The 51344-nt window shown below is 41.5% G+C and carries 39 protein-coding genes and 1 pseudogene; 24 read left to right on the forward strand and 16 right to left on the reverse strand.

Annotated features, from left to right (window positions below; all coding sequences use genetic code 11):
- Positions 1-810 precede the first annotated feature (810 nt).
- From H5185_RS05790 to H5185_RS05810, 5 genes are all read left to right on the forward strand, one after another.
- Positions 811-1023 carry a cold-shock protein gene (locus H5185_RS05790; protein WP_011636218.1) on the forward strand — a complete coding sequence of 71 codons (213 nt, stop codon included), beginning with the start codon at positions 811-813 and terminating at the stop codon, positions 1021-1023.
- Positions 1024-1361: 338 nt separating this feature from the next.
- The gene (locus H5185_RS05795) at positions 1362-2279 is read left to right on the forward strand and encodes a pepsin/retropepsin-like aspartic protease family protein (protein WP_182697546.1); all 918 of its coding nucleotides are present in this window, start codon (positions 1362-1364) and stop codon (positions 2277-2279) included.
- A gap of 269 nt (positions 2280-2548) precedes the next feature.
- Positions 2549-4735, forward strand: a complete 2187-nt coding sequence (locus H5185_RS05800) for an OsmC domain/YcaO domain-containing protein (RefSeq protein WP_124015486.1) — start codon at positions 2549-2551, stop codon at positions 4733-4735.
- Between the two features lie 328 nt (positions 4736-5063).
- Entirely contained in the window at positions 5064-6470 is a 1407-nt protein-coding gene (locus tag H5185_RS05805) for a hypothetical protein (protein WP_182741577.1), read from the forward strand.
- A 117-nt stretch (positions 6471-6587) separates the two neighbouring features.
- Positions 6588-6836, forward strand: a complete 249-nt coding sequence (locus H5185_RS05810; protein ID WP_124015488.1) for a hypothetical protein — start codon at positions 6588-6590, stop codon at positions 6834-6836.
- 78 nt (positions 6837-6914) lie between these two features.
- Here the strand turns inward: H5185_RS05810 and H5185_RS05815 are convergent, their stop codons facing one another.
- The gene (locus H5185_RS05815; RefSeq protein WP_124015490.1) at positions 6915-8117 is read right to left on the reverse strand and encodes an ammonium transporter; all 1203 of its coding nucleotides are present in this window, start codon (positions 8115-8117) and stop codon (positions 6915-6917) included.
- A gap of 476 nt (positions 8118-8593) precedes the next feature.
- On the opposite strand from H5185_RS05815, the gene H5185_RS05820 reads away from it, so the two are divergent.
- Positions 8594-9763: a lipid-transfer protein gene (locus H5185_RS05820; RefSeq protein WP_182697541.1), complete on the forward strand. Its 1170-nt coding sequence runs from the start codon at positions 8594-8596 to the stop codon at positions 9761-9763.
- Positions 9764-9841: 78 nt separating this feature from the next.
- Here H5185_RS05820 and H5185_RS05825 read toward each other — a convergent pair whose 3' ends face one another.
- The 3 genes from H5185_RS05825 to fdhD form a co-directional block, all read right to left on the reverse strand.
- Positions 9842-10924, reverse strand: a complete 1083-nt coding sequence (locus H5185_RS05825; RefSeq protein WP_182697540.1) for a PepSY domain-containing protein — start codon at positions 10922-10924, stop codon at positions 9842-9844.
- Between the two features lie 418 nt (positions 10925-11342).
- Complete coding sequence (locus H5185_RS05830) at positions 11343-13685, reverse strand: FdhF/YdeP family oxidoreductase (RefSeq protein WP_182741578.1); 2343 nt, start codon at positions 13683-13685, stop codon at positions 11343-11345.
- The gene (fdhD, locus tag H5185_RS05835) at positions 13678-14493 is read right to left on the reverse strand and encodes a formate dehydrogenase accessory sulfurtransferase FdhD (RefSeq protein WP_182697538.1); all 816 of its coding nucleotides are present in this window, start codon (positions 14491-14493) and stop codon (positions 13678-13680) included. Before fdhD ends, H5185_RS05830 begins: the two co-directional genes overlap by 8 nt.
- A 135-nt stretch (positions 14494-14628) precedes the next feature.
- Here fdhD and H5185_RS05840 point away from each other — a divergent pair, with 135 nt between their 5' ends.
- From H5185_RS05840 to H5185_RS05865, 6 genes are all read left to right on the forward strand, one after another.
- Positions 14629-15525 carry a LysR family transcriptional regulator gene (locus H5185_RS05840; protein ID WP_182697537.1) on the forward strand — a complete coding sequence of 299 codons (897 nt, stop codon included), beginning with the start codon at positions 14629-14631 and terminating at the stop codon, positions 15523-15525.
- 292 nt (positions 15526-15817) lie between these two features.
- Complete coding sequence (locus H5185_RS05845; RefSeq protein ID WP_124015496.1) at positions 15818-16102, forward strand: J domain-containing protein; 285 nt, start codon at positions 15818-15820, stop codon at positions 16100-16102.
- Positions 16103-16109: 7 nt separating this feature from the next.
- The gene (locus H5185_RS05850) at positions 16110-16640 is read left to right on the forward strand and encodes a hypothetical protein (RefSeq protein WP_182722656.1); all 531 of its coding nucleotides are present in this window, start codon (positions 16110-16112) and stop codon (positions 16638-16640) included.
- The gene (locus tag H5185_RS05855) at positions 16637-17392 is read left to right on the forward strand and encodes a hypothetical protein (protein ID WP_124015498.1); all 756 of its coding nucleotides are present in this window, start codon (positions 16637-16639) and stop codon (positions 17390-17392) included. Before H5185_RS05850 ends, H5185_RS05855 begins: the two co-directional genes overlap by 4 nt.
- 11 nt (positions 17393-17403) lie before the next feature.
- Entirely contained in the window at positions 17404-18297 is an 894-nt protein-coding gene (locus H5185_RS05860; protein ID WP_182697535.1) for a hypothetical protein, read from the forward strand.
- A 471-nt stretch (positions 18298-18768) separates the two neighbouring features.
- Positions 18769-20016, forward strand: coding sequence for a dicarboxylate/amino acid:cation symporter (locus H5185_RS05865; protein WP_124015500.1), 1248 nt, complete (start codon positions 18769-18771; stop codon positions 20014-20016).
- A gap of 58 nt (positions 20017-20074) precedes the next feature.
- Here H5185_RS05865 and H5185_RS05875 read toward each other — a convergent pair.
- Positions 20075-21240: pseudogene (locus tag H5185_RS05875) on the reverse strand (GGDEF domain-containing protein).
- 535 nt (positions 21241-21775) lie between these two features.
- Between H5185_RS05875 and H5185_RS05880 the strand changes: the two are divergent.
- On the forward strand, positions 21776-22306 hold the full coding sequence (locus H5185_RS05880; RefSeq protein WP_182741580.1) for an NUDIX hydrolase: 531 nt from the start codon (positions 21776-21778) through the stop codon (positions 22304-22306).
- Between the two features lie 117 nt (positions 22307-22423).
- Here the strand turns inward: H5185_RS05880 and proC are convergent, their stop codons facing one another.
- From proC to H5185_RS05905, 5 genes are all read right to left on the reverse strand, one after another.
- Complete coding sequence (gene proC, locus H5185_RS05885; RefSeq protein ID WP_182741592.1) at positions 22424-23263, reverse strand: pyrroline-5-carboxylate reductase; 840 nt, start codon at positions 23261-23263, stop codon at positions 22424-22426.
- A gap of 75 nt (positions 23264-23338) precedes the next feature.
- Positions 23339-24586, reverse strand: a complete 1248-nt coding sequence (locus tag H5185_RS05890) for a glutamate-5-semialdehyde dehydrogenase (RefSeq protein ID WP_182697533.1) — start codon at positions 24584-24586, stop codon at positions 23339-23341.
- Positions 24583-25689, reverse strand: a complete 1107-nt coding sequence (gene proB, locus H5185_RS05895; RefSeq protein WP_124015505.1) for a glutamate 5-kinase — start codon at positions 25687-25689, stop codon at positions 24583-24585. The genes H5185_RS05890 and proB overlap by 4 nt, the downstream gene beginning before the upstream one ends.
- Positions 25690-25703: 14 nt before the next feature.
- Positions 25704-27200 carry a sodium/proline symporter PutP gene (gene putP / locus H5185_RS05900; protein ID WP_124015506.1) on the reverse strand — a complete coding sequence of 499 codons (1497 nt, stop codon included), beginning with the start codon at positions 27198-27200 and terminating at the stop codon, positions 25704-25706.
- Between the two features lie 3 nt (positions 27201-27203).
- On the reverse strand, positions 27204-27380 hold the full coding sequence (locus H5185_RS05905; protein WP_165870053.1) for a hypothetical protein: 177 nt from the start codon (positions 27378-27380) through the stop codon (positions 27204-27206).
- A 1061-nt stretch (positions 27381-28441) separates the two neighbouring features.
- Between H5185_RS05905 and H5185_RS05910 the strand changes: the two genes are divergently transcribed.
- From H5185_RS05910 to H5185_RS05945, 8 genes are all read left to right on the forward strand, one after another.
- Positions 28442-29083, forward strand: coding sequence for a TetR/AcrR family transcriptional regulator (locus tag H5185_RS05910; protein ID WP_259395604.1), 642 nt, complete (start codon positions 28442-28444; stop codon positions 29081-29083).
- 89 nt (positions 29084-29172) lie between these two features.
- Positions 29173-30156: an MDR family oxidoreductase gene (locus tag H5185_RS05915; RefSeq protein WP_182697530.1), complete on the forward strand. Its 984-nt coding sequence runs from the start codon at positions 29173-29175 to the stop codon at positions 30154-30156.
- 332 nt (positions 30157-30488) lie between these two features.
- A complete protein-coding gene (locus H5185_RS05920; RefSeq protein WP_182741581.1) occupies positions 30489-30926 on the forward strand; it encodes a response regulator in 438 nt (145 codons plus the stop codon).
- Positions 30919-32658, forward strand: a complete 1740-nt coding sequence (locus H5185_RS05925; RefSeq protein WP_182741582.1) for a bifunctional diguanylate cyclase/phosphodiesterase — start codon at positions 30919-30921, stop codon at positions 32656-32658. Before H5185_RS05920 ends, H5185_RS05925 begins: the two co-directional genes overlap by 8 nt.
- Before the next feature lie 44 nt (positions 32659-32702).
- A complete protein-coding gene (locus H5185_RS05930) occupies positions 32703-35621 on the forward strand; it encodes a PAS domain S-box protein (RefSeq protein WP_182741583.1) in 2919 nt (972 codons plus the stop codon).
- Positions 35622-36054: 433 nt separating this feature from the next.
- Complete coding sequence (locus tag H5185_RS05935; RefSeq protein WP_124015512.1) at positions 36055-36570, forward strand: VF530 family protein; 516 nt, start codon at positions 36055-36057, stop codon at positions 36568-36570.
- A 336-nt stretch (positions 36571-36906) separates the two neighbouring features.
- Positions 36907-39489 carry an acylase gene (locus tag H5185_RS05940; protein WP_182741584.1) on the forward strand — a complete coding sequence of 861 codons (2583 nt, stop codon included), beginning with the start codon at positions 36907-36909 and terminating at the stop codon, positions 39487-39489.
- Positions 39490-39716: 227 nt separating this feature from the next.
- Complete coding sequence (locus tag H5185_RS05945) at positions 39717-41186, forward strand: carbon starvation protein A (RefSeq protein WP_124015514.1); 1470 nt, start codon at positions 39717-39719, stop codon at positions 41184-41186.
- A gap of 75 nt (positions 41187-41261) precedes the next feature.
- On the opposite strand, the gene H5185_RS05950 is transcribed toward H5185_RS05945, so the two are convergent.
- The gene (locus H5185_RS05950; RefSeq protein ID WP_182741585.1) at positions 41262-42476 is read right to left on the reverse strand and encodes a 4Fe-4S binding protein; all 1215 of its coding nucleotides are present in this window, start codon (positions 42474-42476) and stop codon (positions 41262-41264) included.
- A gap of 245 nt (positions 42477-42721) precedes the next feature.
- On the opposite strand from H5185_RS05950, the gene H5185_RS05955 reads away from it, so the two are divergent.
- Positions 42722-43744 carry a DUF2817 domain-containing protein gene (locus H5185_RS05955; RefSeq protein ID WP_182741586.1) on the forward strand — a complete coding sequence of 341 codons (1023 nt, stop codon included), beginning with the start codon at positions 42722-42724 and terminating at the stop codon, positions 43742-43744.
- A 9-nt stretch (positions 43745-43753) separates the two neighbouring features.
- Positions 43754-44554 carry an alpha/beta fold hydrolase gene (locus H5185_RS05960; RefSeq protein ID WP_182741587.1) on the forward strand — a complete coding sequence of 267 codons (801 nt, stop codon included), beginning with the start codon at positions 43754-43756 and terminating at the stop codon, positions 44552-44554.
- A 40-nt stretch (positions 44555-44594) separates the two neighbouring features.
- On the opposite strand, the gene H5185_RS05965 is transcribed toward H5185_RS05960, so the two are convergent.
- The 4 genes from H5185_RS05965 to H5185_RS05980 are packed head-to-tail and all read right to left on the reverse strand — an operon-like array spanning position 44595 to position 48795.
- Entirely contained in the window at positions 44595-45494 is a 900-nt protein-coding gene (locus tag H5185_RS05965; protein WP_182741588.1) for a LysR family transcriptional regulator, read from the reverse strand.
- 28 nt (positions 45495-45522) lie between these two features.
- Positions 45523-47109, reverse strand: a complete 1587-nt coding sequence (locus H5185_RS05970) for a cryptochrome/photolyase family protein (protein WP_182741589.1) — start codon at positions 47107-47109, stop codon at positions 45523-45525.
- An 11-nt stretch (positions 47110-47120) separates the two neighbouring features.
- Entirely contained in the window at positions 47121-47261 is a 141-nt protein-coding gene (locus H5185_RS05975; RefSeq protein WP_182741590.1) for a DUF2256 domain-containing protein, read from the reverse strand.
- Positions 47251-48795, reverse strand: a complete 1545-nt coding sequence (locus H5185_RS05980; protein ID WP_220494417.1) for a cryptochrome/deoxyribodipyrimidine photo-lyase family protein — start codon at positions 48793-48795, stop codon at positions 47251-47253. Before H5185_RS05980 ends, H5185_RS05975 begins: the two co-directional genes overlap by 11 nt.
- Positions 48796-48987: 192 nt before the next feature.
- Here H5185_RS05980 and H5185_RS05985 point away from each other — a divergent pair, with 192 nt between their 5' ends.
- A complete protein-coding gene (locus H5185_RS05985) occupies positions 48988-49626 on the forward strand; it encodes an NAD(P)-dependent oxidoreductase (RefSeq protein WP_124015521.1) in 639 nt (212 codons plus the stop codon).
- A gap of 314 nt (positions 49627-49940) precedes the next feature.
- On the opposite strand, the gene H5185_RS05990 is transcribed toward H5185_RS05985, so the two are convergent.
- On the reverse strand, positions 49941-51194 hold the full coding sequence (locus H5185_RS05990; protein WP_220494418.1) for a sigma-54-dependent Fis family transcriptional regulator: 1254 nt from the start codon (positions 51192-51194) through the stop codon (positions 49941-49943).
- Positions 51195-51344: the final 150 nt, after the last annotated feature.

Here is a 51344-nt window from a genome sequence, read left to right on the forward strand (position 1 = left end):
GAATATCATATGGTTATGCTTTGGGATTTTTTTAGTAAATGAAGTGAAACTGGCTATGCAATAAATAAAGTTGCTTAAATTTTATCTGTTAAACGAGGCGGAAATAGTGCGTAACGGTATATTTTTCTGATTGAATTGTAATTTTTTCATATTAAAAACATAATGTTACGATGATGTTGTTGGTGTGTTGTCGTCACTTGTATGATTTGCTGCTGAGTATTTTATAATATGGTTACTTTTCTATAACTGAGCAAATCGAAGTCGTTAATTGGATATGTTGATTTCGCTGTTTAAAGTACAGGTTTGCACGGTAGTGCCCAAGTGTGACTATCAACATGATCGACAACGACAACGACAACGACAACGATCACTACAAGTCGGATAGTGGAACCATTAACACGATCGGATTGTATTAAGTTCTTATTAAAATAGTAGAAGTGATTTTATGTGGTTTTTTGTTAGCGATTAAGACTAGCCTAAGGTTAATGCTGAATATCAGGTTTGCTGGGGCAATACGGTTTATCGTGAATGAGTGCTTTTGATGATGCTAATTAAGTGGTTTGTCTGTGTTGATGAAATTTACTCAATTAAGACCTTTACAAGCTTAGATATTGATGTATTATACAGTCTGCTCTGACATTCAGAGTTATTAATGAACATTAAGTAAAAGAAAAGCCTTAGAATCTCTTCGTTATCGTTGTTATCCTCTGTGTTTCCCTTAGCTTCATCGTGACATTCAATAATTCAAGCTCGAGCGCATCGCATTATCGCGACAGATTGATTAATTTTAAATATATAAGGGACAACAAAATGTCTAATAAAACAACTGGTTTAGTAAAATGGTTTAACGAAGATAAAGGTTTTGGTTTTATCACTCCTGATAACGGCGGCGCTGACGTGTTCGTTCATTTCCGTTCAATCACTTCAGAAGGTTTCAAAACTTTAGCTGAAGGCCAAAAAGTTTCTTTTGATGTTGAGCAAGGCCAAAAAGGCCCACAAGCTGCTAACGTAGTAGCTGTGTAACTCGACGTTATAAAGATAACGCAAACGGTTTAACGACTGTTTGCGTTTTTTTATGTCTAAATTTTATCATTTTTATTAACTGTACCCTGCGTTAACCAAATTTCAACCTATCTCCCCGATTGTTTTATCCACTGTTATCCCATGCTGTACATTATCTCCTGGTCACTGACTTCTTGTGTCGAGCGTGAGGCAATCTTTGTTATTGCGAGTTGAGGTTATGTAGAGTCATATAGCTGATGATGAATTTATCGGCCATTTATAAGTAAAGTTTTTATTATTTTTTACTGTTAGCTGTTAATATAACAACGTTTTTTAGGCATACATATTAAGGATAATAGATGCAATCAATTCGAGTTAAACTGCTAGCATTTTTTTCTGCTCTACTTATTTCATTTCCGACTTTCGCGGTAACCAATTGGGTTAATTTTGACATTATTAATGGCCATATTAATCTTCCTGTGACCATTAATGGTATTGAAGGTCGGGCCATTTTAGACAGTGGTTCTCAGCTCAATGCGATTAATTTAAGCTTTATCAATAAATATAATCTTGAGTTTGATAAAGGCAGTAAAATCGATGTCAAAGGCATTTATAGTACTGAATCCTCTCAACTTTATAACAATGTCACGGCAAACTTGTTTGGTGCCAATATTGAACTTGATCAATTGGCTGGTTTGCGTTTAGGTCACTATGATGTGGAGCTTTTATTAGGCGCAGGTCTACTGGAGAAATTTATTTTCCAGATAGATTACCCCAATAGCCGTTTGAGATTATTTGGAAGAGATTCCATTGATTTAGCCAAACTTGAAAACATTGACATGCAAATGGATCGTGGCACTGGTCAACCGATTGTGAGAGTCGAGCTTAATGGGGAAAAGAATGCTTGGTTGATCCTCGATACTGGTAATAGTGGTGGCTTGTTTTTAAAACGCACTCTTGCCACCGACTCTGATTGGTTAACGCATTACGGTGCGCAAGCCACAAACTCATTTGGTGTCAATAATGCAGGCACAACGGAGAGTTTCCGATTGCCAAAAGTTAAGTTCGGTCCTTTTACGATTGAAAATGTGCAAACGAGCGTGCCAAGCGAAGGGCAGATTGAGGTGATTACAGGGCAAGATGATCGCAACAGTATATCCCATATTAAAGGTAAAAATATTAAAGGTCTTCTTGGCTTTGATATTCTTAAGCACTTTGTGTTGACCATAGATTATAAATCTGGACATATGCACGTAGGCTTACCTGAAGACTCTTAATCCAACTCAGATTAAATTGAGTGTGCTTGACGACATTGTAATGTCATTAATCTTGCATCATCCCGTGTGATAGAGACGTTATTTTTGTCACACGGTTATTCAATGTAATCAGCTTCATCCATGTCTTTTGTGTGTTTTTTCACCTCAACAAATCAGTATCTTGCCAACTTTTGGTTAATTAACCCAAGACTATTGGGTCAAAAACACCGATAATTCACCTCAATTAGATTAGTAGGCCGTTTGGCCGCGTAAGACTGTGGACATATTCAATGGAAATCAAAGTAAACTTTCTCGACAATTTGAAACTCGAAGCCAAATTTGACGACTTTACCGTTACGGCAGACCAACCTATTCGTTATAAAGGTGATGGCTCAGCTCCAAGTCCTTTTGATTATTTCTTAGCTTCGTCAGCGCTTTGTGCTGCCTACTTTATTAAGGTTTATTGTAAAGCCCGTGATATTTCTACTGAAAATATCAAGCTTTCGCAAAACAATATCGTTGACCCAGAAGATCGCTACAACCAAATTTTTCAAATTCAGGTTGAGTTACCAGACGATATTTCTGACAAAGATCGTCAAGGTATTTTACGTTCAATCGATCGTTGTACTGTTAAAAAAGTGGTTCAAACTGGCCCAGAATTTAAAATTGAAACCGTTGAAAACCTTGATGCTGACGCCAATGCCATGCTGATGGGACAACCGGCTGGCGACACGAGTACCTTTATTTTGGGCAAAGACTTGCCACTCGAGCAAACCATTCAAAACATGACCCGTTTATTGGCTGATTTGGGCATGAAGATCGAAATATCTTCATGGCGCAACATAGTGCCTAACGTATGGTCGTTACACATTCGTGATGCCGCCTCACCTATGTGTTTTACTAATGGTAAAGGCGCCACAAAAGAAAGCGCACTATGCTCGGCTTTAGGTGAGTTTATTGAGCGTCTTAATAATAACTTTTTTTATAATGATCAGTTCTTTGGTGAAGAGATCGCCAATAGCGAGTTTGTGCATTATCCCAATGAAAAATGGTTTGCACTGGAAGAGGATGATGCACTTCCATCAGGTTTGTTAGATGAATATTGCTTAGATATTTACAATCCAGATGAAGAGTTATGTGGCTCGCACCTAATTGATACCAACTCAGGTAATACTGACCGAGGTATTTGCGCGATTCCATATACCCGTCAATCTGATGGTGAAACGGTATATTTTCCGTCTAACTTAATTGAAAACTTATTTCTAAGTAACGGCATGAGCGCGGGTAATAATCTGCAAGAAGCGCATGTACAGTGTTTATCTGAAATTTTTGAGCGTGCTGTAAAACGTCAAATCATTGAGCAAGAAATTGTACTGCCAGATGTTCCTATGACAGTACTTGAGAAATTCCCTAGCATATTAGCGGGTATTAAAGGCCTTGAAGAACAGGGTTTCCCTGTCGTGGTGAAAGATGCTTCGTTAGGTGGTCAGTTCCCAGTGATGTGCGTTACTTTAATGAACCCTAGAACCGGCGGTGTATTTGCCTCGTTTGGTGCGCATCCAAGCTTTGAAGTGGCGTTGGAGCGTAGTTTAACTGAACTATTACAAGGCCGCAGTTTTGAAGGCTTAAATGATGTGCCAAAGCCGACATTCAATAGTATGGCCGTCACCGAGCCTGAAAACTTTGTTGAGCACTTTATTGACTCAACAGGGGTTATCTCTTGGCGCTTCTTCAGTAGTAAGTTTGACTATGAGTTCTGTGAGTGGGACTTTAGCGGCACCAGTGAAGAAGAAGCCGCAGGCTTATTTGGTATTTTAAAAGCCATGGGTAAAGAAGTGTATATTGCTGAATTTACTGATTTAGGTGCATCAGCTTGCCGCATTTTAGTGCCTGAATATTCAGAAGTGTACCCTGTTGATGATTTGATTTGGGACAACACCAATAAAGCGCTTCATTACCGTAAAGACATCTTGAACCTGCACTCACTAAGCACTAAAGCGTTATCTAAGTTAGTAAATCGCTTAGAAGAGAGTCAATTAGATAATCAGACCGATATCCGTACTTTAATCGGTATTGTGTTTGATGAGAATACGGTTTGGGGCCAGTTAACCATTATTGAATTAAAAATTCTGATTTACCTCGCATTGGGTTCTCATGAAGATGCGATTGAGTTAGTTGGTGAGTTCTTGCAGTTTAACGACAATACAGTACAACGTGGCTTGTTTTACCAAGCTGTCAATGCTGTGCTTGAAGTGACCTTAGATGACGACTTAGAGCTTGAGCATTTTATGGGTAACTTTAACCGCATGTTTGGTCAAGAAGTGATGGACAATGTGGTTGGTTCGGTTAATGGCACAGTGCGCTTTTATGGCCTTACAAAAACTAGCATCAAGCTAGAAGGTATTGAGCCACATTTACGCTTGATTGAAAGTTACAAAAAGCTACATCAAGCGCGCAAAGCTAAAGCGGGTATATAGTGCTTAGTTAAGTATTAGACCGTGATAAATGATAGTGAAAAAGCGAACCTAACGAGGTTCGCTTTTTTATTGTGGCAGTTACCTTATTTTTATTGCTGATGTAAATCGCTGTCTGTTGTCATGGCTCGAGTTAGAGCCTTGTCTTCAAGCTTGTCGATGGGGACCAAGACTTGTTGATGATGACTATTTAAGTGCTGAGAATAACCGAAGCTCAACACGATCGATAAATGAGTTTACAGTTAGGCTATTTAACTTTAGGTTAGTGAATAATCAAAATATGAATGTGTGTAATAACATGATGTTATTTACTAACAAACAAGGACGATAAATGAAACTGTCACTTTTATTGATTGGATGTATTATTTGCAGCCCTGCATTAGCAGATAACCCATTACCACCTATTTTAGATTTTTATCCTCAATGCGTGCCTCAGGTTATTAACACTGCGAGTAATAAAATCATTTATGATATTGATCCTGCATTGGCGACTTCTTCTACGTCCGGTGTAATGGCACATAGAGAGATGTATTTACAGCGGGCATTGGTGGATATTCAGCGCCAAGCTCAAATCGACAATGCTGATGCCGTGATTATCCAACGGCTCAATGTTACTGGGGTTGATAGAAGCATTAATCTTCAAGATAGCAGTGGCAAAGTAAATTCCAACATAAAGCAAATTCATGTGTCATCTACTGTTGAACACCTTAAATTGTGTGATGATAAACAACTCACCGCTAATTCAACCCCCTATAACAGTAAAGGCAAGGCCGTTTCATTTACTGAAACCGTAGTGAAGCTTGCTTTACCTGAAGATGGCAGTTTATTCACACAGGCACAAAAACACAGTGCACCCGATGCCGCCATTACCATTGATAGCGCTTATGGGGTGCACATAGGTGATAGCGTTGACGGTTTGCAAAGTGCGTTAGGGCCGCACAGCATTCAGTTGCAACTCAGTGATGGGACAATCGCTTATGGTTATGGTCGTAACTTATGGTTTTTTGTGAAAAACGCTTATGTCGTAATGATTTCACAAGACCCAGGGCTAGTAAATAATCATGGCAAAAATCAAATTGCATTAAGTGAGAATTATGACAATGATGATTGGATTATTGAAGGTAAAATCCATCCTGGCGATAAACAGGAAACCGTAGCGAAATATTTATTACTCAATAAACATAATGGTGATTACCGCGTTACGGGTAAAAACAGTCAGCTGATATTACAGTTTGAAGATTATAATGAAAGTATAACTAAAGCCGCAGTGTCTAGACTTAACCGCTTTGCCATTATGCCCTTAGTCGATGCCAGTCATAAGCCTCAAGTGAACTTTGCCAATTTTGATAATATTGATATTGCAAAGATTATCGCACTGGATCATAAGCAGACTTATACCTTGCAGCCGCAGCAGCTGGTGAATCAAATTCAGCTTAATGAAAATGGACCTAAGGCAATAGTAAACAGCAACGTGTTACTTGGGTTTAATGAGCAAGGTACGATCAATAGTCTTAAGGTGACTGAGTCAATGTTTGAACCGCAAGACATCAATGAGTTTAAAAAAGTATTAGCGACTTATCAAATCCCTACCACCAAGACGGCCTTCTTGGCGCGTTATCCTGATGCCGAAGATAACTTTGATAATGTCATGATCACTAAAGGGACAATATTAATGTCGGTTAACTTTGATTCCTATGACGATGATGCTGAGTTAATTGATTTAAGCATAGTTTTTTAATATTCATATTATCCTGGAAGGTATATCGAACGCCGATGCTCAGGGCATCGGCTGTACCTTATTTATTCTCAATGCGCTAAAATATGTGGTAAACGAGTTAAGCCAATTGGGTAATAAATGAATATTGAAAATGATGTGATCGACAATTTAGCTGAATTAGAACGCTTTTTACTGTCGGTGGAAAAGGGCGGTTTAGGTTTAGAAGGCGTTGCCGGTGTCGGTATGGCAACCAGTAATGCCGATGGTCGTCATTTTGTTGCGGTATTTGGTGATAACCACAAGCTATTACTCGGTCGCTGGGTGACACCTGAGGTCTTCGAAAACGGTCAAGACATAGTTAAAAATGGGGTTAAATCGAAGCACTGATTGTTGACTCTATTTTATTTTAAAAAGGGGGCAGAAATTCATTTCTGCCCCCTTTTTACGATTTACTACTTAGGATAATTACTTATCTGAATTGGTTGAGCCAATTTTATGAATGGCTAAGTCTGCACCAATAAATTCATCTTCTTGACTCAAGCGTAAACTCGATAGTTTATTCACTAAGCCATAGACGATAATACCGCCAACTAATGCGACAACGACCCCGGCAATAGTGCCAACAAGTTGCGAAGTAAAGCTCACTCCGCCAAGGCCACCTAAGGCTTGCTGACCAAAAATGCCTGCAGCAATTCCCCCCCAGACACCGCATAAACCATGTAAAGGCCATACACCTAAAACATCATCGATTTTACTGCTGCGTTGTAATTTGGTGTACACCAATACAAATAACCCGCCAGCCACACCGCCAACCACAAATGCGCCAACCGGATGCATTAAATCAGAACCTGCACAAACAGCCACTAAGCCTGCTAGTGGTCCGTTATGAATAAAACCAGGGTCATTTTTGCCAACAATAAGCGCCACAATAGTGCCACCCACCATGGCCATTAAACTGTTTACTGCCACTAAACCGCTGATCCCGCCAAGCGTCTGTGCTGACATGACGTTAAAACCAAACCAGCCGACAATCAGCACCCATGAACCTAAGGCTAGAAACGGAATGTTCGATGGCGCAAAGGCAATGCCGGGTTTACGGCCGCGGCGGGCGCCAAGCAAATAAATAGCGACTAGTGCTAACCATCCGCCCATGGCATGGACGACGACAGAGCCAGCAAAATCATGAAATTGAGCACCAAATTGGCTGTCTAACCAGGCCTGAAAACCAAAGTTACCGTTCCATATAATCCCTTCAAACAGGGGGTACACAAAGGCAACAATCAATGCTGAAGCCAGTAAGAAAGGCCGAAAGCTCCCGCGTTCAGCAATCCCCCCAGATACAATTGCTGGAATGGCTGCTGCAAAGGTTAATAAGAAGAAGAATTTAACCAGTTGATAACCGTTATCTGTGCTTAATGCTTCTGCGCTGACAAAGAAGTGGTTACCGTAAGCAATTTGATAGCCAATAACAAAATAAGCGAGGGCTGAAAAAGCAAAGTCGGTTAAAATTTTTACCAAGGCATTAACTTGGTTTTTGTGTCTTACAGTACCCATTTCTAAAAATGCAAAGCCAGCGTGCATGGCTAACACCATAATTGCACCAAGTAAGATAAACAAGGTGTCCGCGCTTTGTGCAATTACGCCAATAGCATCACTAATATTATTCATTTTAGTTTCCACAAAACAATTCTCTATTGAAATTCATGCGTTTATAGAGCAAAAATCATTCCTAAATCACAGGCCACCTATCATTTAGTTGAACTCTCGTGGTGCAAACGTATGAAAATATTGCTTAAATAATCTATAAAATGTTCAATATGAGTGCAATTTTTGGGCAGGTGAATGCTGAAAAGTAACACGTATGACTGATAATTATGCTGTTAATGCTTTAGTTTGGTGCATTGTCGCTTGGATTTGGTGCGTTGCACAATCAGCCGATTAACTTTATGTTAACAATATTGTTTAAGATAAATCGTTTAAGTAATCAGTCGACAATCAGACGTTTTATGACTGTTCGAGTTTACGCTTTTGGTTTCTAGTTCTTAATGTTAGGTTCTTAATTCCAATCGTTAGAAATCTTAATGCTTTATCAGTACTAACAAGTCACTAGCATGCCCAATAATAACTAAAATGGCGGGAGTAATATGACAGCAGTAAGAGTGGCAGGCGTGGGGATGATCCCCTTTTGCAAACCGGGCCATCATCAACCGTACCGAGTTATGGCGGCTAAAGCGATTAGGTTAGCATTAACCGATGCTAACCTTGATGCTAAATTGATCGAGCAGGCTTATGGTGCATATATTTATGGCGATAGTACCTGCGCTCAGCATGCATTTTACGATGTCATTCAAAGCGGTATTGCGATCATTAACGTCAACAATAATTGCTCTAGTGGTTCGACAGCGTTATTTTTAGCGCGCCAGGCGGTATTGTCAGGCCAAGTGGATTGCGCATTAGCATTTGGCTTTGAAGAAATGCAACCTGGAGCATTGGGCTCTCACTGGACAGACAGAGAAAGTCCGTTCGAGCGCCTTGACCCCGTGTTACAACAATTCAATGCCCCACAAGGCCCAATCGCACTTCGCGCCTTTGGTGCTGCCGGGCGTCACTATATGGACCAGTATCATGTAGGTGCTGATATTTTTGCTAAGGTAGCTGAAAAGTCGCGGCGTCATGCATTACAGAATCCGTACTCTATGTTTTCAACGCCATTAACTTACCAGCAAGTGCTTGATGATAAAGTTATCTATGATAGTTACTTAACTCGGCTTATGGCATGTCCACCAACCTGCGGTGCTGCTGCAACCATAGTGTGCAGCGAGCAATTTGCTCGCAAACACGGGATTACATCCAAGGTAAATATTATTGCGCAGGCAATGGCGACGGATACTGAGCTGTCGTGGCAAGATCCAATGTATGCCGTTGGTAAAGGCATGACACAACGGGCAGCTGAGCAGGTTTACCACCAGGCCGGTATTGGTCCTGCTGATATCGATGTGATTGAGTTACATGACTGTTTTACCCCTAATGAAGTGATCACGTACGAAGCATTAGGTTTATGTGCTGAAGGCGGCGCTGCAGAATTGATTGCCAACGGTGACAATACCTATGGTGGCCAATACGTTATTGGTCCGTCTGGGGGCTTGATGTCTAAGGGGCACCCTATTGGTGCGACTGGGCTAGCACAATGTACTGAATTAACGTGGCATTTACGCGGCCAAGCCGGAAATAGGCAAGTGGATAATGCCAAATTTGCCCTACAACACAATGTTGGCTTAGGTGGTGCGGTGGTGGTGACCTTATATGGCGTTTAACTAACGGTTTTATTTCATGCTGCGCTACATTGCCGTCGATATATGAGGGAAATGAAGCGCAACACTGTGGGCAGTTCGTTAACTGGCTTTTTTACGACTAAAAGTACGGCGGGAAAAGGTCACCACACTGAATGAAAGAATCAAGGTGCCAATAAGCGATACCAAGGTGATCAGCATGACATAACTGGCAGGCATATTAAGCCCATCATGTAATGGTCTAACAAAGCTAGCCACTTTACCTGCAAATGATCTGTCACTGTGTTTGAGTACCGATTCAATTGTGCCTTGTTGGTAATTGATGCTGATACGGTCGGCTTCTCGTAACCAAACACCCTGATGTTGATCAAATTGGATGCTATATATCAGCTGTTGTGGCGTGTCGCTATCAGGCTGTGGGCCTTTATTCGGTGTTGAGCGAGGCTTACTCACAGAGATCAGTTCTGCCTCAGGCCAAATTTGCTGTGCGCTAGTGAGCTGACTTAACCAATCGTTTGCTTGGCTAACAGGATAAGCAACTTGCTCTAGTGCGGCTTTTGGTTTGAGAGCACCAGTCCATAAACTGTTATAAGTAATTAAAAAACCACTGACACACAATATAAATAACGGTACTGAAATAAACAGTCCTAATTGAATATGGCTTTTAAGCAAACTGCTTGAGCGAGTATTTTTAGGCAAGCTCTGCTTTAGTCGAAATCCCTTACGAACTCGCCACCACAGATAAATACCAATTAAGGTGACAATACCGCCAGCCAGCGAAGCCCAAGCATTGATGTATTTGCCGCCATTATCGATCAGAAAATTACGATGTAACCAGAAAGCCGTTTCATAGAAAGGTAAGTCAAATGAAGAGCTACTGCTGAGTTCATTGAGTTGATTGTCTAGGGCTATCGCTTTACCCCGAGTACTAGCTTGAATATATGGGGTATGCTCGGTCGGAAAACGAATAGTACTCATGCTAGGGTAGCGCTCGAATAAACGGCTTACCGTATCGGCTTTTTGTTCAAGGGTGAGCGGCACAAATGCCTGACCTTTGTTGTCTGTGCGTTTAAGTAAATCAACGCTCCCTAAATAAACGCCTGTCGTTAATACAATTAGCATTGTGATACTAATGAAAAAACCTACCCAGTTATGAAACCATTTTAACGCCGAAACCATGCTCATTTTGTTTACTCTATTACACACTGTCGAATTGCAGCTGGTTATAAACCAGCTGATTTTTATTGTGTTTTCAATTTAATCATCAAACCACAATCTAGGGAATGATAATTAATCTCATTTAATTATTCAATTAAAGAAGTGTAAAGATGGCGTGATTGAGTAGGTTTCAAGCTTTACTGTAATTCGTCGTGCGGCTATTTAACCCAAGCTAAGGTTAATTGATTTACTGACCACTGTGGTTAAGGTGTTTACTGACAAATCATCACTCTTTGTAAGCTGGCGCATTATAACTCGCTAACATGGACTCTTAATATGCCCCCTAATATGACCGCTAATACCAATGCCAGTGTTTACACAAATGGCATTGGTATTATTTACGCTTAGTCATAGATTTTTTGTGAAAGAGTGTCTGTCGACACTCTTATACTAGTGCCACATTAATCACTTGTTTACTTGATGGCGTAATGATCACCGGGATCGATTTTGATGTTGGGGTAGATGAACCGACTCCGACACTGTTAATGGAGACTAGCGGATTTGTTTCAGGGTAATAGGCGGCAATGTTACCGCGCGGGATATCATAAAAAACCACACTGAAGCCTGATACTTTGCGAACGATGTTGTCGTTGGCGATAGACTGTATATCAATAAGTTGGTCTTCAACGAGATTAAGCTGAACGGCATCTTGTTGGTTCATGAACAATACATTCCGCTTGCCTTTAATACCGCGATATCGATCGTCCATGCCGTAAATCGTGGTGTTGTACTGGTCGTGAGACCGCAGACTTTGCAGTAACAAAATAGGGTGTTGTTCGGCGGATGACTGAGTTGTTTGAGCGTTGCTTGAACAATCTGCGATGACAGAATCGGGCAACTCACTCGGATTAAATTGAGCTAATTGATTACTGGTATTCCAAACCAGCACAGCTGCGCTATTGCCGAGATAAAATCCGGCTGGTTGTTCGATTCGTTGATTAAAATCGCTAAATCCAGTAATCGTGTTTTCAATAAGATTGCGGATAAGGCTATAGTCGTCGCGCAGAGCTAGCCAGTTGAGCTTATTGCCTGCATGACTTTGATTAGTATGGCTGTGATTGAGATGACTGAAGGTAGCATGAGCCATTTGGGCGACAATATCGATTTCAGATAAACACTGTTCTGAGACGGGGTCGGTCATACCTGTTGACGCATGAACCATGCTGAAGGTGTCTTCAACGGTGATTTTTTGAATACCGCTAACTTGCTGGTCTAATTCGGTGCGACCTAGGCAAGGTAAAATTAATGCATCGTGAGTCACTTGTAAGTGGCTGCGATTAAGTTTGGTGCTAATTTGCACATTGAGTTCAGCATTGCGCATTGCTTGGTAAGTAAAGTCGGTATCAGGTGCCGCCGCTGCAAGATTACCGCCTAAGCATATTAGCACTTTACTCTGTTTACTGTGCAGCGCTTTCAGTGCTTCAACCACATTGTGGCCCGCTAGGCGCGGTAAGGTGGTAGCAAAGTAATTATCCAATTTATCGATAAAATCGGCAGATGGCTTTTCATTAATGCCCATAGTGCGGTTACCTTGCACATTACTGTGGCCACGGACAGGGCATAATCCAGCGCCTTTTTTACCTATTTGACCACACAGAAGGTGCAGGTTAATTACTTCACTTATGATGTCGACCGAATGCTTGTGCTGAGTTAACCCCATGGCCCAGCAGCTGATCACGGTTTTACTGTTACTGAACAGCGTGGCCGCTTGAATAATCTGTGCTTTTGTTAGCCCAGATTGTTGTTCAATTTTATCCCAGCTCGTGTGCTTAACTTTGTGTTGATAGTCTTCAAAAAACGCACTGTGCTGTTGAATAAAGTCATGGTCAATTTTGTCTGGACGTTGTTCAATAATAAATTTAGCCATACCGCGTGCTGCTGCCATATCGCCGCCCAACTTAGGGGTTAAATACAAGTGACTAATGGTGGTGGCTGCTGGAGTGAGCAATTCTATGGGATTTTGTGGACTGGCGAATTTTTCTAAGGCGACTTCTTTAAGATTATTAAAGGTCACAATTTTACAGCCTTGCTTGGCAGCCTTACGCAGAGTATTCATCATTCTGGGGTGGTTGGTACCAGGGTTTTGGCCAAACACAAAAATGGCTTCCGCGGCGTCAAAGTCTTCAAGTACCACGGTACCTTTACCAATGCCGATTGATTTAGTTAGTGCAACCCCGCTGGCTTCATGGCACATATTAGAGCAATCGGGAAAATTATTGGTGCCATACAGCCGCCCAAATAATTGGTAAAGATAAGAGGCTTCGTTACTGGCGCGGCCAGAAGTGTAAAACTCAACTTGATCAGGGCGACTTAAGCTGTTGAGCTTGGTGGCGATGATCGAAAAAGCTTCAGACCAGGTAACCGGTTCATAGTGATCTGTGACAGCATTAAAGCGCATCGGTTCGGTTAAACGGCCCTGATACTCTAACCAATAGTCCGTTTGTTTTGCCAGTTGGCGCACTGAATATTGGCTGAAAAACTCGCGTCCAACTCCTTTACCGGTCGACTCCCATGCCACTGCTTTAGCACCATTTTCGCAAAACTGAAATGCACCTTGTTTGTTATCACCCCATGCACAACCTGGGCAATCAAAACCATCGGTTTGGTTAACGCGAAGTAAGTTTTTGAGATTTTGCTTGGTCTGTTGGCTACGCAGTACATGAGTAAACGTCGCTTGCAGTGAAGGAAAGCCACCGGCTTTGGTTGGTTTTTGATAATGACTAGACATTGATTTCTCCGATAGAGCTCAGCGATAAACGGTTAACATCGAAATGAGCATCGTAATTTGAATAATAAATAGGCGCTGAATACTTGGGGATGTGAATAATATTAAGGTTATATTGTAGTGCCAGTTTGACTGCGAGTTGGCTGGGCGAGGCAAGACTAATAAGGTTATTAGCGCCAAAAAGAACCGCTTTATGGATTAACTCACTACTGCAACGACTGGTAATTAATAAGGTATTACATGATGTTTCTTGAGTCGTAGTTGTTTGCCTTAATAACATGCCGATAAGTTTATCGAGGGCATTATGGCGGCCGATGTCTTCACGACAGGCAACAATATCGCCTTGTGCGGTTAAGCCCAGGGCAGCGTGTATTGCGCCACTTTGCTGCGCTTTTATTTGGCTGTCAGTTATGCGCTGTTTCAGGCTTTCAACATCAGTAATGTCAATGGGACGGGTGATGGGCAATATGGATAATTGTGGCAGTGCATGTTCTATTGCTTCAACCCCGCAAATCCCGCAACCGGTAGCCCCAACGAGTCGACGTTTTTTACTGTTTAAGGCATATAGACAACGATTAGAAATGGTTACTTCAATAATAAAGCCGTTATCAGATGGCGTTATTTGAATATCATGCACGTCATGATCGTGTTGAATAATCGCTTCTGAAAACAAAAAACCAATGGCAAAGTCTTCAATGTTATCTGGCGTTACCATCATCACAGCATAGTTAATGCCGTTAATGCTAATGGCAGCCGCCGCTTCCTCTACCAGATGTTCTATGGGGGGTAACCATTTGTATGCAGCATTCATGGGCGTAGACTCAAAACGGGATCTTAATCACAGTTTAGTGACCGCTAATGCACAAAGCCAATCAAATAAATTTATGCGGTGATAGTTTTTATCTATTAATATGTTGAAATTGATAGCTAGTATTAAGGGCGAGGGATGAATCTTAGACAGTTACATTATTTTTATGAGCTAGCAAAGTTTAAGCATTTTGCTAAAGCAGCCAAGGCTTGCCATATTACTCAGCCTACCTTATCGGCCAGTATCACGGCTTTAGAAAAAAGTTTTGGTACTGAGCTGGTGGTGCGTGGCAGTCAGTTTGTCGCGTTAACCGATGCTGGGCAGATTGTGTTGCGCTATGCTGAAAAAATGCTCTTGGATCAAGTGGCGTTAAAGCAAGAACTCAGTGTATTTAGTGGGCCGTTAATTGGTTCTCTTCGGATTGGTATTGTGCCGCAGTCGAGTGTGGATATTATGCCGATCATTAAACAATTCAATGAGCTGCATCCTAATATTACGATTACCTTGTTGGTGACCACTAATGAAAAGCTCATCGAGCAACTGACCTTACATCAAATCGACATAGGTTTGGGGTTTGATGACAATCTTACTGAAGCGAATCGGCGTACATTTTATTTTTATCCTCAAATAGATAACGATATGGCCGTGCTAGCAAGTCAAACATTAGTGTCGCAACTTGATACCCCACAGAGCGATGGGGCATTAGCCCTTAAGGACTTGCAGCAAAGGCCATTGGTATTGTTAAGCCAAAATATGCAGTTTAGGCAATATATTGATAATGCGCTGGCACAATCTCAGTTACGTTTTAATGTGGTGTTAGAAACTGATTCGCTATTTCATTTAGTCAGTGCGGTAAAGCACGATATTGGTTATGCCATTGTCAGTAGTGGTATTGCCAAATCGGCTGAAAAATTATTTAATTTACATTATCGGCCATTGCAACATATTCAATCAGGTAACACAGTGTTTATTACCCGTAAATACAGTGTGTCGCCAGCAATGAACGAGTTTGTGAGTTTGATTAATACGGGCTAATTTCTGCCTTTGTTTACCATTTGAGCGCCATGCTAGTCAATCTACGGCGGTGAATATGATGCATCACACTTGATTAAGCTTGGCTGGTGACATCCTAACGGCAGCAAACATCAACCCCACTTAAGACAACAGTATTTTTGATAGGTTATTGGCGCTTTAAATGATTAGCAGTTAACTGTGGTTTATGTTTGCTGCTAGCCTGTGAATGTTGATATAATAGCGGGCTAAAAAATTATCTATTCACAGACTTTTTTATCTCGCAATCACTGCCACATCGCCTGCAGGAATAACTATGATTAACCACTTTAGTGTACTGGGCGTTAGACCCAATGCCAAAGAAGATGACATAAAAAAAGCCTATAAACGTTTATCGAACAAGTACCATCCTGACAAGTTACTTGGGGCGTCTGATGATGAGAAACAACAAGCATCGGTTCAGCTCCAACGAGTCAAAAAAGCTTACGAAGTGTTATCAGATAAAAAGCAGCGAAATGCGTTTATCAATGATTTTAACAACGTAATTGTCACTGATCCCACTGCCGCAATGCGGGAGTTGTGGGACGAATATTATTCCTGAGTATCCCATGGCTAAACATCTTAATATTTCACGCATTAATGAGCTAAAAAATAATGCCCATGACAATATCGAATCTTATAACGATCCTGATACGCCCAATGCACTAGCAAAGTTTACCAGCCAAATCAGAGCGATATTGTTGGCCGATCCTGGGATGCTCGATTCTGTCCCTGAATATTTACCGGTAGCGCTTTATGATAGAGTCAAGTTCTCTCCTGAATCAAAGCGTCAATGGGCACATTGGATTAGCTTGAATATTCATCCTAGTTGGGATGAGTTTAAAACCACGATTGCATTTAACAATGCAGATCTACCTCTAGCACTTGCGGTACGTAAATACAGCGAAGATCTGCTCATTGAAAGTTGTGCTGTGGTGTATTTGTTGGAGACGCAGGGAGAGTCTGCGCCCAAGCAAATCGCTGATGAGGATGATTCTGATGGTCTTCATGAGCATGAGCGTGATGAGAACGATGACGACAATGACTATGATAGCGATGAAGAAGGTTATTATGACCAATATGATGAGGATATCGAATGAACAGTCTCATTGAAATAACCGCCGCTGAAATACAAGAGCTGGCGAATGTTGAGCCTAAACAGGCAAGCAAGAGATTTGAGTTAATTGCGTCGTCAATGTCTGATGATCAGTTGGTTGAAGTTATAGAAAAAATGGACATAGTTACGCTGACGCAAATTAACAGTCAGCATGATATTTCGTGTCCATCGATCATGTCTGAGCTTATGTCGCCAGAACAGATCCGTGACATCGTCTGCCAGCAACCGCTTTACTGGGAAGAAAAAATCAAGAGTAATGCTGAAGAGTTAATGCATCATACGTTTGATTTTATGACTTACCTTATCCGTATCCAGGACAGCGAAGAAAAACAAACTGCTATTTTAGAATGTTTGGCTGAAGACCCAGCGGCACTGTTTTATCTATCGATCCCATTTATTGAGCTTATCTTAGGTGGTAGCAGTGATGATGAAGATGAGATTAACGATACTTTTGATGATGAAGCGGATGAGGAAACCGTGGGGTATTCTGATTGGCAAGCCGATGAAGAAGCTCATAGTCTGAGCATTGATGATCCGCGAAGTTTGCTGGCGCTGATCCGCGATAGAGCACCTAATGTCGAGAAGTCGATTAAGAACATGCTGCGTAATACTGGCTCTGACTGGCAGTTAATTATCAGCCAATTTGCCAGCGAATTAGTGATTCAGGCGAAAGAAAAGAACCAAGTCACCGACGAGTATGCTGAAGTTGATGACATGTTTAGCTTTCTTGATTAAGGGTTCTGCAAATGCAATTGGTATTACGTGACGAAAATCAGGGTCCCTATTTGAGTCGGGTGTTGGCTTATGGCCGAACCGAAGATGTGCTTAGTAATGAGCAATTGGGACAGATCAAAGCGAAAGCCATTTTGATGAGCCTTAAGTTCGCAGATAAGTTTTATAACAAGTATAAAATGCATTTGCTTGAAGAAGCGGCGCAAGATGTGATTGGTATTGTGAGTATTGGTTTGATGGCGTTGTCGGACCAAAATCAAGATAATGCTATTGCGTTGCTGCTCAATGATGACGGCGTGGTTAAGTCGTTTCAGAAAGGCTGGGGTATGCTAACTAAAGTGAGCCAGTACAGGCTTCATGGTAAATCGGTTTATGGCGATGTGGATAAAATCTTGCTTGATCAAGTGTCGAGTCCACCGGATTGTGATGAGTGGCAAGGTTGGGTTTATTATCAAGAAGCCTTAACCGAGCATAATCGCCAGCAATCTATTAATGCATTGTTAGCTCAGTTTTATATTGCTGGCACCTTTGACCCTATGGATTATATCAATCTGGAAAGTACCTTAGCAGAAGCTGTGCTTTATCGGATATTTTTCGACGGTAAAAAAGTGCGCCCAGATCTTAAACGGCGTATGACGAGTGTAGAACTTCAGCCGCAGTGGTTTAGCCTCGAATTTATCGAGCAACAAACTAAGCTCGCCCTGGCTGAGTTACCTAAGGAGCTTGAAGCTGCTATCCGTTTGGATTTAGGTAAAAACTTTAACTCTGCACTGCTACGCACATTAAATTTCTCTCGAAGCTATCAAGAGTTGGCTGCTCAAAATGCCTCTCCTGAGCGATTAGAGCGATTTGAATACAAGGAAGGTTTAGTCGGTCTTCTTGGTTGGCCCATCTATATCGTCATGTAATGTCACTTTAGGAAGCTTACTTGTGTGTAAGCTTCCTCTATTCGCTTGGTATGTTATTCAAGGTTCTGATTAGCGCCGTTATTTGCTTAGCTGCTTGATGCCCTTCATCTGATATTGATTTAAGCCTAGTCCTGTCATTTTTTGTTCTTGCTATAACAAATGATTCTTGAGTTGCTACTACAAAAGCATATTAATCAGCCTAGAATTAACCGACCTACAGTGTTGTGGATGGTACAGTTATTATTAACGATTGCTGAAGTACGGTTGTTGTTGGTATCTTATTGGTTTTGTGCCATATTTTAGTTCAAACCATCATCTTGTCGTCACATGTTTTCGTGAGAAATACCGCTCAACTGAGTGATAAGTGACTGTATTTAAAAGTTAACTTATTACTAGCTTGTACGTTAAGTGTTCCTTAGGCCGTGTTTGCTGGCCATTTTTTGTGTTGATTAACTGTCTTTAGGAGCCATTATGTTCAGTAGCCTACGTGCTTATCGTTCGTCAATTATATTGCTGGGTGCTTTATTGCTTGGTGGGCTATTCGGTGGCTTAGCGCCTGAACTCGCCATAAAGCTCAAGCCGATAGGGCAAATTTTCCTTAATCTATTGTTTATGATCATCGTACCTCTAGTGGCTGTGAGCGTGATGTCATCTATCGCGCACATGACGGATTTAAAGAAATTAGGCGCGATACTGGTGTCGATTATGCTGGTATCAATTGTGATGGCAATTATTCCCGCTGTCGGTGTGGTATTGCTGGCGTTAGCGTACGATCCTGCCCAAGGCGTGACACTTGATTTAGCCAATACGGTTGATGCTGCATCAGGCGGTATGGATTTTGTTAGCTTGTTAACCACCAATGATTTTGTCGGTTTATTGTCTAAATCAAACATTTTAGCTTTGATCATTATGTCGGTGATTGGCGGTGTGGCCATTGGTCAATCAGGTGAAGATGGCCAGAGAGTTGGACGCATGCTAGACAGTTTAAATACTGTGATCATGAAAGTTATTTCGCTATTAATGTATGTTGCGCCTATTGGGCTTGGAGCTTATTTTGCTGCGACCATGGCTAGCCAAGATACTGAGTTAATGGGCACGTTTGCTCGAGCTGTTGGATTATTTTTTGTCGCAATGGCGTTATATATTACCTTAGGTTCAACCCTATACGCATGGATTGGTGGCGGAGTAAAAGGGGTTAAGCAGTTTTGGCAACATATGCTTGAACCCGCAGTGACGGCATTAGGCACTAGTTCATCATTAGCGACATTACCTGTGACCATTCGCAGCGCCGCTAAAATGGGCTTAAACGAGCAAATTGCAGAGATTAGTTTGCCATTGTTAGTGAATCTTAATAAAGGTGGTGCAGCAGCGATCACTGCGCTAAAAATCGTGTTTATCTATTCGCTATTAGGTCTCGATTTTACTCCAGATGTGTTTATGCTGACGATTTTGATTTCGGTATTGTCTGCATTTATCATTGGCGGAGTCCCGGGGGGAGCATTTTTAGGCGAAATTTTTATTGTGACTACCTTAGGTTTACCGATGGAAGTTATCCCTATTTTAGTGGTCATTGGTGCAATCACCGATGCCGCATCGACAGTGATTAATGTGGTACATGATTTAACCGCGACCCAAATTATTCAGCGTATTAATGGCAAACATTATGTGCCTAAAATACTCGATAGCGAGCTGAGTGAGGCAATTAATAAAGCCAATTAAAAAGCTTACTATGCTATGTCACTGCTTGATATTGATTATGCAGTGGCATTTACATTTATTAAGCCACTGCCACGCAATTGCGCCCTTGTGATTTAGCTTTGTATAAGGCTTTGTCTGCACGCTCTAATATGCTGTCAGCAGAGTCTTGTGAATTGTATTGTGCAACGCCTAAGCTTATTGTGAGTGCCATACCTTGAATATTTTGCTTGGCGACATATTGGCGTAATCTTTCGGTTGCTCTATGGTGTCATTTAAGGTTGTATTGAGTAATACCATCACAAACTCTTCACCTCCCCAACGTACTAGTAAATCATCATTGCGCATTTGGCTTTGGAGTAAATGCGCCAGTTCACATAAGACTTTATCACCTACCAGATGACCGTGATTATCATTGATGCGTTTAAAATGATCGATGTCGATCATCACTACCGAAATAGGCGATTGAAAACGAGATATCAGCTTAAGTAACCTTGGTTCGGTGGGGTTTTTATCATCTCCGCCTATATCGATCGATGGCGATTTATTATCTCGGCTGCCAGAATCAGGCATTACGTCGTTATTCACGGCTTTAATGGTCAGCAGTTGTTCTAGAACCTTATCGAGTTTGTCGCGGTTATACAGCCCGGTGAGTTTATCTGTTTCAGCCATTTTTTGGATTTCTAAATTGCGAAGTGCGAGTTTCTGATAGCCGGAAAAACGAGTTTTTTCGTAAAACCTAATCAGTAAAATTTGTGCTATACACACTTCGATAATATTAAATAAGGCTTGAGTTCTAATCGTTACAGGCTCAGGGTCTTGAGTTTGCTGGTACACCAAAAAAGCACATACGGCGAAGGTGAGGCATGAAATTAGTGTTCCCCATTTCCGTCCTATAAGAAAAAATGAAATCAGTGGGACGAGCGTTGACCAAAATAATGAGTAGGATTGACCCGTAGCTGAAATGGCAAATAGCATGATTAAGCTGCTCACCATTATGGTGGTCGCCCAAGAGGCTATTTTAACATGTCCTGTTTTGCGGAAATGGTAGAAAATAACAAATGAAATACATAAGCCAACACTATCGAGTAAGGTGTATTCTAAGTTGTTAAAATACAAAAGATTAATCAGGGCAAGAATGAAAAAGTAGCTCATTGTAATCAGCAATGTATAGCCGATTAATTGGACTCTCCAGTAATCGGGATGATCTGGTGGATATTGGGCGAATTGTTTTAACCAAAATTTCATCGTAAGCAAATTCCAAAGTAAAATTCTATCAATGCTAACCGTTAAACCTGGTAATAATAGGGGCTATATTTCAGATTATGCGAGCACCAGCAATAATGATTATGAGAGAAAATATAATAATAACGGCCACCTAGTCAGTTGTTTTATGTGCTGTGGTATCGAAACAAATCCTATTATTGTATGACTCGGTTAAAACAGACTTAACTTGATGATAATTAGCGTAGAGCCCCGAGATAAGCTGTTTGGTGTATAGCTGATGGATATTTCTTTTGATTGTCTTTAGTTCAGCGGCAAACCCAACAGTCCCTAATGCTCAATAATTTGTCTGTATGAGTATAGGCTATTTTAGCTATGCCATTGTCTATATTGATAATCACTAAGGTGACATTAGTTAGCTTCACTGTTTGAGTGAGTATATTTTGCAATAAACGGGTGTTAACTTGTTATAAGCAGCTATTGAATGAGTGTATACGCACACTTGAAGCCTGAGCTCTGGCACAGTATCATGCGCTTTTTATTGCGATGAACCCGTATAATGCGCTATTTAACCACTCGTTATCATACTGATACTCCTGCAGAATTTATTGATGCCAATCAAAAAACTATGCTGACTCGTATTGCTGCCCGTGCAATTGTCATTCGTGATAATCAAATATTGATGCTTTATACCCAACGTTATCATGACTATTCATTACCAGGTGGTGGAGTCGATGCGGGCGAGGAGATAGAGCAAGGACTCATTCGGGAGTTACAAGAGGAAACCGGCGCGCAAGAGATCCGCAATATTAAGGAATTTGGCTTATATGAAGAATACCGCCCATGGCAGCGAGAGGGTTATACATCGGTGAACATGCTGTCTTATTGCTTCACTTGTGAGATAGACAATCAGCTGGGTGAGACTCAATTTGAAGCCCATGAAATCAATAATGGCATGGTGCCGGTGTGGATTGATATTGATGAGGCTATAGCGCATAACTTAGATACGATTGCCAATAGCAGTAAAAAAGGCTTATCGATTGGACGAGAAACCTTTCTACTGAAGCTGATCAAACAAGAGTTACTGTGAGCGAGGCGTAAGCTAGTCGTGAGCCTGTCATCAGTGAGTGCGGGCGATAATCAAGTCATTCTCAGCCAGAACAGTGCCATTGGGCCAATGGTATTAACATCAGCCTAGTTCATCGAGCTAACCAATAGATAACTCTTTTGCTCTTGATGTTGCACACGCCATTGCATTGGCGACAAGCTCATCGAGATCGCCATCTTGAAATGCCAATATTGCCTGTTCTGTTGTGCCCTTAGGGGAGGTCACTTGGTGGCGCAGGTTAGCCAAATTATGCTGACTTTTCATCGCCATAGATATTGCTCCCATTGCACTTTGAAGCACTGCTTTAGTGGCAGTTTCTTGTGGCAGCCCTTGTTCGACAGCCGCTTTTTCCATTGCTTCTAAAAATAAGAATAAATACGCTGGAGAGCTACCCGCCGCCGCCACTATGGTCGACATTTGGCTTTCTTCTGTTAACCATACCGTTTCACCAACAGCCCGCATGAGTTTTTCTGCTAGGGCAATATCATGTTTGTGAGTGTCGGGACTTGCGTATAAACCTGTTAATCCTTCGCCAATGGCGGTCGGTAAGTTTGGCATGGCGCAAATGACTTTGGGTGAAAAATGTAATTTCTGGCGCAGTGTGGCATGTTTGACTCCTGCGGCAATTGAGATAACTAATTTACGGTTATCGTGCTGCATCACTTCACTCAATTGCTCACACACTACCGGTACAACAAAAGGTTTAACGGCAATAATGATGACATCAGCAAACGCAACTGCGGCGGTATTGTCTTGATGTACTTTTACATTGAATGTATCGATTAAGTCGTGTCGGGTGGTTTGACTTGGGGCGCACACTAGAATATTGGCACTGTTGTGACCTTGTTTCAGTAGGCCGCTGATAATAGCTCTGGCCATGTTGCCACCACCGATAAAGGCGATACAGGTATTGGGATCTAATGACTGATGTTGAACGATGGGAACCTCCGAAAGTGTCGCTAAAAAGAAAAGGCCATGCTTTCGCTTGGCCTTTTATCTGTGGTGCCGATTGGATTATGCGCGAACTTGGCCTTCACCACTGACTAAGTATTTCTCAGTCGTGAGTGACTCAAGCCCCATTGGGCCGTAGGCATGTAATTTACTGGTCGCAATACCAATTTCTGCACCTAGACCGAGTTCGCTACCATCAGAAAAACGTGATGATGCATTTACCATCACGACTGAGGCATCCACTGTGCGTTGAAAACGCGTAGCCGTTAACTCATTTTGAGTACAAATCACTTCTGTGTGATGGCTACCAAAGCGACGAATATGATTAATCGCATGGTCAAAGTCAGTCACTTGGCGAATAGCAATTTCTAAATCTAAATACTCTTGGCCAAAATCATCATCGCTAATAACATTGGCATGCTCAAAGTATTGTTGGGCATTCTTGCTGACATTAATACGTACTTTATGTGCGGCAAGCTCGGCTGCTACTTTCGGTAAAAATGTGGCTGCTACGTCTTGATGTACCAGTAATCCCTCTAGGGCATTACATACGCCGGTGCGTTGGGTTTTACCATTCAGTAATAAAGACATTGCAATATCGAGGTCTGCGTCTTTATCGACATATAAGTGACAAACACCTTTAAAGTGTTGAATAACAGGGATTTTACTGTTATCTGTCACAAAGTTGATCAAACCTTCTCCACCGCGTGGAATAATCACGTCAATAAAGTCACGTTGCTGCATCAGCTCCAGCATTAAAGCGCGATCTGGGTCGGGTACAACTGTGATCAGTGCGGTAGGTAACTGATATACTTGCAACACATTTTGTAAGATAGAAGCAATGATTTTACTTGAATTAAGCGCTTCTTTACCACCACGCAATATCACAGCATTACCTGATTTAAAGCATAACGCACCGGCATCAGCGGTAACATTAGGGCGTGCTTCATAAATCATGCACACAACCCCTAAAGGCACGCGCATTTTTTGAATGTTAAGCCCATTAGGTCGCTGGCATATTTCGCGCACCATACCGACAGGATCGGGTAATGACGCAACGGTTTCGATGCCTGCCGCCATGGATTCAATACGATCAGGTGTCAGTGTCAATCTGTCTATCATCGCCGCGCCTAAGTCAGCTTTTTCGGCGTGTTCAAGATCTAATAAATTCGCTTTAATGATATCGTCGCTGTGTGCCCTAAGCGCACGAGCCATATCAAGTAAGATGGTGTTTTTAACTTTTTCATCTAATAGGGCTAGAGTTTGTGCAGCTGTTGCTGCGGCTTGCGATAAATCTTTAATTAAACTCATATGTGCTCCAAAATGGCGATGTTTTTGTCAGAGATCAGTGGGCCCGTTTTTTGTTGGGCGTTATTGGCAAATTCACGATCTTCCTGGTCTGCAATAAAATGTAATAAACAACTACTGTAGTTTGATTTGGCTTTTGCCAATTTAGTGCCATCGCCTTTGCGCACTAAAACAGTATCGCCGACGGAAAAGTTGCCTCTTACGGCCACTACATCGTCAGTGGTTAGTTGGGTATCATGTTCTTCAAGGTCCGCGCTAAAGTCATTGTCGACAATTAACTCACCTTGAATTTGTGAGGTATGCATCATCCAATGCAAGTGTTCTTGCATAGGTACATCATACGGGGTAAATAACGTGCCCGGATTCTGACCTTTTAAAAGTTGATTAAAGGTATCTGCATCGAATCCATCGACAATCATGGTTTCAATTCCGTGAGAAATCGCTTTCTCTGCCGCTTCGATTTTAGTTTGCATCCCGCCAGTACCTACACTACTGGTCGCTCCGCCAGCCATTGCGTAGATTTCAGCATTAATCTCACTTACTTGCTTAATTAGTGTGGCATCTTCATGTAAATTAGGGTTTTTGTTATAAAGCCCTTTTACGTCAGAGCAAATAATTAACGCATCAGCATCTGCTGCAGCTGCCACCATGGCTGATAAATTATCATTATCACCCACACGTAATTTGGCTGCTGTGACAGCATCATTTTCGTTAATAATGGGCAGCAAGCCATTGTCTAACAGAGTAAAAATTGTATTTTTAATGCTGATATAACGGTCACGGTCGCGTAAATCACCATGGGTCAGTAATAGCTGCGCTGAAGGGAAGTCAAATAACTTATCCCAGGTCGCCATCATATCTGCCTGGCCTGCTGCAGCCATGGCTTTTTTAAGTGAAATACTTGGCTCTGCAGTTTCAGCAAATCGATGTTTACCAGCGGCAACTGAACCCGAAGACACCAAAACTACTTGGCACCCTTGAGCACGACAGGTGGCGATAAATTGGGCTATACCTAACAAATAATGGCTGCTACAACCTTGTTGATGGGGCGCAATTAATGCGCTTCCCACTTTAACCACAATCCGTTTCCAATGTGAAGTTGACATAGTATTGTTCTCCATTACTGTTGCTCGGTTAAAACACGATTCGCTTCATGGAAGGTATCGACTGTTTTATTACAAGGATCCGAGTCAAGAGCACTGGTAATCCAAATCACTACGCTACTAACAATAAAACCTGGGATCATTTCATAAATCACGCTGGTTAATGCTTTTCCGTCGCCAAGTACAGGAGCATATATCCAAAAGAGGACGGTAGCTGCACCCGAGACAATACCCGCAACAGCGGCTTTATGAGTAAGGTTTTGTTTATAAAGACTGAATAATACTAATGGACCGAACGCTGCACCAAATCCAGCCCAAGCATTACTCACTAACGATAAAATACTGTTAGAACGATCAAGTGCTAACAAACTCGCCACAATGGCAACGCCTGCTACACCATAACGGCCCATTTTGACCATTTCTTGTTCAGTTGATTCTTTCTTTGATACCACTCGATAGATATCTTCAGTTAGTGAGCTTGATGATACTAATAACTGTGAAGATATCGTGCTCATAATCGCGGCTAAAATAGCTGCCAATAAGAAACCACTGATTAGAGGGTTAAACAATAATTCTGAAAATATAATAAAGATGGTTTCAGGATCACTGACTTTCATATCAAATTTATTGGCATAAGCAATACCAACAAGACCTGTCGCCAGCGCACCAACGATAGTGACTGTCATCCAGCTCATGCCAATTCTGCGGGCAATTTTAATATCAGACACTGAACGGATAGCCATAAAACGCACAATAATATGCGGTTGGCCAAAATAACCTAATCCCCAAGAAAGACTAGAAATTAACCCGAGTATGGTGACATTTTGCATAGCATCAGAAAAGTGCGGAATCGACTGATAAGCGTAGTCCAACATTTTGTCTGCACTACTAAACTCTTGGTAGGCAACAATAGGTACCAAAACCAAGGCAACAAACATGATACAGCCTTGAACAAAGTCAGTCATACTCACGGCTAAAAAACCGCCGAGTAGGGTGTAAGAAACCACAACACCTAAGGTAACTATTAGACCAAGTTCATAATTTAAATCAAATGCCGAAACAAATAACTTTCCGCCAGCAACTAATCCTGCAGAGGTATATAAGGTAAAGAAGATGACAATTATAACCGCTGCGATAATCCGTATATGGCTATTAGGTGCATGAAAGCGTTTTGCAAAAAACTCTGGGATGGTCAACGAGTTGTCCGCTACTTCGGTATAAACCCTCAGTTTTGGCGCGACAATTAAATAATTAACCAGAGCACCAAGTAATAGGCCTATTGCAATATAGATGGTTTCAAAACCCACTAAGAACATTGCACCAGGCAAGCCCATAAGCATCCAACCACTCATATCCGATGCGCCAGCTGATAATGCGGTAACTTGTGGGCTGACTTTTCGGCCACCCAAAATATAGCCAGATACATCGCTTGTTGATTGTTTATAAGCAAACAATCCAATGCCTAGCATTACCATGAAATAAATTGCTAATGAGACATAGGTTAGGTAATGCATGAATTATTTGCCTCCCAACGCTTTGTGATTTTGAATCCCTTCAGGTTTCAACATAACAAAGAGATAGGTGCTTAAAAGAGCGCACAAACATAATAATTGCGAAGCTTCTTTCAGCTTTAACGTCACTGTGTTCCACATATTCGTAATGAGATTTTCTTCGCTTAAAGTGCCTGTTGACATAATGTCCTCCTGGGTTAGAGCTAATCGGTTTATTGTTTAAGGATTTAAATTTAACAATAAAAAACCACCAAGATAGTTAGTGGTCTAATCATAATAGCATGATTAGACGTCAAATTTCCAATTGATTATCGGATAAGGCTACTTTATAGGGTTTTATCTCGACTGTGCATGCTGTTATTGGCCATGCTATTTGAGCTGACAGGGCCATACTTGATGAGCTGGAGAGGGCTTTTTTACGATTGTTATTATTCAATCATGTAGCTGAATACTCTCATGAGAATATAAATTGTTGTAAATTATATTTTTTATTTATATGTAGGATCAGTTTTGTTGTTTTAGGGCCATTTGATTGGCATATCAGAGTCTTTGATAGGGTGTTTAATCATCGAAATATTAATCGAATAATTATTTTTATATTTTATTTCAGTATCTTATGTTTGTTTTTGATAGTTAATGTGTAACAAGTAAATAGACTTTTCATTATGTTTTATTGATTTACACACTTTTTATTGATGCATATAGAGGGTTAGGATAAATGGTAAAGCCATAACACTATTGTTATTGCTGACGATGATTTTTCATCTCAGTTAAAGTGACTCGTTGTGTTATGGCGCGATTATCTAATCCATTACTCGATTCAATATGCACGTTCGCGCAGCGGATGTATCGATTAGTTCACCTTGCTAATAATTACAGCTCAAATGGTTTTTGTTCAAATTATTTTTGTGATTGACAGTTTGTATCGCAAAGCCACTTTTAGCGTTAACGGCTCGGTTTGCAATTGGGGTTGAGTTGATTATGTAAAGTAGTGGATACATTTTATCGAGGTTACTAGTGCCTGATTTTGCCAGTATCACCTTGTTAAACAATCTAAAATTCTTATTCAGTTTAGTCAGGCTTAGGCATTTATCTGATGTATTATTAACATAAGTTGCCCCAGTGATAGCGTTGATATTTGAAGAATGTGAGATCCAGGTTGCGCTTAAACACAATAATATTGTATTTAATTAGACGTTCGGTCTAATATGATTATTATGAACAATTTAAGCTTAGATATAATAATGAGTGCAGATATAAGTCCAAGCCAGAAACCCCGTCGTGGAAGGCCTCCTAAAGTGTCGCGTGATAATCCAGATACACGGGCTGAGCTTATTCGAAGTGGTCTCGAACAACTGACAGAACAAGGCTTTGCCTCATCGGGTATTGAACCGATTTTAAAAAAAGTGGGCGTCCCCAAAGGCTCCTTCTATCATTATTTTGCTAGTAAAGAAGCATTTGGTCAGGCGGTATTGAAAAATTATGCCGACTATTTTTTACATAAGCTGGAAATTCATTTACTGGACGAATCATTTTTGCCACTAAGGCGAATTAGGAATTTTGTCGACAATGCCAAAGCAGGCATGATCCGTTATGAATTTAAGCGTGGTTGTCTAGTGGGTAACTTAGGGCAAGAAGTTGGCGTATTACCAGAAAGTTTTAGGCCGCAAATTATTGAGATATTGGTGAGTTGGCAAGACTGTCTAGCTCGGTGTCTTAAAGAGGCGCAATTACATGGAGAGCTGGCAGAAAGTGCAAACTGTCAACTTTTAGCTGAAAACTTTTGGGTCGGTTGGGAAGGGGCTGTCAGTCGAGCAAAGTTGGTGCAACAGGCCACACCGCTGGATAATTACTGCGATCTTTTTATGGCTGCATTACCCAAGTAATTTTAGCTTAGCCACTCTATTTTAAGTTGGTACAAGTTCACTCAAAATGTATTCATTAATAGACGAGTAGTCTAAATTAGGAGAAGACAATGTTTCATGGCATGTTAATTGAAAAAGATGATCAAGGTTATCGTACTACAGTGAAAAGCATTGATGAAAATGTGCTTCCTGCAGGAGATGTAACGGTAAAAGTACTTTATAGCACGCTTAATTATAAAGATGCCCTCGCTATTACAGGCAAAGCACCTGTGGTGAGAACATTTCCTATGGTGCCTGGTATTGATTTAGTGGGTGTAGTCGAACATAGCGATAGTGATAAATTTGCCGCTGGTGATACGGTATTATTGAATGGTTTTGGTGTCGGTGAAACCCATTGTGGTGGTTTAGCCACTAAAGCACGTTTAAAAAGTGAATGGCTCATTCCACTACCAAGCGCATTTTCCCCGCAGCAAGCCATGGCGATTGGCACCGCAGGCTACACGGCAATGTTATGTGTAATGGCACTTGAGAAAAATGGTGTCACACCCGATAAGGGTGAAGTGTTAGTGACCGGTGCTAATGGCGGTGTCGGCAGTTTTGCTATCGCAATTTTGGCCAAGCTTGGGTATCAGGTAGTGGCATCTACCGGGCGGGTTGATCAAAGTGATTATTTGAAAAAGTTAGGCGCTAAAGACATTATTGATCGTGCGAGCTTATCAGAAGCTGGTCGACCTTTGGCTAAGGAGCGTTGGGCTGGGGCGGTAGATTCTGTTGGCAGTCATACATTAGCCAATGTGTGTGCCAGTACAAAATATGGTGGGACTGTGGCTGCATGTGGTTTAGCACAGGGGATGGATTTTCCAGCGAGTGTCGCGCCTTTCATTTTACGCTGTGTGACGTTAGCGGGTGTTGACAGTGTGATGCGACCGTTAGCCGATCGTATTGAAGCATGGCAACGTCTTGGTGAAATCCTTGATCCTGCCATTTTTGATGACATAGTTCATGAAATCAGTTTGATTGAGGCGATTGATGTCGCCAGTGACTTATTGGCAGGTAAGGTTCGCGGCCGTGTTGTTGTTGACGTAAATCGTTAACATTCATGTTTAATCAGTTAGCCTAAGTTGATGATCGATTAGCTCGCTAAATATTAAAAATGCGACTAAGTAGGGTTATTTTGTTTAAGATGAGCTAATATTGATTTGTGGTTTATTTTTGAACTATTATGTTTGTGAGATAGTATCAAGCAATCAGTAAATAAACGCTGGTATTAAGATATTTTTAGTGTTGATATCAGCGTAAAAAGGCCATTAAATACTTTAAATATTATAACCTTAACTCTTTTTTATTTTACGATTATTTTTATGATGACTGAACCGTAACAGTTCTTAATCATTATGGTTAACATGTCAAGGATGATGAAATATTTATGTGCGAGAACATTCTACTACACAAGCAAGTGACAATATTTATTGTTGATGACGACGATGTAGATGTCCTTGGTATTGAAAGAGCCCTCAAGAAACTTAGAATCGCTAATCCCACCATACGCGCCAAAGATGGTATCGAAGCGCTAGAACTGCTTCGTAAAAAAGCCATTGCCAAACCTTATATTATTTTACTTGATATCAATATGCCTCGAATGGGCGGAATCGACTTTTTGAAAGAACTCCGTGCTGACGATGACCTATGCGGAAGTGTTGTCTTTATATTGACTACTTCAAGTGACGATCAAGATAAAATGTTAGCCTACAAAAAAAATGTTGCTGGATACATAGTCAAAAAACAAGTTGGCGAATCCTTTTTGAACATTGTTGATATGTTGGGGCATTATTGGCGTGTAGTGGAGTTGCCGTACAATGAATAACGTCGCTGCTAACCAAGAGTTACCTATCACGCTGTTAATTATCGATGACGACCTTGTGGATAGGAAATCAATTAGGCGTGCTTTAATGTCCAGTCATCGGCCTATTATTATAATAGAAGCTAAAACAGGCGCAGAAGGGATCGCTCAGTTCGAAAACAATATTGTTGATGTGCTCTTGATTGATTACCGGTTGCCAGATATTGACGGTTTAGCATTAATTAAAGATCTATTAGCGCGAAAAAAAACGGACGCAACGATTATTATGGTGAGTCAGCATGAAGATGAAATTTTATCATTAAATGCACTCAATGTTGGCGCGCACGACTTCCTGTTAAAAACCGAGGTCAATTCCGAACGTTTAATGAGAACTATCCGTCAGGCGCAACATCGTCAGTTTCTTGAAGGCGTAGTACGTGAGAAAAATAACGCATTAGAATGGCTAGCAAATAGAGATTCATTAACTCAATTAATCAATCGTTATACTTTTGAGAAAACACTTAAAGATGCTTGTACTAGAGTGTTATTCACCGGTGATAACATCGCGCTTCTGTTTATCGATTTAGACAATTTTAAAAAAGTGAATGACACATTAGGCCATTTTACTGGGGATAAGCTGTTACAAAACGTAGCCACTAGATTAGCTTCAGTAATTAAAGACGGTGATTGTTTAGCGCGTCTTGGCGGTGACGAATTCGTTATTTTGGCGAATAATATTGATTCAGAGCAACAAACATTCGCCATTGCCACTCAAGTTATTGATGCATTGACCCCTCCTTTACAAGTCGGAAATACGGCTTTTTCGATAACAGCCAGTATTGGTATTTCTATGTTAGGTGAGTTTGCCTCTTCACCTGAAGCAATGATGAAGTGTGCTGATATTGCCATGTATAAAGCTAAGCAGAACGGTCGAAATCACTTCTGTTTGTATACCGATATTCTTCATCAAGAAACACAGAGCAACGCCATTCTTGAAGAAGAAATGTCTTATGCGCTGCAATTGGAGCAGTTCGTAGTTTATTACCAACCTCAAATTTGTACAAAAACGAAAAAAGTTAAAGGGGTTGAGGCACTGATCCGTTGGGATCATCCTACCCGAGGTGTTTTAGCGCCAGGCGTATTTCTTGATATGGCTGAAGAATTAAACTTAATTAGTGAGATCGGTCAGTGGGTATTACAAACGGCTTGTAATCAATTAAAGCAATGGCAGTTGCAATATAACCTCTTAGACGAAGAGCTGACCATATCGGTCAATTTGTCTGCCTTACAATTACAAGATGTGCGATTGCTCAGTTTAGTTTCTCATGCCTTAGAATCGAGTCAATTATCACCATGTTGTTTAGAGCTAGAAATTACTGAAAGCTCGATTATTCATAGCCCTGAAAACATAGTTGAAAGGCTCCATGAGCTGACCAGAAAAAATGTAAAATTAGCTTTGGATGACTTTGGTACCGGCTATTCATCGATTAAACATTTACACCTGTTTCCTATTCATTCTTTAAAAGTGGATAAGAGTTTTATTGCTGCCTATAAGCAAAAAAAATCCCAAGATAAAGTGCTTGAAGCCATGATTAACTTTGCTAAATACCTTGGACTATGTGTGATTGCCGAAGGGGTAGAAACTGCAGAGCAGCTTGATTTTTGCCAATCTCAAGGCTGCGATTTGATACAAGGTTATTATTATTCTAAACCGATTTGCGCCGCAGATTTTGAAGCTAAATATTTAGCCATATAGTGAGTGAACTGCATATTTGGTAATGAAATACTATTGAGATAATTATGTTAAAGCAAATACCTTTGTTAAATCGTATTAAACCGCATTCATCGGCAATCACTTTTGTATTTGCGGCAGTGTTAATGCTGATTATTTGTCATTTTGTTTATTGGCAAGAAGTCGGCTCGATACAGCGTGAAATTGATACCGTCGCGCGCGCGAAAGCCGACATACTTAGAGAACACATAGATAACTTAAAACGTGAAACTTTATTCCTATCTAAACTGCCTGATGTAAAAGGCATTGCATCACTTGCTCACCAACCAGTATTAGACACTGAACAGCAAGCCCAATTTAATACCCATATTGCTCACTTAAAAGACGTATTTAAATATTATATTCAAAGTATTCCTGAGTTAGAACAAGCGCGTTTTATTGATAGTAAAACGGGCTTTGAGACGATTCGAGTAGAACGAATGAAAGGTAGCGTAATCGCGTTACCTGATTCATCTTTACAACAAAAAAGTGATAGAGATTATTTTATTGAAGCTCAAAAATTACAAGAGGGTGATGTATACGTATCGCCTTTTAATCTCAATCAAGAAAATGGCTCACTTGTCTTCCCTTACTTACCGGTAATGCGGGTGAGTACATTAGTTTTTTCTCAAGCGAAACAGCAAAAAGAATCGATTGGGCAAATCGTAATTAATGTGTCTGCTGAAGTACTATTTTCTCAACTAGATATCACCAGCACTTACTCAAATATTAATATCTATTTAGTCAATGATGCTGGTGATTACTTACTTCATCCAGATAAGACGAAAACCTTTGGCTTTGATATTGGTCAACGATACACACTAGAAGACGATTTTACTGATGTTGGTGACGGTATGTACCTCACCAAGGATGACAATGATTTTTTTAGTTGGCTTAAGGTATTATTTTTTTCTGAGGAGAATGTTTACTTAGATAGCACCAATACACAGCGAAAAGTGGTGGTGCTTGCGGTGGCAAATAATCACCTAGCAATAACCAAAACACTCACGGTGATTTTTTGGTATTGGGTCATTATTGGCATTTTAATACTGCTATTGAAGAACACAAAAAATGAAGTCGCATTAAAGGCTAAGCAACAACACCTCAATACTGTTTTGACTATGGAGCAAGAACTAAACTCAATATTAAGCCATGCCCCTAATGGTATTATGGTGGTTAATCGACAAGGTATTATCACCCTCGCCAATACTCAAGTTGAACGTATTTTTGGCTACTCTCAAGGTGAGTTGTTAGGCCAATCGATGAATGTACTATTACCGGCAAGGTTTTGTCATGTACACCCTAATTTTATGCAAGCGTTTTTCTCTGCACCTGAAACTAAATTAATGGGCGGCGGTCGAGAATTATATGGCTTACACAAAACCGCCAAAGAAGTACCGCTTGAGATAGGTTTGAGTGTTATTGAATATAAGGGTGAGTTACAAGCTATTTGCGGTATTGTTGACATCACATTGAGAAGGCAATTAGAGCATTTGTTTGAGATGGTTGTAGATACCTTACCCAATGCGGTTTTGCTGGTTGATTATAATGGCGTTATTGAGTTAGTTAATAAACAGACTGAGAGGCTGTTTGGTTATTCAAGAGACGATCTCTTAGGTAACAATATTGCTATGCTGGTGCCTGAGTCTTTTCGTGAACAGCATTTAGCCTGGCGACAATCGTTCTTTATTGCCGCAGGTGAAGAGATTGATACCGAACGCTATTATATTAGTGGTTTATGCAAAGATGGCAGTATATTCCCGTTATCCATTGGGTTATGCACTATTGAAACGCATAAAGGTAAAAAACTGCTTTCATCTATTGTTGATTTAACGGATAGCGAACTCGAAGCAAGTGCATTAAAAAAGGTCACCGAAAATTTAGACCGCACCAGTAAAATGGCTGGCATTGGTGGCTGGGAGCTCGATTTAATCACCAACGAGTTGTTTTATTCTGAAGAGACCTATCGTATTCATGGCTTGCCATTGGGTTCTAAATTATCTCTAGACGAAGCAATTGCATTTTATACGCCAGATTCACAACCGATTATCCGCAAAACCCTTACAGAAGCCATTGAAATGGGGAAAGATTGGAATGTTGAGGTGCGTTTTACTAATGCTGCCAATAAGCTCATATGGGTCAAGGTTGCGGGCACTATAGAGTATGAAAATGGTAAAGCCGTTAGGCTTGCAGGAACCATGCAAGATATTTCAGAACGCAAATATTTCATTGAGGAACTTTCCAGAAGTAATACCGAACTGGATAACTTTGCCTACGTTGCCTCGCATGATCTTAAATCGCCTTTACGCGGCATTGATCAATTAGCCAGCTGGTTAGAAGAAGATTTAAAAGACAAATTAGAAGCTGAAGATGCTGAGCATTTACGCTTAATGCGTGGTCGTATTAGCCGGATGGAAAAACTGTTAGATGACTTACTCTCCTATTCAAGAGCGGGCAAAAAAGGCGATGTTATTCATTCAATTAATATAAAGTCTGTGGTCGAAAATGTGTTTGATTTATGCAATACCAAAAATGCCTTTTCGCTGGAGTTTGAGTCCGCGACAACCGACATAACGACTGCTAGTGTGCCACTTGAGCAAGTGATAAGAAACCTGATTAATAATGCGATTAAACATCATGACACCGGAAAAGGCACTGTATATGTATCTATGGTGGTGAACGCTCCTTTTTATGAATTTGTGGTTAGAGATGATGGCCCAGGGATACTTGATGAGTTCTCTGAGAAAATATTTACCATGTTCACCACCTTAAAACCTCGAGATGAAGTGGAAGGCAGTGGCATGGGATTAGCGATTGTGAAAAAGATAGTGGTCGCCATGGGGGGCGAAATTAGCTTAGATACGAGTGTGCAAAAGGGCGCTTGTTTCAAGTTTACTTGGCCAATGGAAATACAAAACTTGATGCCCAACACCAGAGATGTCGAGTAGTGTTAATTTTGCCATCGTATGGGTTATCGTTGAAAAAAGATTTTATAGGCGCCTCAGCACTTTAGTTTAGCACTTTAGCTCAGCTCTTTAGTTCAACAACTTAGCTTGGCAGCTGATTGGTAAGCTAAATTCCGCTGTAAATCGCCACATAAACTGAAATGTTTAGCCCCTACGGATAACTCAACAGTTAGCGTATCTGTTGAGTCTTTTGGAGGCGATGTTTGGTTAATTTATAAAGTTGTTTATTTGGGTGTCACTATTTATCGCTTATACGCTTAATAATGAAATAAGTGATAGTGAAGCGTCATCTGTAAGAAAGTCCATTTAATTTCAATACGCATCAGCGACTATGCAAGATGCATAAAGACGATAGCGTCATTTCACGGTAAACTATGTAGATTGTAGAGACAGCTTTTTGAGGTCATGAGAAAACATGGTAGAACTGCAGCAAAATAATCCACTTCACGGTTTAAAATCAGAAACGATGATTTCTGAGTTAGTGGCATTTTATGATTGGAAAATTTTATACGCCGCGTTGCGTTTAGAATGTTTCAACACTAATCCCAATATAGAAGCTTGTGTTAAGTTTCTTAAAAAAACCGAATGGGCCAGAGAACGCGTTGAAAATTTTTATTTGTATCGTTTTAAGCGTATGCCAAAAGGTAACTCTGCACAATTTGAACTAAAACCCCGAGAACGTGGCTTTGCTGATGGTATTTTACCACGCAAACCGCAACCTTTAACGGTTGAGTTAGTCGCAGAAATGAAAGCCAAAGCAACCGCCGATTATGAACAAATGAAGCATAATCAAAGTCGTTCATATGCTTCTCCGTCATCAGTTTCATATTCATCATCGAGTCGTTCAAATGACAGCGATGCAGCGACACAGCGTAGTAATAAAAATAAGCCTCAGCCGACATTTGATCCAAACAATCCGTGGAATAAATAACGGCTCGATTAATCTCATGTCCATACTAACGCAACCCAAAGATAATCATAATATTTTTGGGTTGCGTTTTTTATTGGGCATAAATTATATCTTAGTTAGCGATATAGCGTTCAGTGCCTTTCTAAGATTAGGTTGGCTATTTTTGTCAAGGTGTAGACACGCGACACAATGATTGCTTAAATAGAAATGCATGTCTTTGTTGTAATTAACTACGGCGCATTCGTATCAAGGTAACTGGGGTTATGTTGGTCGTGCTGTTAGCTTAATTTGAGGCATAAGGGATTAAGTACCTCACCCATTTTGCTATTAGCATTGGGATACAACAGGATAATAATAATGAAACTGAATAAAACCTTACTCGCCATAGGTATCGCATCTAGCGTGGTTATTGTTGGTTGCGGTGACGACACTCAATACGGTAAAACTCCTCAAGTCACACCTGAGCCTGAAGCCGCTCCTCTACTGCAAGCTTTTGCCCCTAATGGCACTTTAAAAGCGCAAATTCGTCGTACCCAATATGGGGTGCCGCACATTACCGCTGACAATTTAGAAAGTCTTGGTTTCGGTAACGGTTATGCCCAAGCGCAGGATAATTTATGTGTGATGGCGGATGGATTTATCAAAGCCAATTCAGAACGGTCGATGTACTTTGGTCCTCATGCATCGCTTGATTTTACAACTGGTCTTCCGACCAGTGAAGATAACGGTAACCTCATTTCCGACTTTGCATATAAAGCGTTAAAAATACGCCAGCTTGCTGAAAACCAATATTCGCAGTTTAGTTATAATTCGCGAGCACTAATGGAAGGGTTTAGTGCTGGATATAATCAATATCTTAGCGACATTGAAGCTGGGACTCAAACTGGCGAACCATTTTGCGCCGGTCAGCCGTGGGTTAAACCCATTACCGGTGTTGATGTGGCCAGCTATTTATTTTCTATTGCATTATTACCTGGTGCGGCAAACTTTTTAGATTTGATTTTTTATGCTAACCCCGGTGATGGCCAAGAATATTTACCGCGTATAGTGGGGCCGGCACCGTCTGCAGCACAGACCGCGTTTGTACATGATATGAACAACACTTTAATTGCCCGTGCGGCAAACATTACCACTCCAGAAACGAATCCTCGTAATTTGGGATCTAATGGTTGGGGATTAGGCAAAGACAAAACCGAAAATGGCAAAGGTATGGTTTTGGGTAATCCACATTTTCCGCATACTGGTAATTTACGCTTTTGGCAGTCACATTTAACCATACCAGGACAAATGGATGTGATGGGCGGTTCGTTAGTCGGTATGCCAGGGTTGGTTAACATAGGCTTTAACAAAGATGTTGCTTGGACGCATACCTTTTCTACCGCCGAACACTTTGTAATGTATAACCTTGAGTTAGTTTCAGGTGATAGATTGCAATATTTGTATGACGGGTCGCCATTGCCGATCACCAAAGAAACGGTTTCGATATTAGTTAATGGCGGCGCGGCAGGCATGCTGGTGGCGGAAAAAGATATTTATACCACAGCTAAAGGCCCAATGGTTGAAGCGCCGCCAACATTAGCGCCGTTTGGGTGGGATGATGGTCAAGCTTTCTTTATTCAAGATGCCAATATGGCCAACAAAGATCCGATTGATCATTGGTTAGCCATGAACCTCGCTAGCAATAAAGATGAATTTCAACAAGCGTTTAAAAATTATGATGGGGTAATATTCAATAACACCATGTATGCCGATAAAGAAGGTAATGCATTTTATATTGATGATTCTACTGTGCCGGGTTTTTCTGATTTAATGATCGATATTATTAGAACCACCCCAGCGATTGTTGCGGCTAAAGCACAGGCGGGATTTACTATTCTACCTGGTAATACCTCCGCATTTAGTTTTAGCGAGCCTATGCCTTACGAGCGTGCGCCCAAGCTTGAGCGAAGTGACTTTGTACAAAATTCAAATAACTCATTTTGGTCGACCAACCTTGCTGCTCCTTTAGAAAACTTCTCTCCTTTATACGGACCAGAACGAGGCCCATTGTCGCTCCGCACTCGCATGGGGTTAACCTTAATGAATGATGCTGCGGGTGATGACGGGAAATTTAATATTGACGAATTAGAAGCTGCTTTGTTATCTAACCGCGCCTATCTCGCTGAAATTGTGTTAACTGATTTAATTAGCCAATGTGATCAACAAGGTTCTACGCCTGTGATGGTGAGTGCAACATTGTCTAAAGATATCTCAGCATCGTGTGCAGCATTAAAAGCCTGGAACGGTAAACAAGATAATGACAGTAAAGGGGGAGCGTTAATTCGTGAGTTTGCCCATCAATTTGATCAAAATACTATGTTAACTGAGCCGTTTGATTATATGAGCGCCGCAAGCACACCTAATAAGCTTAATACTGATGGCAGCGCATTAATGGCTTTAGCCCATGCGGCGTTGAATCTCGAAGCGGCAGGCTTTGCTGTTGATGCTGCATTAGGGGACGTGCAATTTGTTGAAAAGTCACTCCCTGATGGCAGTGCTTCTGGGGTTAAGTTACCTTGGCCTGGTAGTCATAATGCTGAGGGGGGATTCAACGTATTTTCAACCAGTTTATCTGGTGATGACACCTTAATCCCTCAACATAAATACGCACCAGTATTAGATGTTGTGACAGGTAAAGCGACAGCATCAGGATTAACCGCACAAGGATATCAAGTGCGTTATGGTTCAAGTTGGATGATGACCGTCAGCTTTACTGATGATGGTCCTAAAGCAAAAGGTATTTTGACTTATTCGGAATCGAGCAACGTACTAAGCCCGAGCTTTTCTGATCAGAGTGAATTGTATTCTACACAAAAGCAGTTACGTCCATTGTTATTCACTGAGGCAGAGATCCAAGCATCACTTGAATCCACTACAGAGCTGACCTACCAACGAAATTAGTAGTGGTCAGACCAAATAAACCAACCTGTTAGTTGCAGGTTGGTTTTCCATCAACAATTAACTAAGTTTGTGATTAAAATCAATAAAGCTATCAAATTAGCCCCATTCTGTGCCGCTTTTAGATTATCAACCCCTACTTTGGTATAAGAAGACCTAGCTTGACCTATTCTTGTAACTACAACAAACTCACAACTAAATATTATTATAATTAATGGGATAACAAAACAATGTTGATTTTTCTTATTTGTATTGGCGTGCTGCTGCTTGCATACAAGTTTTATAGTCCGTTTGTAGAACGACAAGCTGGTATTGACCCTAACGCAAAAACCCCCCAAGCGCGTTTTGAAGATGGTGTTGACTATGTTCCTGTTCATCCAGCGAAAGCGTTTTTAATTCAATTTCTTAATATTGCCGGAGTTGGACCGATATTCGGCCCCATTTTAGGTGCGTTGTACGGCCCTATTGCACTGGTGTGGATTGTGCTGGGTAATATACTGGGTGGTGCAGTACACGATTATTTTTCTGGCGTAATGAGCATTAAGGAAGACGGTAAAAGCTTACCTGAAATTGCAGGGCATTATTTTAACATCTACTTTAAAGCGGCCATGTTGATCTTTACCGCTATGCTGCTGTTCTTTGTTGGCGTGGTGTTTATCATGAGCCCAGCAGGTTTGCTGAGTAACTTAGATTATTTTAAAGATACTATTTTTGCTAATAATACCTTTTGGGTATTAGTTATTTTAGCTTACTACTTCTTCGCAACATTACTGCCGATAGACAAAATTATTACTAAGCTTTATCCCTTTTTTGGCGCGCTAATGATTGTGATGACAACCTCTATTGCAGTGGCGTTATTAATCCATGCGCCACAACTACCAGAATTTGGCGATGTATTTGCTTATTTTAATCACAGCCACTACAACAATGATTTATTAGAGCCTAATCCAGACGGTTTACCTGTATGGCCATTATTGTTTGTGACCATTACTTGTGGTGCCATCAGTGGTTTCCATTCAACGCAAGCTCCGATTATGGCCCGTTGTTTAACCAACGAAAAGTATGTTCGTCCAGTGTATTATGGCGCCATGGTTGCTGAAGGTATTGTTGCTTGTGTATGGGCAACAGCGGGTATTGCTGCATTCCCTGGTGGTTATGTTGAGCTAAAAGCTATTCTTGCTCAAGGTGGCCCAGGTATGGTGGTTAATCAAGTCGCAACCACTTACTTAGGTGTTATCGGTGGTATTATGGCGGTTATCGCGGTTGCTGTATTCCCTATTACATCTGGTGATACTGCATTTAGATCGTTACGTCTAACCATTATCGATGCGTTTAAAATTCCACAAAGCATGACTAACCGTCTGTTAGTTGCGGTACCTGTGTTAATTATCGCTTACTTTATGACCAAAATTGACTTTACGTTAATTTGGCGTTACTTCGCATTCTCTAATATGTTGTTATCTACCAGCGTATTGTGGCTAGCGACTAAGTATCTGTTTGATCGCGGCGCGTTCCATTGGATTGTTAGTCTGCCTGCTATTATCGGTACTTGTGTGACTCTGTCGTACATTTTAACCGCCGGTATTGGCTTAGGTTTTCCACAAGAGATGAGCCAGCCAGCGGGTATCGTGGTGGGGGTAGTGTGTCTTATCGCTCTGATTATTGCGCACAACAAGCGTAAAGTGACTCCTGCTGCATAATTTTTTACAGCGTTAATTCATTCAAAGGGCTGCTTAATGCAGCCCTTTTTATTGCTCAGCTAAAAATCGATGTGATTAGTGACCCACACGATCAAGCTTTTGTATCAGTTCCATCTTAATACTATTGGGTGTTTGGCTGTGCCAGTAGCCACTGACGTAAGCAAATAGCGGTAACATGAACATAGTGGTCAGCAACACTATTAATATCCCTCTGGCGGATAGCTGAATACCATTACGAGTACTAAATTGTAGAGCTTGTTTTTTTGGACAAGCTGATACACAACGCATACAGGCTTGGCACTCGTCGGAGCGAATATTTTTTTGAGTATGCACTGATATATTAGCAGGGCATGCGCGAGTACATTTATCGCAACTCATGCCTTTGGCATCAATTAAACAATGTTGAGTATCGCGGCGTATTTTGAATGGGCTTAAAAAACTGACAATACCTAACAGTGCGCCATAGGGGCAAATATAACGGCAAAAACCTTGGCGACGCCATGCTGCTAAGGCAAAGATAACACTAAAACCTATCAGTGCAGCTATGGATGGCATCATAAAAAACACAGCCATTTTTAAGTCAGCTACTTTGTGATAATTGCCCTCTAAGTAGTGGGGAATACTTGCCGATGGCATAGAAATGACCAAATAAAGCAGCGCTGCGAGTAGTAAATACTTGACCATTCTCAGTGGCCAGTCAATCCATGCTGGTGGTAATAGTTCAGCATGAATAACACGCTTTCTGAGTTTATACAGGTATTCACCAGCAAGTCCCAGCGGGCAAGCCCAGCCACAAAAAGCGCGTTTGCACACCACACCGGTAAGTAGGACGACACAGAGCATCACTACCGCCGCGGGGTGATTTTGATCCCACAGGCCTAAGGTTAAAATTGCTTTAAGTTCTATGCCGCCAGCAATAGGTAAAAATGCATCACCGATATCGGGTCGCATTAACCAAGGTGTTTCTCCTGCATATAATAAGCCTGCGTTGATGGCATATTGCACCCCGACTAATAACATCGCCAGGGCAAAAAAATGTTGGCAAATTTCACGTACTTGGTTGGGTCTACCTTCAGCATTAGCAAATGCAGGTTGGTATTGCCCTACTGCGGTGACGATTAATACTGACACGAGCAATAGGAGCAATAATGGCCAAAAAAAACTGGCTAAGGTGGCACCAAGTAATAATGCTCCGCTAGCGAGTGCCCCCCATTTTTTGCCACTCCAATACAGTAGGCTAGTGCTATACACTAGGGCTAGCATTAAGGTGATTGATTCAATTGTGCTCATTATCCAATGCCTGTGCTGTGGTTCTCTCGGTTAATAATGATAAAACCTCAGCATTCAAGCGAATGTGAGTTGGGTCGCCAAACTTAATAATAGTTTTCTAAATATATGATCTATATTGGTTTGTTTTATTTATGTAAACATTGTTAAGTCTTGTGTTAATTAGCTTGTTTCAATTGATTGTCATTAACCTGTCTTATTTTTTCGTTAACGTATTAAGATGATTTTGTGAAAGTAAAAAGTGGCTAATGGCTAGGTTTTCATTTGAGCATTCCTTCGAGATAGACACCTTAAAGCGCTTGATTGCTCAGCATCAGCAGCAATTTCGCCATCAGTCCTTGGCAGATTTATATTACCGTGGTGAAAAATTGTCGGTTACAGCCATTGAGCTAGGTCAACAGCAACAGCCATGTCCTACGGTATTGTTTGTTGGCGGGGTCCATGGGGTTGAGCGCATCGGTGCCCAAGTGATTTTGGCCTTTTTAGACAGCTTACTCAATCGGTTACCATGGGATACTCACTTACAGCAATTATTGCAACACGTGCGCTTAGCCTTTGTCCCCGTTGTGAATCCGGTTGGCTTTTTGCGTGGCAGCCGAGGTAATGGTAACAATGTTGATTTAATGCGTAATGCTCCCATTGATTCAGATGAAGACGTGACCTTTCTTGTCGGCGGTCAGCGACTTTCGCCGCGTTTGCCTTGGTATCGAGGGCAAAATGGTATGGAGCTAGAAACCCATGCGTTAGTGAGCTATGTGCAACAATTACAGCAAGACAGCAGCAGTGTTATGGTGCTCGATGCTCACTCAGGTTTTGGTTTACAGGATCATTTGTGGTTTCCCCATGCGCATACTCGACAACCCTTTGAAGGCATGGGTTATATTTATCAGTTAATGCAGTTGTTCGAAAAAGGCTATCCGCATCACAGCCATTATCAGTTAGCACCTCAAAGCCATTTCTATCGTACTCACGGTGATATTTGGGATTATTTGGTGGCGAGTAATGTCAGCGGGAAACCGTTTATTCCGTTAACCTTAGAAATGGGCTCGTGGGCTTGGGTACGTAAAAATCCACGTCAGCTATTTAACTTCTCTGGTTATTTTAATCCGCAAAAAACACATCGGCATCAACGTATTTTACGCCGTCACCTGGTATTAATGCAGTTCATTATAGATGCAGCTTATGCGCAAATTATTGAACAAATAAAACCCCAACAACTGACACAATTGACTCAACAAGCTAAGCGCTTCTGGTCTAAAAAGGCTAAGTGAGGATAAACGATGACCACCTTAGTGTTACTCAGAGGCTTAATGCGCGACAGCCGCCATTGGTCTGGTTTTGACCAGCGTTTAAACCAGCAAGGGCTCAATGTCATTTGTGTTGACTTGCCCGGTAATGGCCTACTGGTCAATCAACTTAGCCCAGGTAAGATGCAAGACTATTGCGAGGCGGTGTGGCAACAAATTGATGCCGCTTTGCTCAAGCAGGCCATGCTGCCAAGCCAAGTTAAGTTGGTCTTGGTGGGATTATCAATGGGCGGTATGTTGGCGCTAACCATGGCGGCGCAGTGTCGCTCACGAATTCAGCATGTGGTGTTAATTAACAGCAGTGCGGCCAACTTGTCGCCTTGGTATTATCGGTTTCAATGTGTCGGCTTAGTGACCTCTATAACGCATGTTTTACTAAGGTTTTTGCGCTCTGGCTTAGCGAGTTCTCAGCAAGCCAACACAGGCAGAGGTCACTGGTTAGAAGCGATTGTCGTTGATTTTACCAGCAGGCATTTTAGTCACAACATTGAAGTGATTAATGCTTGGAGTTTACTGAGATTGCAATGCCATACATCATTTATCAATGGACTAAGGCAATTGTACGCTTCGGCCCGTTTTCATGGTCCTGAATTGAATAACATACCGGTCAGCGTGATAGTCGCCAATCAAGATAAGTTAGCTCACCCCAAATGCAGCGAACAGTTAGCGTTATTTTATCAAACACAGTTACATAAAATGGATGATTGCGGCCATGATGCCAGTCTCGATCAGCCACTGAAATTACAACAACTATTACTGGATATTATTCGTTAGAAGTCAGTTATTAGGGCTTATCGAATCGTGATTAGTGACTCTAGCTTGCTTGCCATTTTTTTATGTCTTGCTGCCAAGCGTCGGCGGTAAAGTCGATAAATGCTCTGACGACGGTTTGTTGATAACTGCGCGACAAATACACGGCCCATATGGTTTTACCTGGTACCGTCAGTTGGGGTAATACTTCAACCAGTTCTTGGCGTTCAAGGTAGCCATTGGCTAAATCGGTAGGTAAACAGACTATGCCATTGCCGCGACGGGCTGCATTGATTAATACGCCCATGTCGTTGGCTTGTAAATTACCGCTCACATCCAATAGGTGAGGTTGTGAGTCTGCAATTATTTCCCAGCGTTGCTGACTAGAGTGGCGTAAACAGTTGTGTTGCAATAAGTCATTAACCGATTCGATGGCTGAATGTTTGGCGAGATAGTCTGGGGAGGCACAAATGACGCTATCGATGTGCATTAAGCGTCTAGCTATTAAGCTTTCATCTGGCTGATGGGTGTAACGCAGGGCGATATCAACCCTGTCGTTAACCAATTGTGAGACATTATCCGACAGTAATAGTTGTATATTAACCTGAGGATGTTGCAGGCAAAAATCCTCAACTACGTCATACAGTTTGTGTTGCCCAAGTCCAATGGGCGAGGCGATACGGATACTGCCTACCAGTTCATTATTATGACTATTGGCGCGACTCTCCATCGCGGTGACTTCACTTAAAATACGCTGGCAATAATTCAGTGCTTCTTCGCCTTGTAAGGTAAGACTCACTTGGCGAGTGGTGCGATGTAATAATCGCAACCCCAACCATTGCTCAACTTCTTTGATATGGCGTGACACTTGTAAACGGCTTAAACCTAGTTGCTCGGCAGCTTGGGTAAAGCTGCCACAACTGGCCACTTCCACAAAGCTGCGTATAGCAGATATTTTGTCCATAACATCATCCTATCGCGACAGCCAAAGGTTATAAGCTTTCTATATTTTCCAATAGGTTATCGGCTTTGTTAATAATGGCCTGTTGCGTGTGCGCATCCATTTTTTGCCAGTTTTTATACACCATAGTCATGCGAGGGTTGTGTTGAAATTTCTCTTGATGGCGTTGAATAAAATGCCAATATAAACTGTTGAATGGGCAGGCGTTATCTTCTGTCTTGAGTTTGACATTGTAATGGCAGCTTTTGCAATAGTCGCTCATTTTGTTCAAATAGTTACCGCTGGCGGCATACGGTTTGGTGGCCACAATGCCGCCGTCGGCAAATTGAGTCATCCCGCGGGTATTGGGCATTTCGACCCATTCGATGGCATCAATGTAAATGCCCAAATACCACTGGTCGACGTCATCTGGATTGATACCCGCGAGTAAACTAAAACAGCCCGTGACCATTAACCGTTGAATATGGTGGGCATAGGCATAATCGAGCGACTGTTTTATGGTGTGGTGCATGCAATTCATCTTAGTGTTGGCGGTCCAAAAATACTCCGGCAGAGGGCGTTGTGCTTGCAAGGCATTTTGCGTCGCGTAGTCGGGCATATTGATCCAATAAATACCGCGGACATATTCGCGCCAACCGAGTATTTGGCGGACAAAACCCTCTACTTGGGCCAGTGAAATATCATCTTGATGCGCTTGCCAATGGGCGATAACTTTATTGATGACTTCGCTAGGTGAAATCATTTTGCTGTTAAGCGCAAACGATAATCTTGAATGATATAGACTCCAATCCGCACGACTATTTTCGGTCATTGCATCTTGAAAATGACCAAAGCGGATTAATAAATGCTGGCAAAAAAAGTCAAGCAACTCACGTGATTGGCGTCGATTAAGCGGCCATAATAATTGGCTTTCTGCTTTGCCTATGGTGTTGATATTATGGCGCTTAAGTCGGGCTAAAATATCACTGACGTCGTTGGCAAACATTAATGGCGCAGGAATATCGCCAAGGTCATTCTTTTTAAAGCTGGCACGGTTTCGCTGGTCAAAGTTCCACTGGCCTCCCAAAGGTTCTCCATCTTGCATCAGCACATTAAAACGTTTGCGCATCCGCCGATAAAAGAACTCCATTTTGGCGTGTTTTTTCGGGGTGAATTCAGTTTGAATATCGCTAAACGGCAGTAAAAAATGTTCACTGTCAGTGCTATTGATAGCAATGCCTGGTAGTAAAAGAGAGCCCAATTGCTTGGCTAAACGGTATTCGTCAGCGTGTTGGTATTGAAAATGGGTTAATTGATACGTTGCAGTAATGTGTTCAAGCAAGGCGGGTAGGTCGGCATAGTGCTGGGTTTCATCTAAGGTCAGGTACAAAACTTGATGACCACTCTTGGCTAAGGCCTGTGCAAATTGCGCCATAGAGGCAAAAAAGGCACAGACCTTCTGCACATGATGAGTGACGTAGCTTGCTTCTTGTCCCAACTCGGCAATCAAATACACCACATTAGGATCGACTTGTTTAAACCAGGAGTGTGACGCATTAAGTTGATCGCCCAAGATGAGTCTCAATGTGCTGGTTTCTGGCAATAATGTTGGTGAAGCATTGGTGTAAAGTGTCGTCATGGTGATTACCTTTATTCAGATTTATGTCGGCGACAGCGTTCAGAACAATATTTAACCTTGTCCCAATCTTTAGCCCATTTTTTACGCCACGCAAACGGGCGTTGGCAAACTAAACAGACTTTATGCTCAAGATGGAGTTTTTTATGTGTCATGACGGTCTTTAGCCTGAGTTGTTGCTATCGGTTTGCCCTTAGTTCGTTTTCGCTTAGGGCTAACATGACGACCTAATACCGCAGCGATATGGCGTTTAACTTGAGGTTGATCGCGATATGACCACAAGCGATCGCGGGCAATTTGTGATGCCAGAGTAAGATCTATCATAGGTTCAGGGTAATCACGGCCTAAGATTAGGTCATTGAAAATAGCTTCCATTGGCGGTTGCAGCCAAGGTTGATGAATATACTCATTGGGTAAGTTGGTGAGCTCTGGGCACCACAATCGAATAAACTCCCCACGTGGATCTTGGTCTTGTGACTGCTTGATGGGATTGTATAAGCGTATGGTGTTAATGCCTGTCACCGAGGCTTGCATTTGCAGTTGCGGGTAATGGATCCCAGGTTCAAAATCGAGAAAATAATTGGCTAACGGTAAGCTAGCATGTTGCCACGCAATGTTTAAATGATGGGTAACAAAACTGACCAACATGGCGCGCATTCTAAAATTGATATAACCAGTCTCTCGTAAACAGCGCATGCAGGCATCAATAATGGGGATCCCCGTTTGGCCTTCAGCCCAGCGCTGAATATCTTGCGCTACGTTGTCGTCGCTGCGATAAGGATAATCTAGATACCCAGGGTTTACCGGGGTGAATTCCATGCTGCATTGGCTTTCAAATTTCTGCATAAAATGGCAATGCCAATGTAGGCGCGACATCATCGCTAATAAAGGCTTTTTCCACGCTTTATTGCTGGTTTGTACTGCGTTATAACGGGTTAATGTCGCTTGATACACTTGCTTTAAACTGATGTTTCCCCATGCTAAATAAGGTGATAAGCGTGAACAGTGGCTGCGACTTAAGCTTGGGCTCGAAATACTGCGTTGGTAGTCTTTACCACGGTAGCTTAGAAAACTGCTCAGTATTGCTCTAGCCGCTTTAGGACCACCCGTTTGGAATTGATCGTTGTCTGTAATGATGGCCTGATCGATAAGCGGAGTATGATAGTTATCGAGCTTTTGCAGCGGACATTGTTGCCAATTGGGGACCGCAATAGGGCTGTTCATCACTTGTTGCCAGTGTTGATCCCAGGCTTGACGATGCTTGCGCCCTCGAACTACCGCACCTGTTGGTGATTGTTGCCAATGGATCTGTTGCTGATGACACCAGAGTGCCACCGCTTTATCGCGCTCAAAGCTGTTGTGTAGACCAATCTCTTGATGGCTGAACATAGTGTTAATTTCAAACTGTTGTGATAACTCGTCCAGTAAATCAATTATTGGTACACAAAAGGCATACACCTGACCATTAAATCGCGCCAGTTGTTGATTCATGTCTTGCAGCGACTGCCACACAAAGCGCCAATGACGTTGATTATAATGCGAGTCAGCCAGCATAAAGGGTTCAAAATCATAAATGAGCAAGCAGGGTAAATCATGGTTAAACGCATCGACCAGCGGCTGATGATCAGACAAGCGCAAGTCGCGTTTAAACCAGACGATATTAATAGCCTGTTTGATCGTGTCGGGCATGGCGCCAAAAATCTCATGGTGAATTAGGCTATTAGATACGCATTAGCACGCCGTTTAGATTGCTTTAAACTACACAATTATGATTTATTTTGTATCTATAAATGAAACAATTAAGCGCAATAAGTGATATTTATCTCGGATTATGTTGTCTATACACTGGCTTCATTGTTAATTAATAGAGCGAGACAAAACATGAAACTAGCAGTATTAGGCGCAACAGGTTGGATTGGTGGCACTATCATGCAGCAGGCTATTAGCCGTGGTCATGAAGTGGTTGCCGTCGTTCGCGACGCCAGCAAAGTCAATCAAGATGTGGCCGTACGAACACTTGATTTAACCACTATGACAAGCGATGCCATAGCTAGCGCATTTGCCGACGTTGATGTGGTGATAGCGTCAATCGGTGGCCGCGCCGCACAAAATCATCAAGTGGTAGCACAAACCGCACAGCAATTATTACAGCACTTACCTCAAGCAGGCACACCGCGTTTGTTGTGGGTCGGTGGTGCTGGTAGTTTAGAAGTCGCGCCAGGGGTGACGTTAGTGTCAACAGCAGAATTCCCTGAAGAATATAAAGCCGAAGCCATCGCCCAAGGTGAAGCATTGGCAGTATTCCGCGCTACCGATTCTGCTATCAAGTGGACTTATGTTAGTCCCGCCGCCTTTATCTTCCCTGGCGAGTCCGAAGGCCAGTACCGTGTAGGTGGCGATGAATTCTTTACTGATGCAGATGGCCAAAGCCGAGTGTCAGTAGTCGATTACGCCAAAGCCATGTTAGATGAAGCCGAAAATGCTAAGCATATTAATCAACGTATTAGCGTTGCTTACTAAGTGATATTAGGTGGGTGATTAATCGAAACAGGCCAAAATGGCCTGTTTTTTATTCTTGTGGATGTAAAAGGTCTGGATGAGGATTAAAATATGGCGAGATAAGCTGTTTTGAATAGATTTACTTGATTTAAAAATACTATATCTTCTGTTCTGTTCTATTTTCTTTTCGGTTACCAGTCTTAGTTTTGGAATGATGGCATTTACTGTCCTAATTATACCTTTGAGGTTGTTTTTGTTACACAATTCAAGATATTAATTAGCTTTCAAGCTTCTGGTTCCTATTGCTTGTGTAATGTTCACCCGCTGCTCTGTATCTACTTTAACTTTCTATATAATGAGCGAGTGCTAATACCGGCCAAAGTTGCTGCTTTGTCTTTATCTCCATTGACACTCTCTATAAGCCGCTGTAAATATTTTAGTTCATTGTCTTTCAAATCAGTAATAGACTTTGAATTACCTGCTGTTTTTTGATCGATTTCAAGACAGCTTTTAATAACATGCTGATCTATAATGAGTGTGTCCGCTAGCACAAGTGCACGGGATAATATATTCCGCAGTTCACGAATATTACCCACAAAGTCATGCTCTCTTAATAAATTGATTGCAGAATCAGTCATTCTGTATTTCCCACTGCCATCTATTCGCTGCAGAATTGCGGTTGTTAAAAGTCCTATATCTTCTTTACGTTTATTCAAAGAGGGTATATGAATAGGGAATACATTAATGCGATAGTACAAGTCACTTCTGAACTCCCCACGCTCTACCATTGAAAAAAGATCTTGGTGAGTCGCACAAATCAGTCTGAAATCAGACCGCTTAGTTTCTCGACTGCCTACGGGGCGATAAGTGCCGGTTTCAATTAGACGCAATAGCTTTATTTGTAGCTCATAAGGCACATCGCCTATCTCATCTAAAAACAATGTACCGCCGTTAGCCACCTCAACTAGGCCATCTTTATTGTACAACGCTCCAGTAAAAGCCCCTTTTACATGGCCAAATAATTCACTTTCAAATAATGTTTCTGTAAGACCTGAGCATTCTAGTATCACCATTGGCTGAGTCTTTCGATTACTTGCTAGGTGTAAAGCTGAAGCCGCTATTTCTTTACCAGTACCTGTTTCTCCCAGTAATAATACAGATGCTTCTGTTGGGCCAACGCGTGTAATATTTTCGACCAATTGGTTAAAAATAGGGCTGGCGCCAACCATTTCATTACCGTCAATTTTGGGATTTGCCAATGTGACTGACTTTAACAATTCGACAAAGAATTTTGCCTGCCCCTTGTCGTCTAAAATAGGAAGAATTTCAATGTCAACATGCTCTTTTCCTCGAGGAGAATGATGAATATGCAATACACGTTGTTTTTTTCCAGAAATACCTGCAGCAGGTAATGGGCAAGCTTCTCCAGCTTGGTCGCAGGGAACCTCATTATTATGTGACGCCTTGTAGCAATAAGCTGGTTGGTTTTGATCTATAGCGCCAAAAATTTCAAGATACTTTTGATTACTTGCAAGGATCCGATATTGAGGGGTGACCAAAATAGCAGGGCAGTCATAAGCATTTAGCATAGTGGCAAAATCTTGATTTATATCTAGGAGGCAAATCGACATAACGGACTCCATTTTTGTCAATATAATTGTCAGATATGACAATTATATTAATAAAATCACAAAAAAATAATATTAATAAAACGCATAAAGTTGATATTAATCAATATT

This window comes from Shewanella sp. SG44-6, from assembly GCF_014164185.1.
Classification (GTDB): Bacteria; Pseudomonadota; Gammaproteobacteria; order Enterobacterales; family Shewanellaceae; genus Shewanella; species Shewanella vesiculosa.

What these genes read in the sequence shown, in the direction of transcription:
- H5185_RS05855 (WP_124015498.1), top strand. Translation starts at nt 16,637, where the DNA reads ATGAACAGTCTCATTGAAATAACCGCCGCTGAAATACAAGAGCTGGCG.
- proB (WP_124015505.1), bottom strand. Translation starts at nt 25,689, where the DNA reads ATGTCAACTTCACATTGGAAACGGATTGTGGTTAAAGTGGGAAGCGCA.
- H5185_RS05910 (WP_259395604.1), top strand. Translation starts at nt 28,442, where the DNA reads ATGAGTGCAGATATAAGTCCAAGCCAGAAACCCCGTCGTGGAAGGCCT.
- H5185_RS05860 (WP_182697535.1), top strand. Translation starts at nt 17,404, where the DNA reads ATGCAATTGGTATTACGTGACGAAAATCAGGGTCCCTATTTGAGTCGG.
- putP (WP_124015506.1), bottom strand. Translation starts at nt 27,200, where the DNA reads ATGCATTACCTAACCTATGTCTCATTAGCAATTTATTTCATGGTAATG.
- H5185_RS05815 (WP_124015490.1), bottom strand. Translation starts at nt 8,117, where the DNA reads ATGAATAATATTAGTGATGCTATTGGCGTAATTGCACAAAGCGCGGAC.
- H5185_RS05850 (WP_182722656.1), top strand. Translation starts at nt 16,110, where the DNA reads ATGGCTAAACATCTTAATATTTCACGCATTAATGAGCTAAAAAATAAT.
- H5185_RS05845 (WP_124015496.1), top strand. Translation starts at nt 15,818, where the DNA reads ATGATTAACCACTTTAGTGTACTGGGCGTTAGACCCAATGCCAAAGAA.
- H5185_RS05970 (WP_182741589.1), bottom strand. Translation starts at nt 47,109, where the DNA reads ATGACGACACTTTACACCAATGCTTCACCAACATTATTGCCAGAAACC.
- H5185_RS05825 (WP_182697540.1), bottom strand. Translation starts at nt 10,924, where the DNA reads ATGAGCATGGTTTCGGCGTTAAAATGGTTTCATAACTGGGTAGGTTTT.
- H5185_RS05795 (WP_182697546.1), top strand. Translation starts at nt 1,362, where the DNA reads ATGCAATCAATTCGAGTTAAACTGCTAGCATTTTTTTCTGCTCTACTT.
- H5185_RS05980 (WP_220494417.1), bottom strand. Translation starts at nt 48,795, where the DNA reads ATGCCCGACACGATCAAACAGGCTATTAATATCGTCTGGTTTAAACGC.
- H5185_RS05830 (WP_182741578.1), bottom strand. Translation starts at nt 13,685, where the DNA reads ATGTCTAGTCATTATCAAAAACCAACCAAAGCCGGTGGCTTTCCTTCA.
- H5185_RS05950 (WP_182741585.1), bottom strand. Translation starts at nt 42,476, where the DNA reads ATGAGCACAATTGAATCAATCACCTTAATGCTAGCCCTAGTGTATAGC.
- H5185_RS05865 (WP_124015500.1), top strand. Translation starts at nt 18,769, where the DNA reads ATGTTCAGTAGCCTACGTGCTTATCGTTCGTCAATTATATTGCTGGGT.
- H5185_RS05905 (WP_165870053.1), bottom strand. Translation starts at nt 27,380, where the DNA reads ATGTCAACAGGCACTTTAAGCGAAGAAAATCTCATTACGAATATGTGG.
- H5185_RS05890 (WP_182697533.1), bottom strand. Translation starts at nt 24,586, where the DNA reads ATGAGTTTAATTAAAGATTTATCGCAAGCCGCAGCAACAGCTGCACAA.
- H5185_RS05925 (WP_182741582.1), top strand. Translation starts at nt 30,919, where the DNA reads ATGAATAACGTCGCTGCTAACCAAGAGTTACCTATCACGCTGTTAATT.
- H5185_RS05945 (WP_124015514.1), top strand. Translation starts at nt 39,717, where the DNA reads ATGTTGATTTTTCTTATTTGTATTGGCGTGCTGCTGCTTGCATACAAG.
- H5185_RS05955 (WP_182741586.1), top strand. Translation starts at nt 42,722, where the DNA reads ATGGCTAGGTTTTCATTTGAGCATTCCTTCGAGATAGACACCTTAAAG.
- H5185_RS05920 (WP_182741581.1), top strand. Translation starts at nt 30,489, where the DNA reads ATGTGCGAGAACATTCTACTACACAAGCAAGTGACAATATTTATTGTT.
- H5185_RS05965 (WP_182741588.1), bottom strand. Translation starts at nt 45,494, where the DNA reads ATGGACAAAATATCTGCTATACGCAGCTTTGTGGAAGTGGCCAGTTGT.
- H5185_RS05805 (WP_182741577.1), top strand. Translation starts at nt 5,064, where the DNA reads ATGAAACTGTCACTTTTATTGATTGGATGTATTATTTGCAGCCCTGCA.
- H5185_RS05985 (WP_124015521.1), top strand. Translation starts at nt 48,988, where the DNA reads ATGAAACTAGCAGTATTAGGCGCAACAGGTTGGATTGGTGGCACTATC.
- H5185_RS05840 (WP_182697537.1), top strand. Translation starts at nt 14,629, where the DNA reads ATGAATCTTAGACAGTTACATTATTTTTATGAGCTAGCAAAGTTTAAG.
- H5185_RS05930 (WP_182741583.1), top strand. Translation starts at nt 32,703, where the DNA reads ATGTTAAAGCAAATACCTTTGTTAAATCGTATTAAACCGCATTCATCG.
- H5185_RS05990 (WP_220494418.1), bottom strand. Translation starts at nt 51,194, where the DNA reads ATGCTAAATGCTTATGACTGCCCTGCTATTTTGGTCACCCCTCAATAT.
- H5185_RS05935 (WP_124015512.1), top strand. Translation starts at nt 36,055, where the DNA reads ATGGTAGAACTGCAGCAAAATAATCCACTTCACGGTTTAAAATCAGAA.
- fdhD (WP_182697538.1), bottom strand. Translation starts at nt 14,493, where the DNA reads ATGAATGCTGCATACAAATGGTTACCCCCCATAGAACATCTGGTAGAG.
- H5185_RS05820 (WP_182697541.1), top strand. Translation starts at nt 8,594, where the DNA reads ATGACAGCAGTAAGAGTGGCAGGCGTGGGGATGATCCCCTTTTGCAAA.
- H5185_RS05800 (WP_124015486.1), top strand. Translation starts at nt 2,549, where the DNA reads ATGGAAATCAAAGTAAACTTTCTCGACAATTTGAAACTCGAAGCCAAA.
- H5185_RS05940 (WP_182741584.1), top strand. Translation starts at nt 36,907, where the DNA reads ATGAAACTGAATAAAACCTTACTCGCCATAGGTATCGCATCTAGCGTG.
- H5185_RS05975 (WP_182741590.1), bottom strand. Translation starts at nt 47,261, where the DNA reads ATGACACATAAAAAACTCCATCTTGAGCATAAAGTCTGTTTAGTTTGC.
- H5185_RS05915 (WP_182697530.1), top strand. Translation starts at nt 29,173, where the DNA reads ATGTTTCATGGCATGTTAATTGAAAAAGATGATCAAGGTTATCGTACT.
- H5185_RS05790 (WP_011636218.1), top strand. Translation starts at nt 811, where the DNA reads ATGTCTAATAAAACAACTGGTTTAGTAAAATGGTTTAACGAAGATAAA.
- H5185_RS05880 (WP_182741580.1), top strand. Translation starts at nt 21,776, where the DNA reads ATGCGCTATTTAACCACTCGTTATCATACTGATACTCCTGCAGAATTT.
- H5185_RS05810 (WP_124015488.1), top strand. Translation starts at nt 6,588, where the DNA reads ATGAATATTGAAAATGATGTGATCGACAATTTAGCTGAATTAGAACGC.
- H5185_RS05960 (WP_182741587.1), top strand. Translation starts at nt 43,754, where the DNA reads ATGACCACCTTAGTGTTACTCAGAGGCTTAATGCGCGACAGCCGCCAT.